The 55,209-nt window shown below is 68.2% G+C and carries 58 protein-coding genes, 1 tRNA gene and 1 pseudogene (2 of these 60 only partly in view); 28 read left to right on the plus strand and 32 right to left on the minus strand.

Translation table 11 applies throughout. From position 1 onward, the window contains the following. The 3 genes in view from ACFYWJ_RS30080 to ACFYWJ_RS30090 are tightly spaced (at most 4 nt apart) and all read right to left on the minus strand, a layout consistent with a single transcriptional unit that may run on beyond the window. Positions 1-519, minus strand: partial view of an MFS transporter gene (locus tag ACFYWJ_RS30080; protein WP_355276997.1) — the 5' end (the start) only. The gene continues 627 nt to the left of window position 1, outside the view; 519 of the gene's 1,146 nt are visible here — the first part of the coding sequence; it begins with the start codon at positions 517-519; its stop codon lies off the left edge, out of view. Between the two features lie 4 nt (positions 520-523). Further along, positions 524-1,150: a pyridoxamine 5'-phosphate oxidase family protein gene (locus tag ACFYWJ_RS30085; protein ID WP_355276995.1), complete on the minus strand. Its 627-nt coding sequence runs from the start codon at positions 1,148-1,150 to the stop codon at positions 524-526. A gap of 2 nt (positions 1,151-1,152) precedes the next feature. Then, a complete protein-coding gene (locus ACFYWJ_RS30090; RefSeq protein ID WP_355276994.1) occupies positions 1,153-1,722 on the minus strand; it encodes an NADPH-dependent FMN reductase in 570 nt (189 codons plus the stop codon). A gap of 269 nt (positions 1,723-1,991) precedes the next feature. Between ACFYWJ_RS30090 and ACFYWJ_RS30095 the strand changes: the two genes are divergently transcribed. Next, positions 1,992-3,026 (plus strand): helix-turn-helix domain-containing protein, encoded by a 1,035-nt coding sequence (locus tag ACFYWJ_RS30095; RefSeq protein ID WP_355276992.1) that lies wholly within the window; start codon positions 1,992-1,994, stop codon positions 3,024-3,026. 24 nt (positions 3,027-3,050) lie between these two features. Here the strand turns inward: ACFYWJ_RS30095 and ACFYWJ_RS30100 are convergent, their stop codons facing one another. From ACFYWJ_RS30100 to ACFYWJ_RS30115, 4 genes are all read right to left on the minus strand, one after another. Next, on the minus strand, positions 3,051-3,515 hold the full coding sequence (locus tag ACFYWJ_RS30100) for a DUF5130 domain-containing protein (RefSeq protein WP_355276990.1): 465 nt from the start codon (positions 3,513-3,515) through the stop codon (positions 3,051-3,053). Beyond that, the gene (locus ACFYWJ_RS30105; protein WP_355276987.1) at positions 3,502-3,780 is read right to left on the minus strand and encodes a hypothetical protein; all 279 of its coding nucleotides are present in this window, start codon (positions 3,778-3,780) and stop codon (positions 3,502-3,504) included. The genes ACFYWJ_RS30100 and ACFYWJ_RS30105 overlap by 14 nt, the downstream gene beginning before the upstream one ends. A gap of 70 nt (positions 3,781-3,850) precedes the next feature. Continuing rightward, entirely contained in the window at positions 3,851-5,452 is a 1,602-nt protein-coding gene (locus ACFYWJ_RS30110) for a glycoside hydrolase family 13 protein (protein ID WP_355276984.1), read from the minus strand. Positions 5,453-5,628: 176 nt separating this feature from the next. Then, positions 5,629-6,042 (minus strand): globin, encoded by a 414-nt coding sequence (locus ACFYWJ_RS30115; protein ID WP_355276981.1) that lies wholly within the window; start codon positions 6,040-6,042, stop codon positions 5,629-5,631. Between the two features lie 185 nt (positions 6,043-6,227). Between ACFYWJ_RS30115 and ACFYWJ_RS30120 the strand changes: the two genes are divergently transcribed. Beyond that, positions 6,228-6,941, plus strand: a complete 714-nt coding sequence (locus ACFYWJ_RS30120) for an HNH endonuclease (protein WP_255588610.1) — start codon at positions 6,228-6,230, stop codon at positions 6,939-6,941. 1 nt (position 6,942) lies between these two features. On the opposite strand, the gene ACFYWJ_RS30125 is transcribed toward ACFYWJ_RS30120, so the two are convergent. Next, positions 6,943-7,512 (minus strand): XRE family transcriptional regulator, encoded by a 570-nt coding sequence (locus ACFYWJ_RS30125; RefSeq protein WP_355276977.1) that lies wholly within the window; start codon positions 7,510-7,512, stop codon positions 6,943-6,945. Between the two features lie 67 nt (positions 7,513-7,579). Between ACFYWJ_RS30125 and ACFYWJ_RS30130 the strand changes: the two genes are divergently transcribed. The 3 genes from ACFYWJ_RS30130 (at position 7,580) to ACFYWJ_RS30140 (ending at position 9,825) form a co-directional block, all read left to right on the plus strand. Then, positions 7,580-8,278: an AzlC family ABC transporter permease gene (locus tag ACFYWJ_RS30130; protein WP_355276976.1), complete on the plus strand. Its 699-nt coding sequence runs from the start codon at positions 7,580-7,582 to the stop codon at positions 8,276-8,278. 163 nt (positions 8,279-8,441) lie between these two features. After that, positions 8,442-8,762, plus strand: coding sequence for an AzlD domain-containing protein (locus tag ACFYWJ_RS30135; RefSeq protein ID WP_355276973.1), 321 nt, complete (start codon positions 8,442-8,444; stop codon positions 8,760-8,762). A gap of 553 nt (positions 8,763-9,315) precedes the next feature. Next, positions 9,316-9,825, plus strand: a complete 510-nt coding sequence (locus tag ACFYWJ_RS30140) for a DinB family protein (RefSeq protein ID WP_355276971.1) — start codon at positions 9,316-9,318, stop codon at positions 9,823-9,825. 48 nt (positions 9,826-9,873) lie between these two features. Here the strand turns inward: ACFYWJ_RS30140 and ACFYWJ_RS30145 are convergent, their stop codons facing one another. The 5 genes from ACFYWJ_RS30145 to ACFYWJ_RS30165 form a co-directional block, all read right to left on the minus strand. After that, positions 9,874-10,545 (minus strand): hypothetical protein, encoded by a 672-nt coding sequence (locus ACFYWJ_RS30145; RefSeq protein WP_355276968.1) that lies wholly within the window; start codon positions 10,543-10,545, stop codon positions 9,874-9,876. A gap of 5 nt (positions 10,546-10,550) precedes the next feature. Then, positions 10,551-10,976 (minus strand): thioesterase family protein, encoded by a 426-nt coding sequence (locus tag ACFYWJ_RS30150; RefSeq protein ID WP_355277193.1) that lies wholly within the window; start codon positions 10,974-10,976, stop codon positions 10,551-10,553. A gap of 41 nt (positions 10,977-11,017) precedes the next feature. Next, positions 11,018-15,898 (minus strand): NAD-glutamate dehydrogenase, encoded by a 4,881-nt coding sequence (locus ACFYWJ_RS30155; protein WP_355276965.1) that lies wholly within the window; start codon positions 15,896-15,898, stop codon positions 11,018-11,020. A 246-nt stretch (positions 15,899-16,144) separates the two neighbouring features. Then, positions 16,145-17,821: an energy-dependent translational throttle protein EttA gene (gene ettA / locus ACFYWJ_RS30160; RefSeq protein ID WP_355276963.1), complete on the minus strand. Its 1,677-nt coding sequence runs from the start codon at positions 17,819-17,821 to the stop codon at positions 16,145-16,147. A gap of 69 nt (positions 17,822-17,890) precedes the next feature. Further along, entirely contained in the window at positions 17,891-18,316 is a 426-nt protein-coding gene (locus ACFYWJ_RS30165) for a hypothetical protein (RefSeq protein ID WP_387162915.1), read from the minus strand. Between the two features lie 9 nt (positions 18,317-18,325). Here ACFYWJ_RS30165 and ACFYWJ_RS30170 point away from each other — a divergent pair, with 9 nt between their 5' ends. Further along, complete coding sequence (locus ACFYWJ_RS30170) at positions 18,326-19,894, plus strand: recombinase family protein (RefSeq protein ID WP_355276961.1); 1,569 nt, start codon at positions 18,326-18,328, stop codon at positions 19,892-19,894. 182 nt (positions 19,895-20,076) lie between these two features. Here the strand turns inward: ACFYWJ_RS30170 and ACFYWJ_RS30175 are convergent, their stop codons facing one another. Next, positions 20,077-20,850 carry a DNA-binding protein gene (locus ACFYWJ_RS30175; RefSeq protein ID WP_355277190.1) on the minus strand — a complete coding sequence of 258 codons (774 nt, stop codon included), beginning with the start codon at positions 20,848-20,850 and terminating at the stop codon, positions 20,077-20,079. 183 nt (positions 20,851-21,033) lie between these two features. Continuing rightward, positions 21,034-21,225, minus strand: a pseudogene (locus ACFYWJ_RS30180) (helix-turn-helix domain-containing protein); the annotation flags it as partial. Positions 21,226-21,615: 390 nt separating this feature from the next. Between ACFYWJ_RS30180 and ACFYWJ_RS30185 the strand changes: the two are divergent. Next, positions 21,616-21,771, plus strand: coding sequence for a hypothetical protein (locus ACFYWJ_RS30185; RefSeq protein WP_355276960.1), 156 nt, complete (start codon positions 21,616-21,618; stop codon positions 21,769-21,771). A 187-nt stretch (positions 21,772-21,958) separates the two neighbouring features. Here ACFYWJ_RS30185 and ACFYWJ_RS30190 read toward each other — a convergent pair whose 3' ends face one another. Further along, complete coding sequence (locus ACFYWJ_RS30190) at positions 21,959-22,501, minus strand: hypothetical protein (RefSeq protein ID WP_355276958.1); 543 nt, start codon at positions 22,499-22,501, stop codon at positions 21,959-21,961. Between the two features lie 383 nt (positions 22,502-22,884). Here ACFYWJ_RS30190 and ACFYWJ_RS30195 point away from each other — a divergent pair, with 383 nt between their 5' ends. The 6 genes from ACFYWJ_RS30195 (at position 22,885) to ACFYWJ_RS30220 (ending at position 27,179) form a co-directional block, all read left to right on the plus strand. Next, positions 22,885-23,127 (plus strand): hypothetical protein, encoded by a 243-nt coding sequence (locus tag ACFYWJ_RS30195; protein WP_355276956.1) that lies wholly within the window; start codon positions 22,885-22,887, stop codon positions 23,125-23,127. Between the two features lie 16 nt (positions 23,128-23,143). Beyond that, the gene (locus ACFYWJ_RS30200; protein WP_355276953.1) at positions 23,144-23,356 is read left to right on the plus strand and encodes a hypothetical protein; all 213 of its coding nucleotides are present in this window, start codon (positions 23,144-23,146) and stop codon (positions 23,354-23,356) included. 420 nt (positions 23,357-23,776) lie between these two features. Then, entirely contained in the window at positions 23,777-24,154 is a 378-nt protein-coding gene (locus ACFYWJ_RS30205; protein ID WP_355276952.1) for a hypothetical protein, read from the plus strand. A 474-nt stretch (positions 24,155-24,628) separates the two neighbouring features. Continuing rightward, positions 24,629-25,342: a hypothetical protein gene (locus tag ACFYWJ_RS30210; RefSeq protein WP_355276951.1), complete on the plus strand. Its 714-nt coding sequence runs from the start codon at positions 24,629-24,631 to the stop codon at positions 25,340-25,342. A 407-nt stretch (positions 25,343-25,749) separates the two neighbouring features. Continuing rightward, positions 25,750-26,511 (plus strand): hypothetical protein, encoded by a 762-nt coding sequence (locus ACFYWJ_RS30215; protein ID WP_355276949.1) that lies wholly within the window; start codon positions 25,750-25,752, stop codon positions 26,509-26,511. Positions 26,512-26,858: 347 nt separating this feature from the next. Further along, positions 26,859-27,179 (plus strand): hypothetical protein, encoded by a 321-nt coding sequence (locus tag ACFYWJ_RS30220; RefSeq protein ID WP_355276946.1) that lies wholly within the window; start codon positions 26,859-26,861, stop codon positions 27,177-27,179. Between the two features lie 361 nt (positions 27,180-27,540). Here ACFYWJ_RS30220 and ACFYWJ_RS30225 read toward each other — a convergent pair whose 3' ends face one another. The 3 genes from ACFYWJ_RS30225 to ACFYWJ_RS30235 all read right to left on the minus strand — a co-directional run bounded on the left by ACFYWJ_RS30225 (position 27,541) and on the right by ACFYWJ_RS30235 (position 28,349). Beyond that, on the minus strand, positions 27,541-27,777 hold the full coding sequence (locus tag ACFYWJ_RS30225; protein ID WP_355276944.1) for a hypothetical protein: 237 nt from the start codon (positions 27,775-27,777) through the stop codon (positions 27,541-27,543). Positions 27,778-27,924: 147 nt separating this feature from the next. Next, positions 27,925-28,068, minus strand: a complete 144-nt coding sequence (locus ACFYWJ_RS30230) for a hypothetical protein (protein WP_355276941.1) — start codon at positions 28,066-28,068, stop codon at positions 27,925-27,927. A gap of 56 nt (positions 28,069-28,124) precedes the next feature. After that, positions 28,125-28,349 carry a hypothetical protein gene (locus tag ACFYWJ_RS30235; RefSeq protein WP_355276939.1) on the minus strand — a complete coding sequence of 75 codons (225 nt, stop codon included), beginning with the start codon at positions 28,347-28,349 and terminating at the stop codon, positions 28,125-28,127. 644 nt (positions 28,350-28,993) lie between these two features. Here ACFYWJ_RS30235 and ACFYWJ_RS30240 point away from each other — a divergent pair. Further along, on the plus strand, positions 28,994-29,560 hold the full coding sequence (locus tag ACFYWJ_RS30240; protein WP_355276937.1) for an HNH endonuclease: 567 nt from the start codon (positions 28,994-28,996) through the stop codon (positions 29,558-29,560). Here ACFYWJ_RS30240 and ACFYWJ_RS30245 read toward each other — a convergent pair. The 4 genes from ACFYWJ_RS30245 to ACFYWJ_RS30260 all read right to left on the minus strand — a co-directional run bounded on the left by ACFYWJ_RS30245 (position 29,557) and on the right by ACFYWJ_RS30260 (position 33,916). Continuing rightward, a complete protein-coding gene (locus ACFYWJ_RS30245) occupies positions 29,557-30,015 on the minus strand; it encodes a hypothetical protein (RefSeq protein WP_355276934.1) in 459 nt (152 codons plus the stop codon). The genes ACFYWJ_RS30240 and ACFYWJ_RS30245 overlap by 4 nt on opposite strands. Before the next feature lie 541 nt (positions 30,016-30,556). Next, a complete protein-coding gene (locus ACFYWJ_RS30250) occupies positions 30,557-30,757 on the minus strand; it encodes a hypothetical protein (RefSeq protein ID WP_355276931.1) in 201 nt (66 codons plus the stop codon). Between the two features lie 121 nt (positions 30,758-30,878). Continuing rightward, positions 30,879-31,832 (minus strand): serine/threonine dehydratase, encoded by a 954-nt coding sequence (locus ACFYWJ_RS30255; RefSeq protein ID WP_355276929.1) that lies wholly within the window; start codon positions 31,830-31,832, stop codon positions 30,879-30,881. 17 nt (positions 31,833-31,849) lie between these two features. Continuing rightward, positions 31,850-33,916 (minus strand): cytochrome c oxidase assembly protein, encoded by a 2,067-nt coding sequence (locus ACFYWJ_RS30260; RefSeq protein WP_355276927.1) that lies wholly within the window; start codon positions 33,914-33,916, stop codon positions 31,850-31,852. A 135-nt stretch (positions 33,917-34,051) separates the two neighbouring features. Between ACFYWJ_RS30260 and ACFYWJ_RS30265 the strand changes: the two genes are divergently transcribed. The 3 genes from ACFYWJ_RS30265 (at position 34,052) to ACFYWJ_RS30275 (ending at position 35,163) form a co-directional block, all read left to right on the plus strand. After that, positions 34,052-34,125, plus strand: a tRNA-Arg gene (locus ACFYWJ_RS30265). A 266-nt stretch (positions 34,126-34,391) separates the two neighbouring features. Further along, the gene (locus ACFYWJ_RS30270; protein WP_355276924.1) at positions 34,392-34,895 is read left to right on the plus strand and encodes a DinB family protein; all 504 of its coding nucleotides are present in this window, start codon (positions 34,392-34,394) and stop codon (positions 34,893-34,895) included. 55 nt (positions 34,896-34,950) lie between these two features. After that, complete coding sequence (locus ACFYWJ_RS30275; protein ID WP_218720840.1) at positions 34,951-35,163, plus strand: hypothetical protein; 213 nt, start codon at positions 34,951-34,953, stop codon at positions 35,161-35,163. 60 nt (positions 35,164-35,223) lie between these two features. On the opposite strand, the gene ACFYWJ_RS30280 is transcribed toward ACFYWJ_RS30275, so the two are convergent. From ACFYWJ_RS30280 to ACFYWJ_RS30290, 3 genes are all read right to left on the minus strand, one after another. Beyond that, on the minus strand, positions 35,224-35,403 hold the full coding sequence (locus tag ACFYWJ_RS30280; protein ID WP_355276921.1) for a hypothetical protein: 180 nt from the start codon (positions 35,401-35,403) through the stop codon (positions 35,224-35,226). Between the two features lie 91 nt (positions 35,404-35,494). Continuing rightward, positions 35,495-35,809: a hypothetical protein gene (locus ACFYWJ_RS30285; RefSeq protein WP_355276919.1), complete on the minus strand. Its 315-nt coding sequence runs from the start codon at positions 35,807-35,809 to the stop codon at positions 35,495-35,497. Positions 35,810-36,050: 241 nt separating this feature from the next. Continuing rightward, positions 36,051-37,910, minus strand: coding sequence for a cellulase family glycosylhydrolase (locus ACFYWJ_RS30290; protein WP_355276917.1), 1,860 nt, complete (start codon positions 37,908-37,910; stop codon positions 36,051-36,053). A 104-nt stretch (positions 37,911-38,014) separates the two neighbouring features. Between ACFYWJ_RS30290 and ACFYWJ_RS30295 the strand changes: the two genes are divergently transcribed. The 5 genes from ACFYWJ_RS30295 (at position 38,015) to ACFYWJ_RS30315 (ending at position 43,332) form a co-directional block, all read left to right on the plus strand. Continuing rightward, positions 38,015-38,965, plus strand: coding sequence for a LysR substrate-binding domain-containing protein (locus ACFYWJ_RS30295; protein WP_355276914.1), 951 nt, complete (start codon positions 38,015-38,017; stop codon positions 38,963-38,965). Positions 38,966-39,199: 234 nt separating this feature from the next. Then, on the plus strand, positions 39,200-40,570 hold the full coding sequence (locus ACFYWJ_RS30300) for an ATP-binding protein (RefSeq protein WP_355276911.1): 1,371 nt from the start codon (positions 39,200-39,202) through the stop codon (positions 40,568-40,570). 62 nt (positions 40,571-40,632) lie between these two features. Further along, complete coding sequence (locus tag ACFYWJ_RS30305; RefSeq protein ID WP_355276909.1) at positions 40,633-41,508, plus strand: ABC-2 family transporter protein; 876 nt, start codon at positions 40,633-40,635, stop codon at positions 41,506-41,508. Further along, a complete protein-coding gene (locus ACFYWJ_RS30310; protein WP_218720845.1) occupies positions 41,501-42,334 on the plus strand; it encodes an ABC transporter permease in 834 nt (277 codons plus the stop codon). Before ACFYWJ_RS30305 ends, ACFYWJ_RS30310 begins: the two co-directional genes overlap by 8 nt. A 2-nt stretch (positions 42,335-42,336) precedes the next feature. After that, complete coding sequence (locus tag ACFYWJ_RS30315) at positions 42,337-43,332, plus strand: ATP-binding cassette domain-containing protein (RefSeq protein ID WP_355276906.1); 996 nt, start codon at positions 42,337-42,339, stop codon at positions 43,330-43,332. A gap of 1 nt (position 43,333) precedes the next feature. On the opposite strand, the gene ACFYWJ_RS30320 is transcribed toward ACFYWJ_RS30315, so the two are convergent. Then, positions 43,334-43,642: a hypothetical protein gene (locus ACFYWJ_RS30320; protein ID WP_355276904.1), complete on the minus strand. Its 309-nt coding sequence runs from the start codon at positions 43,640-43,642 to the stop codon at positions 43,334-43,336. A 368-nt stretch (positions 43,643-44,010) separates the two neighbouring features. On the opposite strand from ACFYWJ_RS30320, the gene ACFYWJ_RS30325 reads away from it, so the two are divergent. Beyond that, a complete protein-coding gene (locus tag ACFYWJ_RS30325; RefSeq protein WP_355276901.1) occupies positions 44,011-44,541 on the plus strand; it encodes a DUF4254 domain-containing protein in 531 nt (176 codons plus the stop codon). Between the two features lie 3 nt (positions 44,542-44,544). Here ACFYWJ_RS30325 and ACFYWJ_RS30330 read toward each other — a convergent pair whose 3' ends face one another. The 3 genes from ACFYWJ_RS30330 to ACFYWJ_RS30340 are packed head-to-tail and all read right to left on the minus strand — an operon-like array spanning position 44,545 to position 47,134. Next, positions 44,545-44,811 (minus strand): hypothetical protein, encoded by a 267-nt coding sequence (locus ACFYWJ_RS30330; protein WP_387162900.1) that lies wholly within the window; start codon positions 44,809-44,811, stop codon positions 44,545-44,547. A 42-nt stretch (positions 44,812-44,853) separates the two neighbouring features. Further along, the gene (locus tag ACFYWJ_RS30335; protein ID WP_355276897.1) at positions 44,854-46,002 is read right to left on the minus strand and encodes an acyl-CoA desaturase; all 1,149 of its coding nucleotides are present in this window, start codon (positions 46,000-46,002) and stop codon (positions 44,854-44,856) included. 40 nt (positions 46,003-46,042) lie between these two features. Then, positions 46,043-47,134 carry a ferredoxin reductase gene (locus tag ACFYWJ_RS30340; RefSeq protein ID WP_355276895.1) on the minus strand — a complete coding sequence of 364 codons (1,092 nt, stop codon included), beginning with the start codon at positions 47,132-47,134 and terminating at the stop codon, positions 46,043-46,045. 143 nt (positions 47,135-47,277) lie between these two features. Here ACFYWJ_RS30340 and ACFYWJ_RS30345 point away from each other — a divergent pair, with 143 nt between their 5' ends. Further along, positions 47,278-47,925 (plus strand): TetR family transcriptional regulator, encoded by a 648-nt coding sequence (locus tag ACFYWJ_RS30345; RefSeq protein WP_378827751.1) that lies wholly within the window; start codon positions 47,278-47,280, stop codon positions 47,923-47,925. Between the two features lie 125 nt (positions 47,926-48,050). Here ACFYWJ_RS30345 and ACFYWJ_RS30350 read toward each other — a convergent pair whose 3' ends face one another. After that, the gene (locus tag ACFYWJ_RS30350; RefSeq protein ID WP_355276891.1) at positions 48,051-49,385 is read right to left on the minus strand and encodes an MFS transporter; all 1,335 of its coding nucleotides are present in this window, start codon (positions 49,383-49,385) and stop codon (positions 48,051-48,053) included. A 114-nt stretch (positions 49,386-49,499) separates the two neighbouring features. Here ACFYWJ_RS30350 and ACFYWJ_RS30355 point away from each other — a divergent pair, with 114 nt between their 5' ends. Both ACFYWJ_RS30355 and ACFYWJ_RS30360 read left to right on the plus strand, forming a co-directional pair. Then, on the plus strand, positions 49,500-50,054 hold the full coding sequence (locus ACFYWJ_RS30355) for a PadR family transcriptional regulator (protein ID WP_355276889.1): 555 nt from the start codon (positions 49,500-49,502) through the stop codon (positions 50,052-50,054). Beyond that, positions 50,051-52,081: an NADPH-dependent 2,4-dienoyl-CoA reductase gene (locus tag ACFYWJ_RS30360; protein WP_355276887.1), complete on the plus strand. Its 2,031-nt coding sequence runs from the start codon at positions 50,051-50,053 to the stop codon at positions 52,079-52,081. Before ACFYWJ_RS30355 ends, ACFYWJ_RS30360 begins: the two co-directional genes overlap by 4 nt. A 180-nt stretch (positions 52,082-52,261) precedes the next feature. Here the strand turns inward: ACFYWJ_RS30360 and ACFYWJ_RS30365 are convergent, their stop codons facing one another. After that, entirely contained in the window at positions 52,262-53,338 is a 1,077-nt protein-coding gene (locus tag ACFYWJ_RS30365; protein WP_355276885.1) for a phosphotransferase, read from the minus strand. Positions 53,339-53,565: 227 nt separating this feature from the next. On the opposite strand from ACFYWJ_RS30365, the gene cmrA reads away from it, so the two are divergent. Together cmrA and ACFYWJ_RS30375 are read left to right on the plus strand one after the other, a co-directional pair. Next, a complete protein-coding gene (cmrA, locus tag ACFYWJ_RS30370; RefSeq protein ID WP_355276883.1) occupies positions 53,566-54,369 on the plus strand; it encodes a mycolate reductase in 804 nt (267 codons plus the stop codon). A gap of 153 nt (positions 54,370-54,522) precedes the next feature. Then, a protein-coding gene (locus ACFYWJ_RS30375; RefSeq protein ID WP_355276881.1) for an alanine racemase crosses the window boundary here: on the plus strand, positions 54,523-55,209 show its 5' portion. It continues 615 nt past the right edge of the window; only the first 687 of its 1,302 coding nucleotides appear in the window; it begins with the start codon at positions 54,523-54,525; its stop codon lies off the right edge, out of view.

The following is a 55,209-nucleotide window of genomic DNA, read 5'->3' on the forward strand; positions in this document are numbered from 1 at the left end:
CGCGGCCAGGCCGATCGTGCCGAGCAGCGCGAAGGTGCCGCGCACGCCGATCGGCTCGAACAGCGCCGTGGCCGCCCACGGCGTGATCAGCTGACCCAGGTTGATGCCGATCGCCGCGCGCGCCATGGCGGGTCCGGCCTGCGCACCGTGCGCCCGGCCGAGCAGGGTGGTCACGGTCAGCGTCGAGGAGGACGCGAAGCCGAGGCCGCCGAGCACCATGTAGGCCGCGACGAACTGCCAGGTCTCGGTGACCGTGGCCAGCACCAGGTAGCTGCTCGAGATCAGGGTGAGCCCGCCGATCAGCACGAGCTTGGGCCCGAACAGGTCGAGCAGCCTGCCGATGCCCTGCTGCGCCAGCCCGGTGACCGCGGTGCCCAGCGCGGCGGCGACGGCCAGCGCTGTCGCCGAGACGCCGTACGCGGCGGCGGTCGGCGCGAAGAACACGCCCATCGTGAAGTTCAGGCCGAACGACACGGTCATCGCGGCGAGTCCGGCCCAGGCGAGATGTTCACGTCGCATGCCGTCACCTCCTATCTTCGGAATCGCTTCGTAGGCGGCCGATCTCGGCTTCCAGTTCGCCGATCCGATCCCGCAGGACCTGCATCGCCTCCGCGACCGCCGCGCGCGGGAACAGCGGCGGAATGTGCTGGCGGCAGTTCCAGTCGAATGCCTCGACCTCGATCAGCACCGCGCGCTCGACCCGCGCCGGGTATCCCTCGATCGTGAGCGCGGCGATCAGGCCCGGATCGTCGGCGGCCTCGACCACCCGCGCCCGGCCGAAGATCTTCATCCGCGTCTGCGTGGCGTAGTCCATCAGGAACAGCGAGACCCGGTCGTCGTGGTCGAGATTGCCGCGGCTGATGTACTGCTTGTTGCCGCGGAAATCGGCGAAGCCCAGCGTGCGCTCACCGAGGACCTTCAGGAATCCCGGTGCGCCACCGCGGTGCTGGATGTAGGGCCAGCCGGTCTCGCCGACCGTCGCCAGGTAGAAGCTGTCCCGCTCGCCGATGAACCAGGCCTCGTCGGGCCCGATCCGGTCGGCGACCTCGGGCACCTGCGCCATCCGCTCGTAGCTGCCCAGGCTGCCGTGCGCGCGCTGATGCGCACGCACCAGCGGAGTGAACGCGACCTGCGCGTAGTGCCCGGTCACGACTACCCCTTCGCCCGTTCGATTTTCCCGGTGAGCGCGGCGAGCAGGCCCCCGAGCAGCTCGATGGTGGTCTCGTCGACGAGGGTGCCCGCGTCGTCGAAACGCTCGTGCGACCGGAAGGCGATCACCTCCGGCTTCACCACCACATCGCTCTCGGTCCAGACGAAGACCTGCCGCAGCGCCAGTTGCGCTCGGACCGAACCGAATTGCGTTGGCGCGGCGCCCATGATCGCGACCGGCTTGCGCAGCAGCGGGAGCCCTTCGGTCCCGGTCCAGTCGGTGCTCACCCAGTCGATGGCGTTCTTGAGCACGCCGGGGATCGAGTAGTTGAACTCCGGGGTCGCGATCAGCACGCCGTCGGCGGCGGCGATGCGGCGGCGCAGCTCGGCGACCGCGCGCGGACGCTGCTGCGGGGTGTCGAGGTCCTGGTCGTACGGCGGGATCTCGCGGAGTCCGTCGTAGATCTCGATGTCGAGGCCGGCGCCGAATTTCTGGGCGGCGCGGAGCAGGGCGGTGTTGTGCGAGTCGGCGCGCAGGCTGCCCGACAGCGCGAGGACGGTGTGGTTGCTCATGGGATCGCTCTTCCGGTTCGTGAGGATGGCTGCCATCGCTCTAACCATCTAACAACAGATAGAAGGTTAGACCGGAGGTGTTTGATTCCCGGTTCGGGGAAAAACTTTCGGATGCGCGACAGAACGCCTTCGCGGCGTACTCAGAACCTACGGCGCGGGCGGGGTCACGTCGGCGGACCGCCGACGCCGCGCAGCGGACTTTCCGCGCCAGCCCGTCCGGCCGGAAATTCGGTTGGGGCGCCACGACCGCCGTGGACTAGCATCCGCTGGTGATCGACAGCACCATCCCGGTACGCACCGCCCGGCTGATCCGGGCGACCGCGCGGGAGGTCGGGGTCACCGAGGCCGAGCTGCGGCATCTGCCCGGCCCCGACCCCGCGGGCATCGCCGACGGACTGTCCCGCATCCCCACCGAATCGACCTGGCGCATCTGGGAACTCGTCCACGCGGTCGGCGGTCCCGGCGCCGGGCTGCGCGCGGGCGCGGCCGCCGAGCGCGGACAGCTGCTCGAATGGGACTACCTGTTCACCAGCGCGCCCACCCTGGCCGAGAGCGTCCGCGCCGCGTTCGATCTGCGGGCACTGGTCACCGATCCGGGCGTCGGCTGGACCGTGCGCGAGGACGGCGGACTCCTGGTCCTGCGGTTCGACGCGATCGAGCCGGATCCGCTGCTGGCTCCGGTCGAGGACTTCGTCCTGACGACGGTGCTGCGGCGGATGCGCGAGGCCACGCGCACGGCGATCACGCCGGTGCACGTCGCGCTCAGCCGGCGCGCGCCCGCCACCCGGCAGCATCTCGTCGACGTCTTCGGCACCCGGCGGATCGACTTCGGCGCCCCACGCGCCCAGCTGACCTTCCTCGACGTCGCCGCGCTGCCCACCGGCACCGACCCGCAACTGGGCGCCCTGGTGCGGCGGCACGCCGAGCTCGCCCTCGCCAACTCCGGTCCCGTCCCCACCTACCGGGAAGCGCTGCGCGCCGCGATCCTCGACGAACTCGCCGCGGGCGAGCTCGAACTCCCCGCCGTCGCGGCCCGCTTCGCCGCCAGCCCCCGCACCTTCCAGCGCAGGCTCGCCGAGGCGGGCACCACCTGGCGCGACGAAGTCGACGCCGCCCGCCGCGAGCGCGCCGAAGCGCTCCTGCGCGAGTCCGACCTCCCCGTCCAGTCCATCGCCGCCCGCCTCGGCTACAGCGACGCGCGGACCCTGCGCCGCTCCTTCCAGCGCTGGACCGGCCAGAGCCCGGACACCTTCCGGCGGGCCGCCGGGCCGGGAAACACGAACGGCGCGTTCACCCGAAGGTGAACGCGCCGTTCGGCGGAGAACGAACTAGCGGCCGATGGCCGCGGCCATCACGCGGACGGCGGAGATCAGGCCGTCGATCAGGTTGCCCTGACGGAACGACGCCAGCGCGGCGGTGACGCCCAGCTGGCAGATGCGATCGTTGGCACGCTCGGCGACGTTGGCGCCGGAGCGCACCTCGATGGCGTGCTGGTTCGGCGAGACCGCGATGAGCACCGAGTCGGCCGCCTCGGGGGTGTTCGGCAGGACCGCGTCGGCGCCGGCCGCCGGGTCGTTGCCGAGATCGCCGAGGTAGATGTTGAAGCGAACCTTGGTCGCGCGGGTCGCCTCGGTGAGCGCGTTGTCGAGCATGATGCGCTCACGGTCGGTGAACGGCACCTCGTCGAAGACGGTGCCCGGCTCGTGCACGCCCGAGACGCGGCCGCTGCTGGTCAGCGCGAATCCGTGCGGCAGGTCGGCTTCGACCACCGCAGGCCAATTAGAACTTGCCACTTGCCCGGCCTCCGATCAGCTCCGCGTTCGCGGCGTCGAGAGCCGCATGGCTGCCATGCGACTCGGCGGTGTGGTGACCCGCCGCGGCGGTCACCTCATCGGTAGCACTCCACAGCACCGGCTGGTGGGTCCACTTCTGCCCGAGCGCGAAGTGGGCCGGCTTCTCGCCGGGGAATGGCTTACCGAGATAGGACAAACCCGCGATCGCGAAGTAGATCGCGGCCGGGATGCCGACGAAGATCAGCACTGTCTCGAGAATGCTCACGGACCAACGGTAGACGATGCTGTGTAGTAGTTCATCCTCCGGCACTCCCGAAACCGCGTGTCCACCCTCCTCAGACCAGCCAGGCCGCCGCGTTCGCGGGCAGGCGGTCGTCCGCGACCGGGGCGCTGGCCAGCAACACCTCCCCCGGCGGCAGCTGGATCGGCCCGTCGGAGGCGTTGAGGACGCAGATCAGTCCCCCGGGCCTGCGGAAGGCCAGGCACCCGTCCGGGCTGCCGTACCACTCGATCCGGTCGCCCGCGAATTCCGGTCGCGTGCCACGCAGGTCGATCGCCAGCCGGTACAGCGACAGGGTCGAATGCAGGGTCTCCAGCTGGGCTTCCACCGTGCGGTCGGCCCAGTCGGCGGGGATCGGCAGCCACGGGGTGCCCGTGGTGAAGCCGAACGGGGTGGCCGCACCCTCCCACGGGAGCGGTACCCGGCAGCCGTCGCGCCCGCGTTCGGTGTGGCCGGAGCGCTCCCACACCGGGTCCCGCAGCGCGTCCTCGGGCAGATCGTCGACATTGGGCAGGCCGAGTTCGGCGCCGTTGTAGACGAAGACCGCGCCGGGCAGGGCCAGCTCGACCATCATCATCGCCCGTGCCCGCGCCACCCCGGTCCGGCCGTCGCCGTAGCGGGTGACCTCGCGTTCGATGTCGTGATTCGACAGCGTCCAGGTCGGCGGGGCACCGACGCCGCTCACCGCGTCGAGCGAGTGCGTGATCGCCGCGCGCACGCCCTCGGCGGTGAAGGGGGTCTCGGCCAGCCGGAAGTTGAACGCCAGGTGCAGTTCGTCCGGGCGCACGTACTCGCCGAAGCGGGTGTTGTCGTCGACCCACACCTCGCCGATCGACACCGCGTGCGGGTAGTCGTCGAGCACCGTGCGGATGCGGCGGTGGATGGCGTGCACGCCGGGATTGTTGAAGCGGGGATCGTCGTCGTCGTGGACCAGCATCTTGGTCTCGACCTTCGCCATGTCGGGCAGCCCGTCGGGCTTGGCCATCCCGTGCGCGACATCGAGGCGGAAGCCGTCGACCCCGCGGTCGAGCCAGAACCGCAGCGTCTTCTCGAAATCGGCGGCGACCTCGGGATTCTCCCAGTTCAGGTCCGGCTGTTCGGGCGCGAAGATGTGCAGGTACCACTGGCCCGGCGTGCCGTCCGGCTCGGTGACCCTGGTCCAGGCCGGGCCGCCGAAGATGCTCGGCCAGTTGTTCGGCGGCTCGGCGCCGTCGGGGCCGCGGCCGTCGCGGAACAGATAGCGGGCCCGCTCGGGGCTGCCCGGTGACGCCTCCAGCGCCGCGGCGAACCACGGGTGCTCGACGCTGGTGTGGTTGGGCACCAGGTCCATCGTCACCTTGATCTCGCGGTCGTGCGCCTCGGCGATCAGCTCGTCGAAGGCGGCCAGCCCGCCGAACAGGGGGTCGATGTCGCGCGGGTCGGCCACGTCGTAGCCGCCGTCGGCCTGCGGCGAGCGCATCACCGGACAGATCCACAGCGCGTCGACGCCCAGTAACTCCAGGTAGCCCATCTTCTCGCGAACGCCGCCCAGGTCGCCGACACCGTCACCGTCGGAGTCGGCGAACGAGCGTGGGTAGACCTGATAGAACACGGCGGTTGTCCACCACGGAGCGGTGCTGTTTTCCCCCGGCACCGGCGAGGCAGGTGTCTGTGTCACAACCGCAATATTGCCAAAGATTGCCCGGGATATTCCTACGGCACGAGACTTTCTGCGAATCTGGCAAATCGCCAGCGTTCGCCACGCCGGGGCGAAACACCGGGGTAAACCTCGGCATCGAGCCGAAACCGCGGCGCCACCTGCCGGTCATCAGCGAACGCGGGGCACCCTCACCCTCAGCCGGGCGCGTTCTGCAGCGAGGCGGCCGCCATCTGGAAGTAGTCCATCAGCTGCTTGCGGTGCGCGTCGTCCAGGATCGACGGCTCGATCTCGCCGACCGCGATGGTCATGCACCGCATCCAGGCGTCGCGCTCGAGCGGGCCGACGACGAACGGGTGGTGCCGCATCCGCAGCCGCGGGTGCCCGCGCTCGTCGGAGTAGGTGCGCGGACCACCCCAGTACTGCTCGAGGAACATCCGCAGTCGGCGCTCGGCCGGGCCGAGGTCCTCCTCCGGGTACAGCGGGCGCAGGATCTCGTCGGCAGCGACCTCGCGATAGAACACGGACACGATGCGGCGGAACGTCTCGGCGCCACCCACCGCTTCGTAGAACGAGGTCGTTGTCTGCTCACCTGAAGTCACGGCCTCCATTGTGCCCCGATGGCCCGGCGGGCGGCCGGGCGGCAGCCGCGGTCACGAACGCGCGGCCCTTCAACCACAGTTCACCCGGAAGTTTGAAAAATAGCCGTGCAATACCGGCGGAACCATGGTCAACTGGGGGGCAGTATCGGCCCCAGATACCACATGATCCTGCCAATCATGAAATTGAGGTCAAGATGAAGCAGCGACCAGGCGCCCGGTCACACGAGGCGCGCGCGCACCGACAACTCCAGCCCGCCGACGTCCACAATCGTGGCTCGGGGGCCATTCCGCTGCACATCTTGTCCGATCACCATCCGGGCGCACACGGTCATCACGACCTGCCGCATCACCCCGCGCCATTGCACCTTGCCGGAGACCACGACGCCGCCGCATGGCGCAAACGCCGGGTCCTCCTCCTCAACGCCACCTACGAGCCGCTCACCGCGCTGTCCGCGCGCCGTGCTGTCGTCCTGCTGATCTGCGCCAAAGCCGACGCCGTTCACGACAACCCCGAAGCCCCGGTCCTGCATTCGGCGGGTGCCGAAGTGGCGATTCCCTCCGTCATCCGGTTGCGCACCTATGTGCGCGTGCCCTATCGCGCCCGGGTGCCGATGACCCGTGCCGCGCTCATGCACCGCGACCGCTATCGCTGCGGATACTGCGGCGGCAAGGCCGAGACCATCGACCACGTGATCCCGCGCAGCCGCGGCGGCGAGCACTCGTGGGAGAACTGCGTCGCCAGCTGCGCCCCCTGCAACCACCGCAAGGCCGACAAGATGCTCACCGAGCTCGGCTGGACGCTGCGCCATCCCCTGGTCTCCCCCAAGGGCCCGCACTGGCGGCTGCTGTCCACCACCGCCGACCTGGATCCGATCTGGTTGCAGTACCTCGGCGAAGGAGCCGCCTGACTCAGGGGCTCTCGATGACCATCGAGGCCCAGGTCCCCGGCTCGAGCGCCTCGAAGATGTGCGGAAGGTCGCCCAGGTAGCGGACGTAGTCGCCGGGGCCGATCTCGATGGGCTCGTCCGCCGGGCCGACCAGCGCGCGCCCGGCGGCCAGCACCACGTGCTCGACCACGCCCGGGTTGTGCGGGTCGGAGCGGCGGGTGTGGCCGGGCTCGGCCGCGACCCGGTAGACATCGCAGCGGGTGTGTGACTGACCAGCTGCGAGCAACGTCACTCGATAGTCCGCGTCGGCCGACGGCACCGGCGCGCCTTCGTCGGCGCGGATCACCTGGACATTGGGCCGGGGCGGGTCCAGCAGCCGCGAGAACGGCATCTCCAGCGCGACACACAGCGCCCACAGGGTTTCCAGGCTGGGATTGCCGGTGCCCGATTCCAGTTGGGACAGAGTGGATTTCGCGACGCCGGCCCGGCTCGCGACCTCGGTCAGCGACAAACCCGCGCGTGCGCGTTCGCGGCGCAGCGACGCCGCGATCACCGCTTGGGGTGGTCCGGTCACCGGGTCCTGCCGGTCCATCTACGCCTCCTGGGAGCTGGCGATGTCGCGTTGACTTTACCCACCCGGCCCGTTCATTATGAGAAACATGCGTTCGATATGGCGAACACTCGATCGGCGAACCCTCACCGCCGTGGCCGCGGCCTGCCTGGCCGTCGGTCTCTTCGGCGTGTCCTACGGCGCGTCGACGATCGCGGCCGGATTCCCGGTCTGGATGCCGATCGTGATGGCGGTGACCGTGCTGGCCGGCGGGTCCGAACTGCTGTTCTTCGGCATCGTCGCGGCCGGTGGCAGCCCGCTCGCCGCCGTGGTCGCCGGACTGCTGCTCAACGCCAGGCACCTGCCGTACGGCCTGTCCGCGCCGGAGGTGTTCGGCCGGGGCTGGCAGCGGGTGCTCGGCATCCACGTGCTCAACGACGAGTCGGTCGCGTTCGCGACCGCGCCCGGTGACCAGGAACGCAAGCGCGCCGCCTACTGGGCCTGCGGCATCGGCGTCGCCCTGAGCTGGCCGCTCGGCGCGAGCATCGGCGCCGCCCTCGGTTCGCTCGTCCCCGACACCTCGGCCCTCGGCCTCGACGCGGTCTTCCCGGTCATCCTGCTCGCGCTCATCCTGCCCGCCCTGCGCGACCGCGCCACCCTGCGCCCGGTCCTGGTCGGCGCGGCTCTCGCCGTGGTCGCCGCCCCGTTCGTGCCCGCCGGACTGCCGGTGCTGATCGCCCTGCTCGGCCTGGTGTTCGCGCTGCGCCCACCGGAGAAGACCATCACCCCGACGGCGCAACCATGCTGACCCCGACCACTCCACCGGGCCCACCGCCAACCCCGGCCCGAGCGATGGCCACCCGGCAAGCACCGTCGCCGCGGGCTGTACCCATCGCGGTCGCCACCGCTCCGCGGCAGGGTGCGCGGGCCGTACCCACCGCGATCACCACCTCTGCACGGCGGTGTGGCGCGTGAACACCCCGTACCTGCTCCCCGCGATGCTCGCCCTCGCCGTCGGCACCTACGCACTGCGCTGGACCGGCCCCGCCCTGCGGCATCGACTCCGCTTGTCGCCCAGGATGATCCACCTGCTCGACACCGGCGCCCTGATCCTGCTCGCGGCGCTGGTCGCGACCGCCACCCTCCCGACCGGCTCCGGTGAGCTGGGCATCGCACTGCCCGCCGGAGTCGGCGTCGGCGGCATCCTCGCTTGGCGTCGCGCTCCCCTGCTGGTCACCGTGATCGCCGCCGCGGCGACCACGGCACTCCTGCGCCTGGCTGGCGTGCACTGACCCGGCTCACCACCCGGTGCCACCGCTCGCGACGCGTCGCCTCGCGGTCGTCCACCGACCTGGTCGTCGCACCGGGCAACACCGCCCGGGTGACCCCACCGAGCACCGCGACGGCAGGGTGCATTCGGGTGTCCACCGACGACCTAGTCGCACCCAGCCACGCCACCCAGGTGAACACCACCGGGCCCCGCGACGGCAGGGTGCACCTGGGACATGGCCAGCGCGCCGTCGCCCGCGCACCGTCGGCGCGTGCAGCAGCTTGTCGACGACGCGGCGTACTGTACGCCTCGGGTGCCCGCCGACGTCCTCATCGCACCCGGCCACGCCACCCAGGTGAACACCACCGGGCCCCGCGACGGCGGGGTGCACTCGGGTGCCCACCGGCGTCCTCATCGCACCGGGCCACGCCGCCCGGCTGACCTCACCGGGCGCCGCGATGGAGGGGTGCTCGCGGATGCCGTGCGCCGGATCCGGCGGCGGCGACCGCCGCTTCACTCGGCGGCGCATTGTCGACACGGAAATGATGTCCGACCGGACTGGCACCATGTCGGCCGTGACCACCATCGAACGGCCGATGCCGCCCCTGGATGCCGATGAGCGCACGACCGCGGAGGCGTGGCTCGACTTCTATCGCGCGACGCTGGCGCTCAAGTGTCAGGGACTCGACGACGACCAGTTGCGGATCGCCGCCGCGCCGTCGGCGCTGACACTGCTCGGTCTGCTCCAGCACATGGCCGAGGTGGAACGGAACTGGTTCCGCCGGGTCCTCGCCGGGGAGCAGGCGCCGCCGATCTACGACCCGACCGCCGACACCGCGGGGCACGACGGCGGGTTCGACCTCACCGACGACTCGTCCTACGACAAGGCTGTCGCGATCTGGCACGACGAGATCGCCCAGGCCCGCCGCAACTGCGCCGCGCGCGAGCTGGACGACACCAGTCCGTTCCTGGATGACCGGGTCAGTCTGCGCTGGATCTACACGCACATGATCGCCGAGTACGCGCGCCACTGCGGCCACGCGGATCTCCTTCGCGAGCGCATCGACGGCACCACCGGCGTCTGATCCGTCGCGGGCCCGCGATTCCCCCGACCGCGGCGGACCGGGCGGACGTCAGCTGGGCGACAACGGGATTCCGCCGCCGAGGCGACGCGCGACCGAACCGTAGCGGGCGTCGAGGCGCAGCCAGGTGCGGGTGGCGCGGACCCGGACCAGTTCCGTGGGCTGGATCCGGCGCGATTCGGCCTTCTCCCCCGCGTGCGGGATGAAATCCATGGCGGTGAGGGCGAAGACCACCCGCATCGGGACCTCGACCGCGAGATCGTCCGCGCCGGTGACGGTGAGCACCGACTGGTCGAGCAGCGAGGCGGGCGGGCCGTGGGCACCGCCGTGCTCGCGGGCCAGGTCGGCACCGCGCTCGGCCAGCTCGACGAGGGCCCGGGCCGGGACGTCGTCGACGTGGGTGAAGCCTTCGGCGGGTGGCAGCGCGCCGCGCCAGGCCGAGTCCATCGAGTAGCCGAGGTCGATCGGATGACCGGTGCGCAGCCCCGCCAGCACCGTGTCGGCGCCGACGGTGACATCGTCGACGCCGAGCTCGGCGGTCACGGTGCGCACCGCGAGCGTCTCGAAACCCGTTGCGACCCACGCGGAGACGAGGCTGGAACCCCGCCGCCGCAACCGGACCACGGCGGCGGGGTCGAGCCTGGTGGCCCGGGTGAGGAAGGTGGCCAGGTTCTCGCGTTCGGCCGGATCGGGCGCGTGCAGCACCCGCTGTTCGGAGCTCACGGACGTCAGGCCCGCCACAGGGCCAGGTAGTCGCGTTCGGTGTCGCTGAGCCTGCGCAACCGCTGGGTCTCGATGTCGAACGCGGCGAGCTGGGTGGTGGCGGTGACCGCGGGCGTCGAATCCGGGGCGGCGCCGCTGGCGCGCACCTCGTAGCCGATCGTGAAATCGACCGCCCGCAACTGCTTGACCCACATGGCGATGTCGAGCGGGGTGTCCTCGTGCCGCAACTGGCCCCGGTACTTCACATGCAGGTCGACCAGTACACAGCCCTGCCGCCCCATCGACGCCGTCGGCTTGTCCTCGTCGAACAGCCACGGAATCCTGGCCTCTTCCAGCAGGGTCACCATCCGCGCGTGGTTGACGTGCTGGAACACGTCCATATCCGACCAGCGGATCTCGACCTTGGCGTGAAAGCGCTGGGGCAACACCAGGTTCGCCCCCGGCGCGGCCGTGGCTGTGTTCGGCGAGCTCGTCACCGTGGTACCTCCGATTGGGCGCCCACCCCGCTCACCATGCTCCGCACCTGTCGCGCGGCGACCGACAGTGTGGCGAGGTCGTGGGTCCCGGACTCGAACAATTCCGACAGGGCCGCGCGCGCACGACCCAGCCGGGACTGGTTCTTCGACTCCCAGTATGCAATTTTCTCGTCGGCCGTCTCCTCCGGGTCACCCGCGGACAGCACATCGAGGGTGAGCGAGCGCAGCGAACCGTACATGTCGTCGCGCAGCGCGAGCCGGGCCAGCGCGTGCCAGCGGTCGCCGCGTTCGAGGTGGCTGACCGCCTCGAGCAGCCAGTCGATCTTGAGGTGCTCGTTGAGCGCGTAGTACAGCGCGCCCACCTCGGTGCCGTCCCGGTCGGCGATATCGGCGATGTCGACGATGTCGAGCAGCGGGTACAGGCTCAGCAGCCCGAACACCTCGGTCGCCAGCTCGGTCGGCGCGCCACGGGCGATCAGCTCGGCCGCGCCCTGGGTGAGCGAGGTGACGTGGTGCCCGCGCAGCCAGCCCGGCACCTGCGGCGCCAGCTCCTGCACCCGGCGGTGGTAGCGGTTGATCTCCGCACCGACCGCGATCGGCTGCGGCCGGTTGCTGAGCAGCCAGCGCGAGGCCCGGTCCAGTGTCCGCTTGGACTCCAGCTCCAGCAGGTCGCACACCCCGGCGGGCGCGTCGGCGCTGCGGATGCGCGCCCACACGTCGTGCAGTTCGAAGATCTCGGCGGCCGCGGCGAACGCGCGCACGGTGTCGGAGGTGCTGGCGCCGACCTCCTCGTTGAGCCGGTGCGCGTAGGTGATGCCGGCGTAGTCGACGACCTCGTTGACGATCATCGTGGTGACGATCTCGCGGCGCAGCCGGTGCTTCTTGATCGCGGCGCCGAACCGCTCGCGCAGCGGCGTCGGGAAGTACAGCGGCAGCCTGCGCGCGAAGTAGACGCTGTCGGGCAGATCGGTGTCGAGCAGATCGGCCTTGAGCCCCAGCTTGACGTGCGCGAGCAGGTTGGCCAGCTCCGGCGAGGTGAGCCCGCGGCCCTCCTCGTCGCGCCGCTTCAGCTCGACGTCGGTCGGCAGCGCCTCCAGCTCACGGTCCAGGCCGCGCCGCTGCTCGAGATCGTCGATGACGCGGGCGTGCACGCTGACCATCTGCGGCGCGTCGGTGCGCGCGATGCCGATCAGCACGTTCTGATCGACGTTGTCCTGCAACACCATCCGCGCGACCTCGTCGGTCATGGAGGCCAGCAGCGGATTGCGGTCGGCGGGCGCCAGCGCGCCCGCGCTCACCACGCCGTCGAGCAGCACCTTGATGTTGACCTCGTGGTCGGAGCAGTCGACGCCCGCGGAGTTGTCCAGCGCGTCGGTGTTCATCTTGCCGCCGCCCCGGCAGAACTCGATCCGGCCGAGCGCGGTGGCACCCAGGTTGCCGCCCTCGCCGATCACCTTGACCCGCAACTGATTACCGTCGACCCGGACCGCGTCGTTGGACTTGTCGCCCACCTCGGCATTGGATTCGCTCGCGGCCTTGACGTAGGTGCCGATGCCACCGTTCCACAGCAGCTGGACGGGGGCGAGCAGGATGGCCCGCACCAGTTCCGGCGGCGTGAGCGCCTGCACCGAGTCGGGCAGACCCAGGGCGAGCCGGGCCTGCGGAGAGATCGGCACCGACTTCACGGTCCGCTCGAACACACCACCGCCCGCGCTGATCAGCGACCGGTCGTAGTCGGCCCAGGAGGACCGCGGCAGCGCGAACAGCCGCTCGCGTTCGGCGTAGGAGGTGGCGGCGTCGGGGTTCGGGTCGAGGAAGATGTGCCGGTGGTCGAACGCGGCGACCAGGCGGATGTGGCGTGAGAGCAGCATGCCGTTGCCGAACACGTCACCGCTCATGTCGCCGACGCCGACGACGGTGAAGTCCTGGCTCTGGGTGTCGATGCCCATCTCACGGAAGTGCCGCTTGACCGCTTCCCACGCGCCCCTGGCGGTGATGCCCATGGCCTTGTGGTCGTAGCCGGCCGAGCCGCCGGAGGCGAACGCGTCACCGAGCCAGAAGCCGTAGCGGGTGGCCACGTCGTTGGCGATGTCGGAGAAGCTGGCGGTGCCCTTGTCGGCGGCGACGACCAGGTAGGTGTCGTCGCCGTCGCGGCGGACCACCCGGGCGGGCGGCAATACGGCGCCGGTGGCCAGGTCGACATTGTCGGTCACGTCGAGCAGGCCGGAGATGAAGGTGCGGTAGCAGGCGACACCCTCGGCGATGCTCGCCTGCCGGTCGACGGCGGGATCACCGGTGGCGGCGGGCGGGTTCTTCACCACGAAGCCGCCCTTCGCGCCGACCGGCACGATCACCGCGTTCTTCACCGCCTGTGCCTTCACCAGACCCAGGATCTCGGTGCGGAAGTCCTCGAGCCGGTCCGACCAGCGCAGCCCACCACGCGCCACCGACCCGAACCGCAGGTGCACGCCCTCGACCCGGGGCGAGTAGACGAAGATCTCGAATTGCGGTCGCGGCTTGGGCAATTCGGCGATCTCGCGGGGTTCCACCTTGAACGACAGGTACTCGCGCGGACGGTCCTCGGCGTCGACGACGTAGTAGTTGGTGCGCAGCGTCGCCTTGATCAGGCCGAGGATGGCGCGCAGGATGCGGTCGGCATCCATGCTGACCACCTGGTCGATACCGGCGCGGACCTTCGTCTCGAGCTCCACCGCGACCTCGGCCGAGACGGTGTCCGGATCGAACCGCGCGGCGAACAGGTCGACGAACGCGCGCGCGACCTCCGGATGTGCCAGCAGCACCCGGGCGATGTTCACCTGGCTGTACGGGAAACCGGCCTGCTGCAGGTACTTCGCGTACGCGCGCAGGATCGCCACCGACCGCCACGGGAGTCCGGCCCGCAGCACCAGCTCGTTGAGGCCGTCGGCCTCGGCCCGGCCGTACCAGACCGCCTCGAAGGCATCGGTGAACCGGGAGTGCAGCTCGTCCTCGTGGGTGGCCTGCTCGAGCAGTTCGGCGTCGAGATCGCCACCGAGCGCGTTGCGCAGCAGTTCGGGGCGGGCTTGCAGGCCGAAGTCGTAGATCCAGCGCTCGGCGCCGCTCTCCAGTTCCAGCTGGTAGGGCCGCTCGTCGACCACCTCGACGCCGAGACTCTGCAGCACCGGCAGCACCTGGCTCAGCGAGACACCCGATCCGGCGATGTAGAGGCTGAAGCGCCACGACCCCGGCGCGGCCTCCGGCTTGCGGTACAGGTGCTGACCGATGCCGCCCTCGGTGAGCCGCTCCAGCCTGCCGACATCGGCCAGTGCCCTGGCCGGACCGAAGTCCTCCTTGTAGCTTTCCGGGAACGCCTCCGAATACCGCTTCACCACAGCGGGATCCAGCACCGTGGAGGTGGAGACCGCGTCGTCGATCCGGTCGTCCCAGGTGTGGCTGGCGGCGTTCAGCAGGGCCTGCAGGCGCAGCCGGTTGTCCTCGGAGGTGTCGGGCGCCGCGGTGGCGTCGGCGGGCAGCGTGACCGTGAAATACACACTGGCGAGCTCGCTTTCGCTCACCCGCGCCGAGTAGTCGATGTCGGCGCCACCGAGCTCGCGGACCAGGATCTCCTGCATCTGCAGCCGCACGGCCGTGGTGTAGCGATCACGCGGCAGGTACACCATGCAGGCTACGAAACGGCCGTAGCTGTCACTGCGCAGGAACAGCCGCACCTGCCTGCGCAGGGCGACGCCGAGCACCGCCACCGCGGTGCGGCGCATCGCCTCGGTGTCGGCGGAGAAGAGTTCGGTCCGCGGGAAGGACTCGATCACCTCGAGCATCGCCTGCCCGGAGAACGAGTCCTTGTCGAACCCGGCGGCCTCGATCGCGGTCCGCACCCTGGTGTTGATGACCGGGATGTCGAGCACGTTCTCGTGCACCGCGCTGACGGTGAACACGCCGATGAACAGGTGCACGCCGACCACGGCACCCGCGTCGTCGACATCGGCGACACCGACGAAGTAGGGGTACACCGAGCGGTGCACGGTCGCGCGGACCAGGCCCTGGGTGAGCATCAGCAGCGGACGGTCGCCGCCGTTGATCGGGACCTGGAAGTCGGTGCCGATGTCGGCGCGCAGCACGCCGAGGCTCGCGCCGGCCACCTGCGTGGACACGGTGTGGCCGTGCTCGGTGTCGCGCCGGTAGCGCGCGTAGCCGAGCAGGGTGAAATTGCCGCGGGACAGCCAGCGCAGCAGCTCCGCGCATTCGGCCAGATCGGTGGCGGGGAACGGGGCCGACCCCGAGCCCGCGGTGCGGTCGAGTTGGTCGGCCAGCGAGCTCTGCACCCTGGTCATCGCCTCGGTGTCGTCGATGACCTGACGGACGTCGGCGACCACCTCGGGCAGCGTGCGTTCGATGTGGTCGAGCTGGGCCCGGCTGGTCGACGGGTGCAGCTGCAGGTGCATCCACGACTCCGGCTTGCCGGTCGCGCCGTTGCCGTCCACCTCGTGCGGCGCGGCGGTGACCAGCGCGCCGTGCTCGTCGCGGGTGACCTCGAAGATCGGGTGGATGACCTCGGTGACGCTCACCTGCATCCGGCCCAGCGCCGCGGTGATCGACTCGACCAGCAGCGGCATGTCGTCGGTGACCAGCTGCACCGCCGCGCCCATGCCCGACCCGTCGTCGGGATGGTAGACCCGCACCAGCGCCGTGCCGGCGGGGCGCTCGGCGGCCAATTCCATGTGCCGCCGGAAGATCTGGTTGATGCCGGTGACCGGGAAGTCCGCGTCACCGGCGTCGACGTGTCGGAAATACGCCCCCTCGAGTGTCGCGAGATCACCGCGCAGACTCTGCGGGATTCCCGCGGCCCAGGCCGCGCTCGACATTTCCGACGAGACCGTCATCGTTTCGCCCACTCCCATGGATTCGGTTCGCTTCGATTCCGCAACTCAGGTGACGCAAATTCGAGACTAGCCGGGGCTCCACGGACACGCGGAGGGAATTTCAGCTTGCCGCGCCGGTAACTTGGCCAACGTTCGGTGAACGCCGGGGAAGGCGTCGCTACCAGTCGTTTTCACGCGCTGACGCCGACGGCCCGGCAGGAGGATCATCGAGGATCGTTCCGCCGGGCCGCCACAGCAAACTCTGGATCAGTCGCGAGTCAGCTTGCGGTGGGTCACGCGGTGCGGGCGCGCCGCTTCGGCACCGAGGCGGTCGATCTTGTTCGCCTCGTAGGCCTCGAAGTTGCCCTCGAACCAGAACCACTTGGCTTCGTTGTCGCTGTCGCCCTCCCACGCCAGGATGTGGGTGCAGGTGCGGTCCAGGAACCAGCGGTCGTGGGAGATCACGACGGCGCAGCCGGGGAACTGCTCGAGCGCGTTCTCCAGCGAGCTGAGGGTTTCGACGTCGAGGTCGTTGGTCGGCTCGTCGAGCAGGATCAGGTTGCCGCCCTGCTTGAGGGTCAGCGCCAGGTTCAGGCGGTTGCGCTCACCACCGGAGAGCACGCCGGCCGGCTTCTGCTGGTCCGGACCCTTGAAGCCGAACGCGCTGACGTAGGCGCGCGAGGGCATCTCCTGGTTGCCGACCTCGATGAAGTCGAGCCCGTCGGAGACGACCTGCCAGACGTTCTTGTTCGGGTCGATGCCGGCGCGGTTCTGGTCGACGTAGCTGAGCTTGACCGTCTCGCCGACCTTGACCTCGCCGCTGTCCGGCGCCTCCAGCCCGACGATTGTCTTGAACAGCGTGGTCTTACCGACACCGTTGGGGCCGATCACGCCGACGATGCCGTTGCGCGGCAGCGTGAAGGACAGATCCTTGATCAGCTGACGATCGCCGAAGCCCTTGTCGAGGTTCGACACGTTGACCACGATGTCGCCGAGGCGCGGACCCGCGGGGATCTGGATCTCCTCGAAGTCCAACTTGCGGTGCTTCTCGGCCTCCGCGGCCATCTCCTCGTAGCGACCGAGGCGGGCCTTGTTCTTGGCCTGCCGGGCCTTGGCGCCGGAGCGCACCCAGGCCAGCTCCTCCTTGAGGCGCTTCTGCAGCTTCTGGTCCTTCTTGCCCTGGACCTCGAGACGCTGGGCCTTCTTCTCCAGGTAGGTGGAGTAGTTGCCCTCGTACGGGTACGCGCGGCCGCGGTCGAGTTCGAGGATCCACTGGGCGACGTTGTCGAGGAAGTACCGGTCGTGGGTGACGGCCAGCACGGCGCCCGGGTAGGCGGCCAGGTGCTGCTCGAGCCACAGCACGCTCTCGGCGTCGAGGTGGTTGGTCGGCTCGTCGAGCAGCAGCAGGTCGGGCTTGCTCAGCAGCAGCTTGCACAGCGCGACGCGACGGCGCTCACCACCGGAGAGGTTGGTGACCGGCTCGTCCGGCGGCGGGCAGCGCAGCGCGTCCATGGCCTGCTCGAGCTGGGAGTCGACATCCCACGCGTCGGCGTGGTCGAGGAACTCCTGCAGCTTGCCCATCTCGTCCATGAGCTCGTCGGAGTAGTCGGTGGCCATCAGTTCGGCGATCTCGTTGAAGCGATCCAGCTTCACCTTGACCTCGCCGAGGCCCTCCTCCACGTTGCCGCGGACGGTCTTCTCCTCGTTGAGGTGCGGCTCCTGCATGAGGATGCCCACGGTGGCGCCGGGCGCGAGGAACGCCTCGCCGTTGTTCGGCCGGTCCAGCCCCGCCATGATCTTCAGCACGGACGACTTACCCGCGCCGTTCGGGCCGACCACACCGATCTTGGCGCCGGGCAGGAAGTTCAGCGTCACGTCGTCGAGGATGACCTTGTCGCCGTGCGCCTTGCGAACCTTGATCATCTGATAAATGAACTCAGCCATATACGGAAGCCTATCGGTGCGGTTAACGGGGATGAGATGCGGAGCGGGCCGGTGCCGCGGATGCGACCCTCAGGCCTCGACCTGCGCGGGCGTACCGGAGATCGGCACCGCAACCGGCGATCGCGCCGGGAGGGAATCCGCCGCGGTCGTAGAGGCTACGGCAGTGGGTACCGTCGGCGCATACTCGGCCGCGTCCTGCGCGGGGACCGGGGGTACAGCGCCCCGGCGGTCCGAAATATTCCGCACGGCGTGCGGAACGGAGCGCGCCGCGTCGGATCGCCGGACGACCGACGCGCTGCACCGCCCCAGATCAGGGCCGACGGCGACCGCGCGCATCTCCAGATCCCGGCGCTCCGTGCCGTCCTTGCCGCGATACTCGTGCGAGCGCAGCTGACCGTAGGCGATCACCGGATCGCCCCGATGCAGCGACCGGTCCACCCCGGCCACCAGCCTGCGCCAGCAGCTCACGGTGAGATACAGCGTCCCATAGTTCATACTGCCCACATGAGCTATGTGGGACTGCGCGCCGTTGTCGGCGCTCGGGTGTCAGTGTTGAAGGACGAAGGCAAGGTTTCCCACCTTGCCCAGCATGAGACAGGCGGGAACTGGGTCGACGCGCAGGGGGCCAGTGTCGTCGGGACGTTCGAAGACCTAGACGTGTCCGCCTCGGTGTCACCGTTCGATCGGCCGGACCTGGGCCGCTGGTTCAAAGAAGAGTTCGCAGACTCGTTCGACATCTTGGTGTTCTCGAAGATCGACCGTGCGTTCCGGTCAACCCGCCACTTCCTGAAGGTGGCGGAGTGGTGCGAGGAACACAAGAAGATCCTCGTGTTCGCCGAGGACGGTCTAGTCCTCAACTACCTGAACCCCTCCCCCGGCCTAGAGGGCATGTTGGCGGAGTTGTTCGTGTACATCGGTTCGTTCTTCGCTCAGTTGGAGCTGAACCGGTTCAGCACCAGAACCAAGGACGGTCACCGGATCATCCGGCAGACCGATCGGTGGGCGTACGGAGTCCCCCGGTTTGGATTCAAGACCGCGCCGCACCCTTCGGGCAAGGGCCGGTGCATCGTCCAGGACCCGGCAGCACAGCAGGTCCTACATGACCAGATCAAACCCCGGTTGTTCGCCGGGGACTCACTGACGGCGATTGTGGCCCATCTGAACAAGTGCCCTCACGCTCTGCGGGACCAAGAGTGCCCCGGACCGTGTCAGGGGTCTGCCGTCCTGACTTCGTTGGAGCGATCGCGTGTCGAGTCGGGCAAACCCCGACTTCGGCGAGAGCCGTGGACACACTCGGCGCTGCTGGGGATTCTCACCAGCCACGGCACGCAAGGCATCAAGGTGGATTCGAACGGGAACCCGGTACTGACTGCGGATGGGTCCATGATCCAGATGGCAGATCCGACGTTCTCGGATGACGAGTGGGACCGTGTCCAGGAGGAAGTCCAGAAGCGCAAGGTGTCGGGCAAGAAGCGGGTTAACTCCGAGAACCCGATACTTGGCGTCGGGTTCTGCGGCAAGTGCAAGCGTCCGTTGTCGCAGCACGTGCCGAAGACGCGAGACCACGTGTGGTACTTCCGTTGTGCGAACAAGCCGGACCGGGGGTGCAAGGTGCTGGTTCAGTCCGGCGTTGTCCTGGGTGCCCTTGAAGAGAACTTTCTAGACCACTACGGCCCGCGACCGGTCACCCGCCGAGTGTTGATCCCCGGCAGCGACAACCGGGCCGATCTGGAGCGTGTGAAGGACGCAATCCAACGCCTTCGCGACGAGTCCGACGCTGGGTTGATCGTCACGCCCGAGGACCGGGCGCAGTACATCGACCGATTGACGGGGCTCACCGCCCGGAGGACGGCCCTAGAGGCTTCGCCGGTTACTCCGCCTCGGTACGAGGTCGAGACCACCGGAGAGACCTACGCAGAGGCTTGGAACCGGCTGGACCCGATCGGACGCCGTGACATGTTGCGAGACGCCGGATTCCGGTTGGAGATCCACTCCAAGCACGAGTGGCACTTGTTCGACACCGGCGACACCGAGGACGGCTACCAGGAGTGGCTAGGCAGGATCTCGGACTAGCCGGATCTGCGTACCTGGCTGAAATATCCGGTACATGTTTTGAAGTCCACCAGGAAGACAGAACCCCCCGGTCCGTAGCCGGGGGGTGCTGCCGGACCAGACTACCGGAGTCAGACCGGCAGAGAGCCTAAGCGGACCGGGAGCCTGCCCGCGGAGCTGGCCGGCTGCCGCATCCCGGCTGGTCACGACGATTCGGAGCCACCACCTAAACGGACCGGGGGTGCGATCTCATCCATGAGCATTCGCAGTGTCAGAGAATGTTTCTCGGGTGGCAGCGCGTCAAGTGCGGTCCTGGCGTATGCCGTGCCGCCCTCACGATCGCCAGCGCGTACCAGCATTAGCCCTCGGTGCATCTCCAGGTGGGTTGCGAACCTGGGCAGCGTCGGCGGCAGATACCGGCGCGCTTCGTCTTGGGCCTCGATTGCCTCGGATTCGTCACCGAGCCGGGCCCGGAGCAGCGACCGGAACACACCGAGCCGCCAGTACGGCACGGCATAGTCACTGGCCTCGGAATCCTCCGAGCCTGCCAGATCGAACACGCGGCGGCCCTCGAGATCCAGGGCCCGCGCGGTGTCATGGTCTCCGGTGATCGCTGCGGCATGAGCCTTGCCGTACAACGCATTCAACCGACCGAGCGACGGCCGGTCGTCTATCGCTAGCGCCTGGTCGGCGAACATCGTTGCAATCGGCAGTGAGGCACCTTCGTAGCCGAGGGCGATAGCGGCCCGGCCGCGTACCCATACCCGAGTGTCAACGTCGCCGGAATGATCGGCGGATTCAGCCGCCATCCGGTACCACGTAACGGCTTTCGACCCGTCCGAGCCGGGGAACGTTTTTGCGAACAATGTCATGAGCCGCGCGGCGTGCGTCCACATCTGCGGGGTGTCGCATTGTTGTTGGATTACTGCGAGATCCACGGCTATCCGCTGTTGGATCTCGGCGGCACCGGAGGTCATGTAGTCGGCCCCGTACCCGGTGAGCGTGTGGGCCCACTGGTCGACCGAGGGGCCCTTACCCCTCAGACGCGCCGAGAACCCCTCAGCGAGCAAATCAGACGCGACTACAGGGGCCACCACGGTAGCGGCCATCGTGGATAGGAACTGTCGGCGTTGCACGGTGTCGGACTCCATTACGGCAAGGGGCACATCTAAGACGGCGGCTAGGTGCCTGAGCCAGAACGGCGACGGCACCGACTTACACGACTCCCACCGGCGCGAGATGTATTCGCGCGTGATCGGTTGCCCTGAGTGCTTTTCGAGTTCGTGAGCAAGGCGACCTTGCGACCACCCGCGAGCCTGCCGCAGATCGCGGATGAGCCTGCCCGTGTGCATGACCTCATGATGCCCCGGTACGGACCGGTTCGCTTGTGTGCCACTAGGAATGCCACCCCGTGGCACTAGGTGTGCCACTGCCCAGGAACCTCGCCGAGTTGAACGATTGACACCGGAGCGGGGAGAGGTCCCGTAGCCACGGAGCCGCCCGAGTGACCATGTACGTACTCAGACACGTCACTCGGGCAGGCTCGCCACGCACGGAAGAACGGCGGGTGTCGTGAACACGATTCGTCAGCAGCTAGAACCGTTGGTCGAACGCGCCGCGTTGAGGTCGCTCACGATCAAGCCGTGCCCCGAGGGGTGGCAGCTGGCAAGCCCGTGGCGCGTGGTGTGCGTCGGCACGCTCGACGACATAGACGCATGGCTCACCGCTGCGGAGTCGTACCGGTGATCGCCCTCGGGTGGACCCTGGTAATCGGCCTGCCGCTGGCGGTGGTGGTCGGCGTGATCCTGTGGCCGGAACAGATTCCGCAGGATCGGACCGTGGATGCGATCCGCGACAGAATCGACCGTGAGGATGCCGGTCCGTTTAGCAGTCGGTGAGAAAACGTTTTGACCTCGGGTTCCCCGGCAGCCGGCCAGCTCCGCGGGCAGGCCGCCGGTCCGCTTAGCCTCGCTCGAATACGCTTACCGGGTCAACCAGAACAAACAGTCTGGCTTGCCGACCGAAATACCCCGAAGGGCCCCCGACTCACAAGGTCAGGGGCCCATTTTCGTCACAGTGACATTGCTAGTCCGATGTTCGGTCCCGCTTGTGGAGCAATTCGACAGCCTTCGGGGTCAACTCACCCCCGGCACGCCCCGGCATTGACGTCAGCAGTTCACGCTTACGGGCGATCTTGAGTTGTTGAAGTACACCGCCCTGCGTGAGTCCTGTGTACTCAGCGAGCGCGCCGGAGACATCCCGCACGCCTTGTCGGACAAGTTCCAGGTACATCCGACTCAGCGCGGCCAGATACAGATCCGTCACGCCGTCCTCCCTTAGGCGTCGGAGATCCTCCGCGAGCCGACGCGCCCGGTCTTTGTACATAGGCATGTGCCAGCTCTCCGAATTGGACGGCTCAGCCTTCTCCGAACGTGAGCGGTAGATCATGGCATCCCGAAAGTTGATCTGACGGAGCACGGTTTGAGACAAGCCGTGCTGTACCGCCGAGTTTGGTTCATCGGACGCCGGGCGGATCTCAATGCCGGTTGGCCCGCCCATGGCGTCATCCCGCCATGTCATCCGCACTTCCCACGGCCCGATCCGCTGCGTAACCACACTCTCATCCATGCATCCAGCCTAGCACCGGACAACCCAGGTTGGACATCCAGGGGTGACCCTCGTCACTATCGCACAACCTAGGTGGACAACTCGGGTTGTCATCTTGCATTCTGAAGCCACAACAGAACAGCGAGGCGAGGAACCACCGGAGGAATCCGGCAGGCCGGACCCGCGAGAGGCCACAGACGCGAAGCAGCCGGAACCGCCGAGACGACTCGGCAGGCCGGGGACACGGGCGGACCCCTGACCAAGGCATGCAACCTCTCAGTTCCACACGGCAGCGGTGACGCTGCACGCCGAGGGCCCCAAGCCCTCAGACAGACCGGGCTGACGAGCGCCGACCCACACGGGCGGCCCGGATGAGAGCGCACTCAATCCAAAGGAGAGAACACATGTACATGCACATTGCGAATGTCGCCGATGCTTTGTTCTGGAACGTCGCCGAGGTCAACGGGTTATTCGTCATGACCTCGTTGGCGTACCCGGAATCGGTGATTGAACTTACCGATGAGGTGGCTACCCAGTATCTGCGGGACGAAGTCAAAGCGACTACATCGGAAGTTTCCGAGCTCATGCATTGGCTAATCGCCGGGGCTCACGGATGGATTCTCAAAGCGAACGCCGCAGCCGCGTAACCACCGAGAGGAACAAATGAACATCCACCACCCCGCATTCTTGCACGTCATCGAAGATGGCGACCACGTGACCGTGTATCGGTCGGCGGCAGTTCAGAACACCGACGACATTTACCGGCCGGTCTGGGATCGGTTCGGCACCTCGGAGCCGGTTGTACGTGTCCAGGTCGAAGACCCAGAAATGATGTTCGCCGCTGCCGAACTGTTGATTTACCGGGCGGCAGCATGACAGCCGTAGCTGAACCTGTCACCGGAGAGAGTGAATCTCTCGAAGGCCCGGAGCCCGAACGGCTCCAGTCCGTGTTCGCCGCGAGCGCCGTAGGTCGCACCGGTGACCGATTCCTAGCCCTGTGCGAGTACGACGAAGATGGGTTGAGCATCGCCACGCGGCAGGCGAACGGCTCGGTATCGGCACATCGCAGGATCGCCCGCGAGTACTTCGGAGTTCCGGCCGACCGGGTTCTAGACACGTCGTACATGTCATCGGCCGGTGAGGTCATGGCGCTTACAACCTGGGTGCCGAAGCCAGGACGTACACCGATCCCGCGACACAACAGCGTCAACACAAACTGACAAACATCTCAGAACCCCGGCGATCCGTAGTCGCCGGGGATTTCTGACCGTCACCCCACGAAAGGCACACACCCTCATGACAACCACCATCAACGATTTAGACCCGTTCGCCGACCTGTACGAACCTCCGGCCATCGTGGTACCGGTCCCTGTCACCGGCAATGGCATGGCCGCAACTCGTGCTTGGGTTGCAGCCGTCGAACAGCACTTCGGAGGCCAGGGCCTGGCGACCTGCCACTACGCCGCCCTACTCGGCTACTGGGCGAACCTAAGAACGTTCCGTGTCGAGGTGTCAGACCGCCAACTGGCCCGTGAGGTCGGCGCACACCGCGACCGCCTCACTGGACACGCACAACGACTTGTTGACGCCGGTTTCCTCGCGAAGATCCCGAAGCGTGCCAGGGAAAAGGGCACGTCATACGTGCTATCGACACCCGAGCGTATCGAGCTGTAAGTGTCGAAATGGCCGGGATTTACTGTCCACTGGGTGGCCGGGATATGCAGGCCATTCCTACTACACAAGTGGCCGGGATCTACAGGCCACTTCGTACACAAGTGGCCGGGATCTACAGGCCATTCCCTTAGGTAGCCCAGCGGAGCGGGACAGTAGCCATCGGAGATGGAAGCACACCGGCCGTGTAGCGCCGGGGTGCTGTGATGACTGGGCGGCTGAGGGGCCGCCCTTCACTCGATATGGACCGCTGCGGGCGGTCCTTCACATGAGCCGCTGGAGCGGCTACGGGATCGGCCACCGGAGCCGATCCCTAACCGGACCGAGGGCCTTCCCGCGGCCCTCGCCGGCGTGAGCATTCCCGCTGATCACAGCGGTTCACCTCCGATCCGTAAACGGACCGGCACACCAATCCATCGCCCAGGGGCTCTCGCCTGCCCTGGGCAGAAAGCGAACACAGTGAGCTACCTACAGACCATGGCCGATGCGAAGGGCATCGGCTCACCCAAGAAGTACCAGCCCTACCGGTGCTGGGACGGTGCCGACCGTGAACGGCACTACCACTCGCCGAATATCGACGGCCCTGGGGACGACGAAGTGCTAGACCCCGACATGTTCGCCGACGGCTACAGCCTTCGGAAGCCCCCGACGAGATCGAACCAACTGGAACAGTGCCGGTGCTGCGGTGCCCCACTGTTCCAGATCCGCACCGACACCGGCGAGATTGTCCGGTCCAGGGGTCAACAGCCCGAGTACTGCTCTGAGCGGTGCAAGCTTGACGTCAAGAACGCCCGTAGACGGGCCGGGAGGCGTCAGCCGACCTCGGGCATGGTCACCGACCTAAACGTCATCCAGATTGCCGGACACGGCGAACTGGCGGTATCGCCCACCGAGTGGAACCGGAGCATTCCCCGGAGGATGGGCAGACCTCAGCCGGACGGGTTGAACGATTTCGACAAGCTGGCCGTACTCGGAGCGGTGAGCAAGATCCGCAATCGTCCGCGACCGAAGCCGCTCGGCAATCCTGCCGATCGGGTCGCCAAGTTCCGTGGATTCGGCACCGGCGGGTGTGTATCGCCTTCTCTGCCAGATGATTGGGACCAGGTGACTACTTGGTTCCGAGTCGTTCCGCGACCGGCGCGAGGATCGCTGAAACAGACATCTGACAATGTGTGGTCTATTTCACTTTGACAAACAGTCGAAAATGGTCCCGCGAATCGCTTAATTATGAGAGGCAATGCTCTCGGTCGTGAATCAGTCTGTTTACTCGGTGGACATGATGAGGTGCCCCGGCTCCCCGCCGGGGCATTTCTATTTGCCGGGAAACGATAGTCCATCTCTTGAAAGGAGTCTGACGTGTGAGCTATCCACGATGCACGCGGCACAGCCAGAACGACCGGCGGAACGGCCGGTGTTACAAATGCCAGCTTGAAGCTGGGGCGCGATACCGCGCCAGGCTCCGAGACGCGCGAAAGCGCCTCCGTGAGCTAGAGGGCGGATAAACCCTCACCAACCAATTTCTAGGCCCTCAGCGTGCCAGCTGGGGGCCTTCCGCATGTCCGGGGCAAGGTGCCCCACCACCCGAGAGGAAACACCACGTGTACACCCGACCTGTTGACGTTGCCGACGCCGTTGCTAACTGGACCTCGCTCGGCGTCGAGCTGCCCAAGGATCTCGCTAAGGCGGTCAACACCTACGAATCGCTCAAGTGGATCGAAACCGGTCACAGTCCGGTTTTCGACCTGTCCAAGGTCACCGAGAAGAACGCCGAGGACATGGTTAGGGCGTACGCCGCAGAGCTGGCCCTCACACGTACGACCACGAACAGTGTCGGTGCTACGTCGTCGGCCATGAGCCACGCCAAGGAAGGGGCGGTCGACCTTGCGGCCCGTGCGGTGATCCGCGCCGGTTCGGACGCTGTAGACGAGATCCGCGCCCAGTTCGAACCCGAGTTCGTGAAGGCCACCAAGGCTTACGCCGATGCGGTCGCCAAGCTCCCGGAAAACGTGACTTCGGATGTCCTGGTCGCTGCCGGGGGCGATGTCGTCAACGCTTACCAGGAAGCCCGCGAAGCCGCTGCCCGTATCGAGGCCGCCACGGTGTGGCTGAACTCCACCAGGGACCTGCCAGGGCACGCAGCGTCCAGGGTGGACCCGGCCCTGTCCGTGTTCAACCCTGTTACGCGCGCGGAACTGTCCGCCTTGGATGCCGTGGACATCAGGAACGCCGATCCTGCGGAACAGGCGATTGGTCCGGTTTTGCTGGCGGGTGTCCGCGAGGGCATCGCGTGGAAGCTGAATACTCCGGCCGAGGCCGCTTCGCTTCGCGCGAATATCGGGGCGACGCCGATTAGTCGCTAATCGACACTGTGAGCGCCTGGGGCCGCCAACCCAGGCCCTTACATCAAAACGTTGCGAACGGCCCTGAGAATCGCTCTCAGGGCCTTTCCTATATCCGGGAGGGCAAATGTGAATTGGTATGAAATCGGATGGAAAGCGAAGTCGCCAGGGGATCAGGCGATCGCTTATCGAGCATGGCTCGAATCCAAGAACCTGCCAGATGAACCGGTGCGCCGGGAAAAGTGGATGCAGCGGTACCAGCGGCCAGCGCCGCCCGCGTCCGTGACAGCAAAGACTCTCGCCGAGATTCGCGGCGAACACAACGATTGGAAGTAGAGAACATGAGCCGTAGGCCAATGCATCGGCAGGTGGGAAACGCCGCCGGAATGCTCCGTGGTGCTATCGCGCGCCAGGACCAGGAACACGCCGTCAAGGGATCTGCGGCCGGAATGCTGCGGGCCGCCATGGCTCCGGCCCCGGTTGACGATTCGGACGACGAAGTCGCCCAGCTCCGGGCACGCGTGGATGAGATCAACCGTCGGCACGCCGAACCTCCGAAGCCGACCGCCGACATTCTCCGGGAAACGATCCAGGGCGGAAACGGCCAGCACATTCCTTTGAATGGTGCGGGTGTCCTCCGCGCGATGCTGCGCGGCATCGGCGGAAACGGAACGATCAATGGCGTTTAAGCTCAAATGCTCCCGTGAGGGGTGCCCCCGCACTCGGTCGAAAAGGTTCGATCATTGCTCGGTTCTGTGCCGAGAGCTTCACGCTGAGATCCTGTACACGGAGGCATGGCTACGCGATCAATCCGCGACAAACGGATACGACGGGCCGAACGGTACCGCGGCATGGCTCGCTGTGGTTGAAGCGTGCGACAGAGTCTCAGAGCTGTACACGGCACGTGAACGAATCCGGCAGAGCCAACGATCAACCGGCAACCGAGTATTTCGGTATGACCTCCTCGCGGAGGATTTGGAATCTCGCGCCTAGCGCACAAAGAACCCCCGCCGACTACGGATCGGCGGGGGCTTTTCGTGTATCTGGGGATCAATCCTCCATGCGGTACCCGAACGCGGGTGCCAGTGCATCCCATTCGGGGCCACTGGGAAGGAACATGTACGCCGGGGCGTTCGGGCCAACCTGGCCGTTGCCCATCCATGCACGCCAGCACGCCATGTCTTCGGTGCAGGTCACGGACGGTCCAACCGGGGCCGCGTACGCGGTGTCAGTGACACCAACGCCGAGCAGCAGGCCAGCGAGCAGGGCGAGAATCATGCGGATCATTTCGGGTGAATCCTTTCATTCGGTGGACCGAAGCGGATTGCTTCGGGTTGTGCCCGGCGAGGGAGTCGAACCCTCGCGTGAACCATTCCGGGCGATTCCGAGGAACGGAGTTCCTTCGGCCGAGTGGACTACGTCCACCGGTGATGCCTAGTCGGCAGCCATTGCGTCGACCCATTCGAACGGGTCCATGCCGTCAATCGTGTAGCCGGTTTCCTCCGAGTACTCGATTTCTCCCGGCATGATCGCAATAAAGCGATCAGCGGCGTAGTTGCGGATTGCGCGAACCATCATGTCTAGGGCCTTTCGGTGGGGGTGACCCCCGGTCGCTACGGACGACCGGGAATCAATCAGCGGATGGCGGCGAACAGCTCGGCGACGGCGGCGAGATCGTTGCTCACGACCCGCATAACCAGCGTCTCATTCCTGGCGTACTGGGAATCCGAGAACTCATCATGAGTCGCGGCGCTCAACACGTCGCGGAGTTCGTTGGTGCCCCCAAACCGCGAGTGCGACCATTCTTCGTTCTCGGTCGCGATGAACTGTGCGGACTTGTTCTTTTCGAGGGTGATCATTTCGGTGTCTCCGTTTCGGTCGGTGTCGGTCGAACGATTACGAATCTAGGTTCGGCAACCCAGGTTTGTCAAACATGAGTTTCAAGCAATTCCGATATTCGCTGATCACCCCAGAGAAATTCGTTTGATGCAATCCGGTGGAATACCCCGGATCGGCCGCTGAGTGCGCCCCTCCCGGACTAGGGCAGCAGTGGGGTACGTGGGGTGTGGGTGCGGGTGCTGAGTGGCAGGGAGAGGGCTAGGGCCTGCACTGGGGCAGGGCTGGGGGCGTGGGCACCCCCGGCAGGGGCGCCTGGGGTGCAGGTGGGCACTGGGTGCGTGCCGAGTACGTGGGTTGACCTGGGATTGCTGGGTTGCGTGGGTCGCGCTGGATTCGACCAGCGACGACGGGTGAGGACACCGGTCTACTGGCGAGTAACGCGCTTTGACCTGCGGATACTCCGGCCGGCGTCGGCCGTGTAGGCACCCAGGGGGGTATACCCCTCGCCCCCGTGCTCAGGATCGGATAGTGATGCGGCTGCCATCTCCTGTACGAGTTTTAGGGCGATTTGACCAGTGGAGGCCCCCGGTTCGAATAAGTCGCCGGGGGTGCTCAAAATATTTTCAGGAATTTCTACAAGTCGATTGGAGATCGAATAGTGGGGATGATTTCCCGCGCCGAGAGTGAGCGGCGTATGGCCCTGTATGAACAGGGATTGAAAGAATGTTCCGGGTGCGCGGAGGCGCTGCCGATTGATGAGTTCTATCCGAACTCGCGTGGGTGGATGGGCTTGTTCTCACGGTGCCGCGCGTGCATGAACGCGGCCACGCTAGAGCGCCAGCGGCGTAACCCGGAGGTGGTCAACAGTCGCAACCGCCGATGGACCGCAGCAAACCCGTGCCGTAGGCGACGCATTGGTAAGGAGTACCGCGACACTCACCCGCTCGAGGAACGGCTACGCGGCGGCAGGACCCGCGCCCGGAACGTTGGTCTACCCGCCGACGACATCACCGCCGAGGCGCTGTTAGCCGACTGGGAGCGCCGAGGGATCACCCCGGAGGCGTGCGCCTACTGCGGCGGCGAGTTCGAAGAGCTGGAGCACATGCACCCGCTGAGCCGGGAGGGCTCCCCCGGTCACGTCCTGGGCAACCTCGCCCCGTCGTGCAAGCCGTGCAACGCCCGCAAGAGCCGTAGGCACTGGGTCGAGTACCTGGCTGACCGTTGCGACTAGTCAAGACCTTCCGTTTGCTGCACAGCGGCTTTGAACGTCTCCACGGCCTCATACGCGCTTGCGCCGAGTTGCTCGCTGAACTGTGGCGTATTCGTCGTGCCGTCTTTCTCGGCCTGCTTGATCACATCGAGTACTTTCCTCGCTCGGTCGGCGGCATCCTCATAGCCGAGAATCTCCAGCTTCGCGAAGGCGGCTTGTGCGTCGTGCGTGAGCTTCAGCCGTTCAGTGCCGTTGGCGTAGTCGTTTGCCATGATGCGATTCGCCGCCGTGTACATCGCAGAAGTCGCATCGAGCAACTGGTCAACGCGGCGTTTGCGGCGATCCGCCTTCCGCTGTTCACTCACGCTCTTGAGGACGCCGCAATAGGCGATAGAGGCCGCTACGAGCGCGAAACCGCCGGTGATGAGGGTCGCTATGGGTTGAGTCAGGGTGAAGTCAAGTGCCTCACAGATCATGGGGCGCAATGTAACCCGCGCCTGTGCCGTCTCTGTGGCGGCTCGCGGTGTGGTACGGTCCCGAATACAAGTCAGCCCCCGGAAGCGCGCCAACGCGACCGAGGGCCTGGGCGAGGAACTGGGTCTAGCAGTCCGACGCCGTAGGCCGTGAGCCTACCGCATTCGGCTATTCAGCCACCTTCCCCCGCTTGCCGCTGTGCGCCCGAGCGATTCCCACGGGTGGGCCGGTTTACTGCCGGTGCCGTCGCCCGTCAGAGGGGCCGGTGCAACCTTTCCGATGACACAGAGCCGCACGTAAAGGCGGACTCGGAGTGCCCCGGCGTAGTGGCCGGGTGGATCGGTGGGGCGGCATCCAGGTTCCCTGTGCTCTGCTCTCCCCCGGCCGGGCTCTGTGCAGTAACCCAGTCCCGGCGGCCCGAGTAATCCCCGTGGCCGCGTGCAACCGAAGCAACGACACGACCGACCGACCGGCGGATGTCGAGCGCTAAGGGTGTTCCCGTACTTCGCGGTACCGGGGTACCCCTTCGCTGCCTCTCCTCGCTCACTCCCAGCGGGTTACGCACTCGTGAGTGGGCAGTGGTGGAAACCGTGTGCCGTTGTCCACCCATTCCCCGGCCGCGGCGTCGAACCGGCGCGAATTGCTCGCCATCCGGAAGGTCACGACCTGCTCACCATTGGCCAGATCACGCCGGGCCGGATGGGTCACCACCGTGCCGATCACCGTCGCGTGTGCCTCGTACATCGAATCCGCCCCCACTCGGTCGCTGTTGCGCTGACCACCCAAGGATGGACTCGCGAACAGCCGAACGGGCGGGCGCGGACACGACTGGGGACAACCTCGACGGTTGTGGAGATCTCCCGTGTCAGAGCACGGGGAGTTCGGTGTTCGCCCCGCACAGTACGACGATCGGGCGTACGCCCGGGTCCGGGCGGTAGACACCGCTCTGCACCGCGGCCAGCGCGGCGGCGCCCTCCAGCTCGACGACGACGCGGAATTCGCGCCACAGGTACTCCCTGGCCGCGGTGATCGCGTCGTCGGCCACCGACAGGGCGGGCATCCGATGCCTGCGCGCGATGTCGAAGGCGATCTCGCCGACCCGGGTCGCGCACAGCAGCTCGGTGGCCCTGGCCTTCGCGTCGATGTCGACCGGCCTGCCCGCGGCCAGCGCGGCCGAGAGCGCGGGGGTGTGCTCGGACTCCACGCCGACGATCTGCCTGCGCCTGCCCAGCGCGGCGCCGAGACCGGCGATCAGCCCGCCGCCACCGATCGCCGCCAGCACCGGCGGCCGCCCACGCACCTGTTCCTCCAGTTCGAGGCCGATCACACCGGCGCCAGCCACGACGGCGGGCATGTCGTAGGCGTGCAGATGCTGGGCGCCGCGTTCGGCGGCCAGCGTCACGGCCCTGCGCTGCGCCTCGGCGTAGCTCGTGCCGTGCCAGAGCACCTCGGCGCCGTGCGCCCACATCGCGGCGACCTTGGTGTGCGGGGCCGACTCCGGCACCACCACCGTGCAGGCCTTGCCCAGCTGCGCGGCGGCCAGCGCGACCGCGATCCCGGCGTTGCCGCCGGACGCGACGACGACGTGGTCGGCACCCTTGTCCGCGGCCAGCAGCGCGTTGAGCGCGCCACGCACCTTGAACGTGCCGCCGTGCTGCAGGAACTCCAGCTTCAGCGAGACCGGGACGGCGCCGTCGGGCCCGTCGACGGTCGTGTGGAACACCGGGGTCTTGCGCACCCGGCCCGACAGCCTGCGCCGCGCCGCCCGCACATCCGTGCGCAGCACGCGATGCGGTTCGGCGCGATGTGTGGCATCCACCGGCACACCGCAACCACTCACTGACGCACCTCGCCGTCGCGACGCGCCAGCTCGGCGTACATCGCGTTGTAGGCGGTGAGTTCGGCGTCGTTGTCGCGATCGGCGGCCCGGTCGGTGCGCTTGGCCAGGCGCTGATCGCTGCGCGACCACTGGATCAGCAGGGCCAGCATCACCACGACCAGCGGCACCTCGCCGCTGGCCCAGGCGAAACTGCCGCCGTTGCGCTGGTCGGCGAGCAGATCGATGTTCCAGCCGAGGCCGAGGGTGCGGTAGAACCAGCCGCCGAGCACGGTGTTCATGCTCATCAGCGCGATGCCGAAGAAGGCGTGGAACGGCAGCGTGCCGAACACCATGGCGAGCTTGGTCAGCGGCGCCACCTCACGCGGCTTCGGATCGATGCCGATCACCACCCAGTAGAACAGGTAGCCGCTGATCAGGAAGTGCGCGTTCATCATCAGGTGCGCGGCGTGCGAGTCGACGTAGGTGTCGAAGATCCCGCCCAGGTACAGCGCGTAGAACCCGGCAACGAAGATGATCGACGCCACGACCGGCTGGGTCAGGAACCGGGAGACCGGGTTGTGCACCGCGGCCAGGATCCACTCGCGCGGACCCGGCACACCCTCGCGCCCGGCGGGCGGCAGCGCGCGCAACGCCAGCGTCACCGCGCCGCCGAGGGCGAGCAGGATCGGCGCCAGCATCGACAGCGCCATGTGCGCGCCCATGTGCACGCTGAACATGGCGGGCGAGTACCGGCCGACACCCGAGGACGTGGCCAGCAGCAGCACCAGGCAGCCGCTGCACCAGGCGATGGTCCGCCCGATCGGCCAGGCGTCGCCGCGCTTGCGCAGGCGGTACACCCCGAGCAGGTAGAGCGCCGCGAGCACGATCGCGAGGGTGCCGAAGATCAGGTCGAAGCGCCAGTCGAACAGCAGTCGGCCGACCGTCGGCGGACCGGCCAGGGTGTAGCCGAGTTCCACTTCCACCGGCGTCGGGATCGAGGTGGGCGGCGGGGGCGGGGTGCGCCCGAGGCCGACGGCCAGGCCGATGGTGGCCGCGAAGATCAGCATCTCCACCCCGGCGAATCGGATGAGCGCCCTGCGGTCGCGCGGATCGGCGGCGAGCGCGGGCAGCGCGGCCCGGCGCTGCAGGTAGCCGAGCACGCCGAGGACGAGCAGCGCCGCCGCCTTGGCCAGCACCAGCTTGCCGTAGGTGGTGCTGAACAGGTCGGCGGCGGGCAGCCGCACCCAGGCGTTGACCACGCCGCTGAGACCGATCACCACGAACGCGATGGTCGCGGCGACCGAGAACCGCCGCGCGGCGACATCGGTGCCCGCACCGCCGCGCAGGGCGTGCGCGAGCACGGCGATCAGGCCGCCGACCCAGACCGCGGCCGCGACCATGTGCAGGATCAGCGAGTTGGTGGCCACGTCGTGGGCGCCGCCGGAGGACGAATGCCCGGTCAGCGCGAGCGGCATCATGGTGATCAGCGAGCCTGCCAGCAGCAGCGGCGTCCAGCCCCAGCGCAGGGCCAGGCGGCAGCCGATGGCGACGATCAGCGCCAACAGCGTGGTGGTCCGCCACGCGCCGGCGACCTCGACCTGGGCGATCACCGGCCACAGCACCTCGGGCCGCCAGATGTCACCGACCGGCTGCCCGGTCGTGTCCGAGACCGTCAGCGGCACCAGCAGCGCCGCGCAGCCCGCCCAGACCAGCGCGGCGTCGGCGGCCCGGCGCACCGCGCGGTAGCCACCGGCTTCGAGCAGCCCGCTGTCGCGGGGCGGCAGCAGGAACGCGGCGAACAGCAGCGAGCCGACGGTCACCGCGGCGGCCAGATCGGCCACCGCCCGCAGCGCGGGCAAGCCATATGTTGTCAACGGCCCCGGATCGGGTATACCCAGGAGACTGAGGGCCTGCGCCGCCGACAACCCGACCACCATCGCCGCGACGACCGCGGCCATCGCCCCGGCGACGACGCTCAGTACCCCGAAGGTCGCGGCGTTCCCTGTCGGCGCAGCCCGACCCGCTTCCACCGGTGGCGCGCCGTCCACGGCGGGTCCAGCGGAACGGTCCTGCGATAACGACATGACAACGAGGGTAGTTCGACCTGCCCGGAGCCGACCCGATGGGGCGGCGCTGCCGATCCCAGCACTCGTTCTGGTCGGTCGCTATACTTTTCGCGCTGGACACCGGCGCCGAGTTCGGCCAAGGTGGATGCCACTGCCTCCGTAGCTCAGTTGGATAGAGCAAGGGCCTTCTAATCCCTAGGTCGCAGGTTCGATTCCTGCCGGGGGCGCAGAACGGCCCTGACCTGCGTGTATTCCAGGTCAGGGCCGCATATGGCCCGGAGCGCCGGGCGCACCAGGTAGGGATTGCCCGTGGTTGGACCGGGCAGATCACCCCTCTTACGTCGGCCGTGATGCTCGGCGACTCTCTCGAATTCCCAAATCCGGCGGCCCTGCCGTGCCCGGACATCGGCTGTTCAGCCCTCCCCCGAACGGTCGCGCGCCGTCGCGTGCGATCCACCCGAATCCCGAACCCCACCGATTGGATCGAAAACCCATGAGCACCAACGGAATTACCACCGGCAGCGAGCGGGCGATCATCGAGGACCTGCTCGACCGCAATCGCTCGGCACTCGTCGCGACCGCGCGCGGCCTGTCCGAGGACGATGCCCGACGGCGGCTCGTCACCTCGCTGACGACACCGATCTCGCTGCTCAAGCACGCGGCGGCCGCGGAGCGGATCTGGTTCCAGCGGTTCTGGGCGGGGCTGGACGAAGCCGACTGTGACGGCTATTCGCGGCGCGACGAGGGCACCTTCGCCGTCGCGGACGACGAGTCGCTGGCCGAGGTCATCGCCGAGTTCGAGCGGGCGAGCGCGCGGTCACGGGAGATCGCGTCGCGCTTCGCCCTCGACGACACCAAGATCAACCCCCGCGAGGGCGAGGTCAGCATGCGCTGGACGCTGCTCGCGATGATCCAGGAGTTCGCCCGGCACGCGGGGCACGGGGACATTCTCCGCGAGCAGATCGACGCGCCGGGAGCGCGCGCGCCGATCGTGTGACGGCTCGGTACGCGCCGCGCTCGCGCGGACGCCGCCGATGTGCATAATCGAACACATGTGCGAATCCATCCGGCCCTATCTGCGTGCCGGCGTATGGACCGAACCGTCGCCGCGCTTCTGCCCGAACGGGCACCGGCTCGGGGCCGGGCGCGCGCTGGTCGTCGCGATGCCGTGCCGCCGGATCGGTGGTCACCACCGGGTCCACACCTGTCTGGCCTGCGGTGCCGTCACCTACAGTCCGCCCGCGCACAACGACTGCGAGCACTGAGATCCACACGCCGGGGTGCGCCGCGCCCGGCCCGCCGGAGCGACCTGACCGCGCGCAGCCTCAGTGCGAGTAGTCCCGGAAGGTCATGACACCGCCCACCACGACGATGATCGCCGTGAGGATGTAGACCATGACGCGGAACCACGTCGGACCGTAGTAACTGACTGCCATCGACGCGCCGAGCGCCGCGAGAATCATCACCACGCCGTAAGCGGGCGTGCGCTGCTCCCTGTCAACCATTCCTCCAGTGTCCGCCGACGACGCGGCGGTGCCAATGCCCCGCGACCGGGCCGACGCCGGAGCGCCACACCACCGTGCCCGACGGCCACGCTCACCGCGCCCCACCGACGGCGACGCCGGGCGCGGGCAGCCGCATCCGGTTGCCCACCGGGGCCGGGAACCACACCTCGGCCGACACGGGCGCCGGACGGCGCCGGTGGATGCGCCGCCACGCCGTCGCGAACAGCGCCGCGGCGACGGCCAGCGCCACCAGCACCGCGCCGATCGCCAGCCAGAGCGACACCGTCACCGCCGTGCCCTCCCGCCCCGCGCCGCTGCGGTAGATGAGCACCGCGGCGGCCACCGGCCCGGCCATTCCCCCCGCCGCGATCGTCAGCAGCATCGCGCCGGTGAGCAACTCGACCACCCGCAATGGCCGCCGCGTCCGCACCCGGACCGCGCGGTGGCTTCCTCCCAGCGAACCCCATGATCTCCCGACCAATGCCACAGCCAGCCCCTTCCGCTCCTCTGCCAACACCCGCATTCGAACCGGACACTGCACGGTATACCGCTGCTCGACCGCCGGACGAAAATGAAACCGAACAGTTGCCGAGTCAGACGGCAGCAACCATGCAGCGATCTGGGTGTTGACGCGAACGAACGAGGGCTCAGCGCAGGGCGCGGCAGTACAGCGCGTCGGGATGGGCGCCGCGGGCGTTGGCCCACGAGAAGGCGATGCCCGCCGCGTACTCGGTCGCCGCGCACTGGGCCTTGTAGTACCCGTGCGCGTAGTCGCCGCCTTCTCCGGAGGCGGGGCGAGTGTCGCCGCGGTCGTCCCAGAGCGTGCGGCCCGCACCGGCCAGCGGCAGGCGGGCGGGGGCGCACAGGATGGCCGACATCTTGTCGCCGCGCAGGCTGTAGCCGATCATGAACTGCCCGTCCCGGCACTGGTACTTGGTGAAGCCACCGGCCCAGTCGGTGCTGACCCGCTCCGAGTCCACCTTCACGGCCGTGGTGCCCGGCTGCCAGAGCGCGCCCTCGGTCGCGTCGGTGCACAGCCCGCCCTGCCCGCGCGAGCTGATGCCGATCAACCGCTGATCATCGGGGCAGACGAGTTTGTGCGCACCGCTGTCCCAGTCGGCCGCGGCCCGCACCGAGCGGTTGTCGTCCTCGTGGATCCCGTTGAGCATCGACCAGGTCCGGACCGGCGCGACCGGGCCGGTCTTGCCGTCCGCGGCGAGCAGCCGGCGCACGTGCGCGCCGCGCCAGTCGTCGGCGTCGGTGACGCTGCGCAGGCCGCCCGCGGTGTCGTAGCGCAGCAGGCCCCACTGATTGCCGGCGTCGTTCTGGTGGAATCCGACGAGCGGCCAGTAGGCGAAGTCCAGATCCTTCTCGACGAGGAAGTCGACCAGGGCGCCGAACCAGGCGCGATCCAGCGGCTCGGCGTCCTTGCCGATCCCGAATTCGCTGATCCACACCGGCGCGGTGAAATGCCGGTCCGGCGTGGTCGCCACGAACCCGGCGAGTTCGTTCATCGCCTGGAACAGCTCGGCGCGCGACAGATCGCGGAAGCGGGGGTCGGTGGTCTCGCCCCAGCCGGTCGCACCGGTGTGATGACGGCCGATATAGCCGTAGAAGTGCGCCGCGTAGACCACCTTGTGCGACTGCTTCAGCGTCACCGACAGCCGGTTCAGCGGCTCGAGCATGGGACGTTCGTGCGGGGTCAGATCGGTGGGGATGCCGATCCAGTTCAGGCCCTCGATCATCACCAGCAGATCCGGATTCGCGCCGCCGACGATGGCGTCACCGGCCTCCTGCGCGGCGTCGTACCAGTCGTGGTTGTCGCCGAGGCCCCAGTTCGGGTCGTCCCAGGTGTCGCGGCGCACCTCGTTGCGCAGGTCGGCGCCGACGACGCCGGTGTTGCCCCGGTAGCGGGCTGCCATGAACGTCCAGTCGTCGATCCACTCGTCCCAGGACTGGCCGGAATTCCAGCGCTCGTTGCCGTCGACGGCGCAGCACCACCGGGTGGAGGTGGTGTGATTGTTGAGGATGATGGCGAGCCCGGCGTCGGTGAGCGCGGTGACCGCGCGATCGAACACCTCGAGCGGACGCAGCCCGTTGAGCTGCGGATTGGCGGTCAGCCCCTGCACCGGGCGGGCGTCGGTGATCATCTCGTTGGAGAACGGCAGCCGAATGCTGTTGAGCCCCAATGCCTTGAAGTCGGCGATCAGGACATCCATCCGGACCCGGTCCAAGCCGAGCGGCGCCCGGTGCCCGTTCTCCTTGGCGAAGTTGGCGGCGTCGGTCTCGTCGTCGCCGCTGCCGTTCCAGGTGCCGCTCGACCCGTGCCAGTTCCCGGATTTGAGCTTGACCCGATTCCCGTTCGCGTCGACGATGTAGCGCCCGCTGGTGCTGAGCGGGCCGTGGATTCCGCCCGGATCGGCGACCGCGGGCGCGCTGTCGCGCAGAAGCGGAGTGAGGAGCGCCCCGAACAGGCAGGCGACGACGGCGAAGATCCTGAGCTGCATGCCGACGAACGCTAACGCACCGGAAATCCTCTGTGAAACAGCTGAATTTCACCGATTCATCGGATTCGGTTGTCAATCGCCGCACCCGCACTAGGCTGCGCGCCATGGAGGTGCACACCCGGCAGTTGCGATACTTCGTCGCGGTGGCCGAGGAGCTGAACTTCACCCGTGCCGCCCAGCGTCTGCACGTCTCCCAGCAGGGCTTGAGCACCCAGATCAAACAGCTGGAGCGGGAGCTGGACGTGGCCCTGTTCGCTCGCACCACCCGCACCGTCGAGCTCACCGCCGCCGGTGCCGTGTTCCTCCGCGACGCCAGGGCGGCGTTGACCGGCCTGCACGCGGCGATCGAGCGGGCCAGGTCGACGCACCGCGGGGAACGGGATCGCCTGGTCCTCGGGCTGATGGAGGGCGGCGCCCTCACTCTCACCGAGCCGATTCTGTCGGCGTTCCGGGAGCGTCATCCCGAGGTATCGGTGGAGCTGCGGCATTTCAGCTACGCGGACCCGGCCGTCGGGCTGACCGACGGCTCGGTCGACGTCGCCTTCGCCCGGCGCCCGTTCCGCGACGACGGCGTGCGCTTCGAGCCGCTGTTCACCGAACCGCTGATGGTGATGCTGCCGTCGCACCATCGGCTGGCCGACCGCGCCGAGGTCGCGGCGCACGAGCTCCTCGACGAACCGCTGCTCGGCGCCGCCACCGCGGATCCGATCTGGAATGCCTACTGGGAGCTCGCCGAGCATCGGAACGGGCTGGCCGCGCTGGTGGTCGGCCGGTCGAGCTCCTTGCTCGAGGAGCTGAACAAGGTCGCGACCGGTGTCGGCATCGTGCTCACCGCGGCGTGCGCCAGGTGGGTCCCGTTTCCGCGGGTCCGGTTGGTCCCGGTCGCCGGAACCACGCCGAACGAGGTCGCGGTCGGCTGGCGCGCCGACCACGAAACGCCCCTGATCCGCTCGTTCGTCGAGATCGCCCGGTCGGTGCGCGACGCCAACCCCGACCTCGTCCGTGATCTCCAGGACCCCGACTTCGCGGACTGTTCGGTGCCACCCCAGCTCTGAGCACCGCACCGCCGTGACCTGCGGCGACGCCCCAGCACGACGGTGCGATGCCAGCGACACGCCCGGGTACGGGTAACCTTCCCCCTCATGTGGATCATTCTCGCCATTTCCGTGGTCAGCTCCGTGATCATTGCGATCCTGTTCGCCACCGGCTTCCCGGAGCACTGAGCCGCCGCGGTAGCCGTCCTATAGCTGTCCGGCCCCGTTCGCGGGATGTGGTGAGAAGATGGCTGGGTGCCGAACAGTAGCCAGCCCAGTGCGCGGTCCGACGACGGCCGCTCGTTCGTAGTCGCCGACGCCACCGACAGCGCGCTGGTCGCCGGTTCGCTGGCCGTGGTCGTCGCGGCGCAGCGCCGTCAGCTCGTGCTCGTCGAGGAGCGGTCGGAGACGACCCCGGTTCGCCTGCGCGGCCGGTTGATCGGCGAATTGAACGACGACGGCATCGACGTCCGCGCCGGCTACGCCTTCACCGAGGGCACGGTCGAGATGGTCGACGCCGCCACGGTCCAGACACTGCACGAGACGACCGGCGCCCTGCTCGACGTCGGGGTGAACCTCACCCCGCCCGGCGGCCCGGCCCGGCTGCTGCCCAAGCGGTTCAACCGGCACACCTTCTGGTGCGGGCAGAGCGGGTCCGGCAAGACCTACGCGCTCGGCGTCGTGCTCGAGCAGGTGATCGCGCACACCGCGCTGCCCGTGGTGATCTTCGACCCCAATTCCGATTTCGTCCGGCTCGGCGAGATCGCCCCCGGTGCGACCGGCCCCACCGCCGACGCGTTGCGCGAGCGCGACATCCGGGTGCTGCGCCCGCATTCCGCGCACCCGCTGCGGGCCAGGTTCACCGCGCTGCCGCTGACCTCCAAAGCCGCGATCCTGCGGATCGATCCGATCGCCGATCGCGAGGAGTTCAACGAGCTGATCCACCTCGCCGACCAGCTCGCCGCCGCCGAGCTAGAGGAAACCCTGCCGTCGCTGCTGCGTTCGGAATCCGCGGCGCAGCGGCGCCTGGCGATGCGGATCGAGAACCTCGGGCTGCACGAGTGGGAGGTGTGGGCCCGCCAGGACCGCGCGGTCACCGAGGTCGTCGAGGAACGCCCCGACGCGACCGTGCTCGACCTGGGCGGATTCTCCACCGCCGCACAGCAGCTCGTGGTCGCGCTGGCCCTGCTCGACGACCTGTGGGCCCGCCGCGAGGAGCGCCGCCCGATCCTGCTCGTCATCGACGAGGCGCACAATCTGGCCTCGCCCCGGCTGGATTCCCCGATCGCGATCGCGGTGCGCGAGCGGTTGATCCAGATCGCCGCCGAAGGCCGCAAATTCGGGCTGTGGCTGCTGCTGTCGACGCAACGTCCGTCGAAGGTGCACTCCGGCATCATCTCCCAGTGCGACAATCTCGCGCTGATGAAGATGACCTCCCCCGTCGACCTCGCCGAACTCGGCACCTACTTCGGGTACGCGCCCTCGGCCCTGCTCGGCCGCTCCCCCTGGTTCCGCCAGGGCGAGGCGCTGTTCGCCGGCGGTTTCGTCCCGGCGCCCGCGCTGGCCAAAGTGAACGCGCGGATCACCCCCGAGGGCGGCAGCGACGTCGGGGTTCCGCTGCGCTGAGCAGTCACGATCGTCGGCGTTTTCGTCCGGATCACCGTGGGGCCGCCTAGAGTTGACTGATTGTGCGGGGCGATGCGGAGGGGGACGGCCGAGTTGCCCTCGCGGTGCGCCGGTGCGCATTCCGTCGTCGCAGGCCGAGCGCCCTCGGCGTCTACTGGAAGCTGGCGCGGGCCGGATTCAAACGGCAGGCCCAGTACAAGCTGGCGATGTTCGCCGGGCTGTTCACCAACTGCGTGTTCGGTTTCGTCCGGGCGGCGGTGATGGTGGCCGCGGTCCGCGCGGCCGGTGATTTCGGCGGCTACGACGAGGGCACCATCGGCGCCTACGTGTGGCTGTCGCAGGCGCTGCTCGGCGCGACCCAGTTCATGGGACCGCCGATCGATCTGGTGGAACGGATCAAATCCGGTGACGTCGCGATCGATTTCCTGCGCCCGGTCGACGTCCAGCTCAGCTATCTGGCCACCGATATGGGCCGGGCGGCCTGCACCTTCCTGCCCCGCGGCGTGCCCAGCATCATCATCGGCGCCGCGACCTTCGGGCTGTCGATGCCGACGACGCCGGTGGCCTATCTGCTCGGCCTGATCAGCGTGCTGCTCGCGGTGGCGCTGTCGTTCCTGTGCCTGTTCGCGGTCGCGCTGATCGGGTTCTGGGTGGTGGAGATCCGCGGGATCCGGGTGCTGTACCAGATCGTCGGCACCTTCCTGGCCGGGCTCTTCGTCCCGGTCCACATGTTTCCCGACTGGTTGCGGACGATAGCGATGGCTACCCCGTTTCCCTCCATCCTCCAGGCACCGATCGATACGCTGTCCGGGCGGGTCGCCGGCATGGACGCCTTGCTCACTGTTGCGGCGCAAGGCTTCTGGGTGCTGGTGATCGGACTGCTCGGCAGGGTGTTGCTGCGGGCGGGACAACGCAGGTTGGAGGTACAGGGTGGCTGAACCCGATTCCGCGCGCATCGTGGCCGGGACCTGGTTCACCCCCTATCTCGCAGTATTGCGTTCGCGTGTGAAAGCACAGCAGGTGTACCGGCTCTCGTTCGCCACCGAGGTGTTCAGCGCCTTCCTGATCGGCCTGGTCGAATTCGCCGAGGTGTGGGTCATCTTCCACAATGTCGGCACGCTCGGCGGGCTCGACACCAACGCGGCGCTGCTGCTGTTCGGGCTGTCCAACACCTCCTTCGCGCTGGCCCAGGTGCTGGTCGGGCACCTGGACTCGCTGCCGGCGATGATCCGGATGGGCACCCTCGACGCCTATCACCTGCGCCCGCAACCCCTGTTGCTGCAACTGATCACCAGCGATATCTCGCTGCGCAGGCTCGCGCGCGCCGCCGTTGCGGTGATCGTGCTCGGGGTGGGGCTGTGGCGCAACGAAATCGACTGGGGCATCGCCCCGGTTACCTTGATCGTGATCACCCTGATCAGTGGAATTGCCCTGTTCTGTGGCCTTTTCGTATGCGCGGCGGGACTACAGTTCTTTCTGATCGACGGTGCCGAGCTCACCAACAGCTTCACCTACGGCGGGTCCTTCGCCGCGATGCAGCCCGCTTCGGTGTTCCCCGCGCCGCTGAAGCTGTTGTTCGGGTTCGCGATTCCCGTCGCGTTCACCGCCTACGTGCCGACGATAGCGCTGCTCGGTCTCCCCGGACCGCCGCTGTTGCCCGCGTGGTCGGCCTGGTTGACACCGGTGGCGGCGGCATGGGTGTGGTTACTGGCCTTCGCAGCGTGGCGGATAGGAACGAGGCACTATCAGGGAGGAGGGGGATAGCGATGGAGGACGAGTACGGCTCCGCGGAGCCGATCATCGACATCGACGACCTCACCCGGCAGTTCACGGTCTACCGCAAGAACGGCAGCCGCTGGCGCAGACACCGGGACACCATCACCGCGGTCGACCGGATGAGCTTCCGGATCGAACGCGGTTCCGCGGTCGGCTATATCGGCGCCAACGGCGCGGGCAAGTCGACGACGATCAAGATGCTCACCGGCATCCTGGTGCCGACCACCGGCAGCGTCCGCACCTGCGGGCTGGAACCGGTGCGCCAGCGCAGGGAGCTGGCCGCGCGGATCGGCGTCGTGTTCGGGCAGCGCTCGCAGCTGTGGTGGGATCTGCCGCTGCACGAGTCGTTCTCGATCCTGGCGGCGATCCACCGCCTCGATCCCGACATCGCCGACAAGCGCACCCACGAGCTGGTCGAACAGCTCGAGATGGCCGACACCCTCGACACCCCCGTCCGCCAGCTCTCGCTCGGCCAGCGCATGCGCGCGGAAGTGGCCGCCGCGCTGCTGCATTCGCCGGAGCTGGTGATCCTGGACGAGCCGACGATCGGCCTGGACGTGCTGTCCAAACAACGATTACGCGAGTTCCTGCGCGCGGAACGGATCGAGCGCGGCACCACGCTGCTGCTCACCACCCACGACATGGGCGATATCGAACGGCTCTGCGATCGCGTCCTGGTCGTCGATCACGGCAGGCTGGTGTACGACGGTTCACTGGCCGGGCTCGGCGCCACCGTCGGCGCGCGCCGGGTGCTGGTGGTCGACCTGGCCGCGCCCACACCGGATCTCGACGATCTGCCCTGCGGGGCGCAGCTGCTGTCCAGCGAGGCGGGCGGCATGCGCCAGCGCCTGGCCTTCGACGCCGAACACACCACGGCGGCGGCGTTACTGGCCGCGGTGTCGGACCGGGCGCAGGTGCGCGACCTGTCGATCGAGGAGCCGGGCATCGAGGACGTGGTGCGCCGGATCTACGAATCGGCGCGCTGAGTCAGCTCGGCGCGTTCGGCGTGCCGGAATACAGGCTGACCTCGCCGTTCTCGCCGAGGAAGGCGTTGACCAGCATGATCCGCTGCGCCTGGAGATCGCCGGGCTCCGGCGCGCTGGTGGTGATCGAGATCTGCGGTATCGCAGCCCAGTTCACCACGTAGCGTTCGGGCGGGCCGTCGTCGTCGGACAGGCGCGCGAGCCGGAACACCGAGACCGCGCGGCGCTCCATCAGGTCGCGCACGACGTCGGCGATTCGCTGCGGGTCTTCCAGCGCGAACAGGAACCCGAAGGTCAGTTCGGGTGAGGACACATAGGCCGGCACATTTATCGAGGTTAGTGCATGCGGCGGCATTCGCGGCGGGTACGGTCCCGCCGATTGCCGGGAATGTGCGGATGGGTAACACGGGAGACGTCTCGTGGTGACCCCGCCGTAACGGTGCATAACAATTTCCGCAGACCGGGCGATTTGTACACCATACTATTGCGCGGTCGCGCCGAATCGCGCTTTCCTGAGAGGGTCCCGATTTTTCCCCGGGTCGTCTTCCTCGCCGCAGCGTCGCGGATATTCGTCGACGCCCGGGCGGGGCTACGCCGGTGCCGGGGAGTGCACCTCCCCCGAATCCTCCCCGGCTCTGGCGTATCCAAGCACGAAATTCAGCGTATTCAGGGGCGTGCATCATGCCGTTCGATCCCGGCCATCGTGTGGATGCCACGCAATTCCCGCCACCCTCGGCGCTGTTGCGGGCCTTCCTGGAATCCACCGACCCCGACCCGGCGCGGCACCGGGTCCTCGAGGCCGCGAATCGGCTGGCCCGCTGCCACGACCGCAGGCATCAGGCGATCGAGGCGGCCCGCGCGCCGGAGGCCACCAGCGGCCGGATCGCGGCGTGCGGCAAATTGATCGACCAGATCGACGGCGACCGTGCCACGCTGATCGACCGCATCGACGAGTGGGTCGCCGCCAATGTGGCGCACCGGGCCGGCGCCTCCCTGCACACCGAGACCCTCGGCGCGGTGATCGACCGGATGGCGGCGAAATGGATCGCCGCCCAGCGGGCGCTGGGCGGCGATCCGGTCGAGAAGACGACCCCGCGGCAGTGGGAGGCACGCACCCATCTGCACTGGTGCCGGCTGGCCGAATTGACCGACGGCTACCGGGATCTGATCACCGATGTCACCGAACACCGCAGGCGGCTGCCGGTGTGGTGAGGATCAGGCCTTGTCGCCGGGAACCGGCTCGGTGACCTCGGCGTCGACCTCGGCCTCGACGGGCTCGTCCTCGGTCTCGGCCTCGACGAACTCGGTGTAGGCGCGCTCGGCGTCGAGCTGCTGCTCGGCGTCGCGGCGCGCCGCCGCGGCGGCCTCGTTCATCTCGATCGCGTCGGTGATGAACTCACCGATCTCGCGCGCGACCTCGGCGACCGCCCCGGTGATCAGCGTGGCGATATTGCCGACGTGCCTGGCACCGGAGGACGTCAATTCCTGGACAAGATCTTTGTTGCTTTCGAATTTGCCGACCATTTACACGCCCACTTCGGTTGCCTTCCGATTACGCATAACGATAACACTGGGCTTGGGTGCCCTCTTGACGAAGCGATCCGGCACCGAGAGCAGGAAGATCTTGGCCCAGACCGAGCCGATCTGCTTGGAGAAACGACCGGTGTTGTACGGCAGGCCGTACTTCTCGGCCAGCGCCTTCACCTCGGGCGCCATCTCCGGGTAGCGGTTGGCCGGGATGTCGGGGAACAGGTGGTGCTCGATCTGGTGCGACAGGTTGCCGGACAGGATGTGGAACAGCTTGGAGCCCTTGATGTTGGCCGAGCCGAGCATCTGCCGGACGTACCACTCGCCGCGGGTCTCGACCTCGGTCTCCTCCTTGGTGAACGTCTGTACACCCGAGGGGAAGTGACCGCAGAAGATGATCGAGTAGGTCCACAGGTTGCGCACCAGGTTGGCCGCGGCGTTGCCGGCCAGGGTGTGGAAGAACAGCGGGCCGGTGAGCAGCGGGAAGGCCACGTAGTCCTTGACGACCTGCCTGCTCGCCTTCTTGGCCTGCCCCTGGAGCAGCGGCTTGATCTCGGCCCAGGTGCGCTTGCCCTTGACGATGTTGTCGAACTCGAGGTCGTGGAGCATCACGCCCCACTCGAAGAAGGTCATCAGCAGGAAGGCGTACACCGGGTTGCCCAGGTAGTACGGGTGCCACTTCTGGCCCTCGTCCATGCGCAGGATGCCGTAGCCGATGTCGCGGTCCATGTCGTGGACGTTGGTGTAGGTGTGGTGCATGTAGTTGTGCGAGTGCTTCCACTGGTCGGCCGGGCAGACCGTGTCCCAGTCGAATTCGCGGGAGTTGATGCCGCGCTCACGCATCCAGTCGTACTGACCGTGCATGACGTTGTGGCCGATCTCCATGTTGTCCAGGATCTTCGACACACCCAGTGCCGCCACGCCGGCCAGCCAGAACGGCGGCAGGAAGCCCAGGTACATCAGGCCGCGGCCGGCGATCTCCAGGCCGCGCTGGGTCTTGATGATCTTGTAGATGTAGTCGCGGTCGCGTTCGCCCAGATCGGCTTCGACGCGGGCGCGCAGTTCGTCGAGCGCCTGGCCGAGCTCCTCGACCTGGTCCGGGGTCAGGATGACCGGGCCGTCTTTGCCTTCGGTGAGGATCGTCATGGCTGTATCTCCCCTTGGTTGGTTTCTCGGTACTCGGTGTCTAGAGGGCGATGTCGACGTCGCCGACGGCCGTGTTCACACAGATCTGGATCTGCTTGTCGGGATCGGCGTCGAGCTCGCCGGTGCGCAGGTTGCGGGTGCAGCCGGAGACCTTGGTCGCGGTACAGGAGAAGCAGATGCCCATCCGGCAGCCGTATTCCGGGGTCAGGCCCGCCGATTCGGCCTGCTCGAGCAGCGACGCTCCGGTGTTGTCGGCGGCGACGTCGCTGCCGGAGAAGGTGATGGTGCCGGTGGCCTCGGCCGGGTCGGCCGGCACGGTGGTGAGGGTGAACTCCTCGCTGTGCACCCGATCGGCGAGACCCTCGGCCTCGAAGATCGTCTGCACGGCCCGCATCAGCGGCGGCGGACCGCAGACGAAGGTCTGCGCGTCGGCGAACCACGGCGCGACCCGCTCGAGCTCGTCGTAGTCGAAGAAGCCACTGCCGGTGGAGGTCTCACCGTCGACGACGGTGCCCGGCTCGACCGGGTAGCGGTACTCGATCCGGAAGTTCGGCCTGCGGTTGGCGATCGCGGTCAGCTCGGCCCGGTGCGGCACCATCTCGGGCTGACGCGCGTAGTGCAGGAAGGTGACCTCGCCGGCGAAGCCCTCGGCGTCGAGGGTGCGCAGCATCGACAGCACCGGGGTGATGCCGCTGCCGCCGCTGACCAGCAGCACCCGGTCCGGACGACGCTCGGGCAGGGCGAACACACCCGCGGCGGGCGCCAGGTCGACGACCATGCCCGGCTTAGCGTGTTCGTGCAGGTAGTTCGACACCAGCCCGCCCGGGTGCGCCTTCACCGTGAGCTGGAGGAAGCGGTCGCCGCGGCTCTCCGGATCGATCGGCGAGTAGCAGCGGGTGTGCCGGACGCCGTTGATGGAGACGCCGATCTGCACATACTGGCCCGCGCTGTGGCCGCGCCACTGCCGGGAGGCGCGCAGGGTGAGCGTCACCGAACCGGGCACCGCGTGCGAGACATGGGTGACCTCGGCGCGCAGCTCCCGCGCAGTGAGCGCGGGCGAGACCAGCTCCAGGTACCGGTCCAGCGGATGCGGCGTCGTCAACGTCTGCACCAGGTCGATCAGTCCCACCATGCGTCTTGCCCCTCTGCGGAAGTTGTGCGGCATGCGATTCACATTTCAGTGCACGCCTGTACACTCACCAGTGTGCCGGATGGACCCAGCCCGCTGTCAACCGGCAAAGATGTGAGGCGGGCAACATATCCAGGGAAGCGACTATGGTGAACGGATGTATGCTCACCGATGTGACTGAGCAGGCAGGAACCCGCAACGAGCGCAAGGCGCACACCCGTGCGGCCCTCCTCGAAGGCACCCTGACGCTGGCCGCCGACCGCGGATTCGCGGCGTTGAGCCTGCGGGAGATCGCCCGCTCGGCCGGCATCGTGCCGACCGCGTTCTATCGCCATTTCGCCTCGCTCGACGACCTCGGCGCCACGCTGGTCGACGAGGGCGTGACGGCGCTGCGCCTGGCATTGCGCGAGGTCAGACGCAAACCGGACGCGCATCTGGCCGATACAGTGCGCTTCGTGTTCGAGCAGGTCAGGGCCAAGCGCGCGCTGTTCGGTTTCCTCATCCGCGAGCGCCACGGCGGGCCGGCCCCGCTGCGCCAGGCGATCGCGATGGAGATGCAGCTGATCGTGCGCGAGATCGTGGCCGATCTGTCCCGGCTGCGCGCACTGGACACCTGGAGCACCACCGAGCTCGAGATCGCGGCCGACCTACTGGTCACCACGGTCACCGACGGGATCGCCGCCTACGTCGCGGCGACACCGCGCGAGGAGTCGGCGGTGGTCGAACGCACCGTCATGCAGATGCGCCTGATCGCGCTGGGCATCGGCGGCTGGGTTCCCAAAACCGCTGACTGAGGGATGTTTCCGGGGCTGTGGCCGCATGCGGTCCATGGTGTAACACACCCCACATGCCGCACAGCCGGAATTTCAGAGTACGGGCGTACACACAGTGCGGGCCGCCCCGTTCTGGTGAACCACCACTACGCCGCGGTCACCGTGGACGCGGGCGCGCGCACCGGCAGCAGGACGAGCAGACCCGCCGCCAGGACGACGAGCAGTCCGGCGATCCCGGCCCGGTCGCTGTGGAAGATCGACACGAACACACCGAACAGCAGGGGCGCGAGGAACGAGACCGCCCGCCCGGTGGTGGTGTACAGCCCGAACAGCTGACCCTCCCGCCCTGGCGGCGCCAGCCGCGCCAGGAACGAGCGCGCCGAGGCCTGCGCCGGCCCGACGAACACGGTGAGCGCGAGCCCGAAGATCCAGAACATCAGCGAGCCCGACACCACCAGCAGCACCAGCCCGCACGCGAGCATCCCGATCAGCGAGGCCACGATCACCCGCTTGGGCCCGAGTGTGTCGTCGAAGCGACCCGCCGCGATCGCCGCCGCGCCGGCCACGACATTGGCGGCGATACCGAACAGCAGCACATCGGCGTCGGCGAAGCCGTACACCTGCACCGCGAGCACCGCGCCGAAGGTGAACACCCCGGCCAGCCCGTCCCGGAAGACCGCGCTGGCGAGCAGGAACCACACGGTGTGCCGGTCGCGCGCCCACAGCTCGCGCACATCGCGCCACAGCACCCGGTAGGAACCGAGCAGCCCGGCCCGCGCTGCGCCGGGGTCGGCGGTGGTGCGCGGGAGTTCGGGCACCGCGAACAGCACCGGCAGCGCGAAGACGGTGAACCAGACCGCCGCCAGCACGATGGCCAGGCGCACATTGAGCCCCTGGTCGGTGGGCATGCCGAGCACGCCGCGGGTGTCGCCGTCCCCGGCCAGGAACCCCACGTAGCAGATCAGCAGCAGCACGATGCCGCCGAAATAGCCCATCGCCCAGCCGAATCCGGAGACCCGCCCGACCGTGGCCGGCGTCGAGACCTGCCGCATCATGGCGTTGTAGGGCACACCGGCCAGCTCGAACACGGCCGAGGCGAAGGCCAGCAGCGCCAGCCCGAGCCACAGATCGTGGTAGTCGTCGTGGACGAAGAACATCAGCGACATCGCGCCGACGGTGAGCGCGGTCAGGGTCGCCAGCGCTCGCTTGCGGGAGCCGACCGCGTCGAAGTACTGCCCGCAGACCGGCGCGGTCAGCGCGACGACCAGGCCCGCCGCCGCCAGCGCCCACCCCAGCCACGCGCTGGCCGGGGTGTCACCGGGCAGGTCGTCACCGACCTTGTCGGTGAGATACACCGAGAACACGAAGGTCAGCGTGACGGCCTGGAACGCCGAGGACCCCCAGTCCCACAATCCCCACGCCACTACCTGCCCGCGCCCGGCCGCCTCGCCGACGGTCTCGGCCGCGTTCACCTCGGTCATGGCCGAAGCGTAATGGGGATCACGCCTCCCGGCAGGACACATCGGCGTTTCGGCACGCCGTCATTCATATGAACCTGGTTGCATAGTACCGAGCGTTCCGGATACCCTCGTCCCATGGCACTGGAGCACGCGCTGCTGGTCTCGCTCAGCGAACGGGCCGGCTCGGGCTATGAACTCGCTCGCCGATTCGACAAGTCGATCGGCTATTTCTGGAGTGCCACCCACCAGCAGATCTACCGGGTACTCAAGCGTATGGAGGATTCCGGCTGGGTGACCGTGGAATCGGTCGCCCAGCAGGGAAAACCCGACAAGAAGGTGTACTCGGTGGCCGCCGCGGGCCGGACCGAGCTCGCCCGCTGGATCGCCGAACCCACCGAGTACAGCCCGTCCCACGACGAACTCGGCGTGAAGATCCGCGGCGCCGCGCACGGCGATATCGACGCCGTGCTGGGCGAGGTTGCGCGCCATCGCGCCCAGCACGCGCAGCGGCTCGACGAGTACCGCCTCAGCGAGAAGAAATTCTTCCCGGCGCCGGACCAGCTCTCCGGCGCCGCTCTGCACCAGTATCTGGTGCTGCGCGCGGGCATCCGCGCGGAGTCCGGCTACGTCGAATGGTGCGACGAAGTACTGCAGGCCCTGCGACCCCGAAAAGGTGACGACCTTCCATGACTTCCTATCCCCACCTGTTCGAGCCACTCGACCTCGGCCACACCACCCTGCGCAACCGGGTGGTCATGGGCTCCATGCACACCGGTCTGGAAGACCGGGCCTGGGACACCAACAAGCTGGCCGCCTACTTCGCCGAGCGCGCCCGCGGCGGGGTCGGCCTGATCATCACCGGCGGCTACGCCCCCAACCGCACCGGCTGGCTCGCGCCGTTCGGCGGCAAGCTGACCACCAAGTCCGAGGCCTACCGCCACCGCAAGATCACCAAGGCGGTGCACGCCGAGGGCGGCAAGATCGCCATCCAGATCCTGCACGCCGGTCGCTATTCCTACATGCCGACCAGCGTCTCGGCCTCGGCGATCAAGTCCGCGATCAACCCGTTCAAGCCGCGAGCACTCTCGGCCAAGGGCATCGAGAACACCATCGACGACTACGCGCGCTGTGCCGAGCTGGCCAAGTTCGCCGGCTACGACGGCTGCGAGATCATGGGTGGTGAGGGCTATTTCATCAACCAGTTCCTCGCGCCCCGGGTGAACAAGCGCACCGACAAGTGGGGCGGCACCGCCGAGAACCGGCGCAGGCTGCCCGTGGAGATCGCCAAGCGCATCCGCGCCGCCGTGGGCCCCGACTTCATCATCGTGTTCCGGCTGTCGATGGCCGAGCTGGTGGAGAAGGGCCAGACCTTCGAGGAGATCATCGCGCTGGCCCAGGAACTGGAGGCCGCCGGCGTCGACATCCTCAACACCGACATCGGCTGGCACGAGGCGCGGGTGCCCACCATCGTCACCTCGGTGCCGCGCGCGGCGTTCGTGGAGTTCACCGCCAAGGTCGCCCGCCGGGTGAACATCCCGGTCTGCGCGTCCAACCGGATCAACATGCCCGAGATCGCCGAGGAGATCCTCACCCGCGGCGACGCGGCGCTGATCTCGCTGGCCCGGCCGCTGCTGGCCGATGCCGAGTGGGCCAACAAGGCCGAGGGCGACCGGGCCGACGAGATCAACACCTGCATCGCCTGCAACCAGGCCTGCCTCGACCACGCCTTCGGCAACAAGAAGGTGTCGTGCCTGGTCAACCCGCGCGCGGGTAGCGAGACCACGTTGCAGCTGCTGCCGACCCGGCGCGCCAAGCGGTTCGCGGTGGTGGGTGCCGGTCCGGCCGGTCTCTCGGCCGCGGTCAGCCTGGCCGAACGCGGTCACCACGTCGACCTGTTCGAGGCCGACGACAAGATCGGCGGCCAGTTCGACATCGCCCGCCGCATCCCCGGCAAGGAGGAGTTCGACGAGTCGATCCGCTACTTCCGCCGCAAGATCGAACTCACCGGCGTCACCCTGCACCTGGAGAAGCGGGTCAGCGCCGACGAGCTGATCGCGGGCGGGTACGACTCGGTGGTGCTGGCGACCGGCGTGCGCCCGCGTATCCCCAACATCCCCGGCATCGACCACCCGATGGTGCTGTCCTACGCCGAACTGGTGAAGGAGGAGAAGCCGGTCGGCAAGAAGGTCGCGGTGATCGGCGCGGGCGGCATCGGCTACGACGTGAGCGAATTCCTCACCGTCGAAGGACATCCCACCCTCAAGCTCGACGAGTGGAAGGAGGAGTGGGGTGTGGACTCCGAGGACGAGCAGGTCCGCGGTCAGCTCAAGCAGCCCAAGCCCTCCCCCGCCGCCCGCGACGTGGTGCTGTTGCAGCGCAAGTCGACCCCGTTCGGCAAGGACCTGGGCAAGACCTCTGGCTGGGTGCACCGCGCCGCGCTCAAGGCCAAGGGTGTCGAACAGGTCGGCGGCGTGAACTACGAGCGCATCGACGATCAGGGCCTGCACATCAGCTTCGGTGAGAAGCACGAGAAGCCGCGGGTGATCGAGGTCGACAACGTGATCGTCTGCGCGGGCCAGGAATCGGTGCGCGAACTGGAAGAGCCGCTGCGCGCGGCCGGCGTGGACCTGCACCTGATCGGTGGCGCCGACGTGGCCGCCGAGCTCGACGCCAAGCGGGCCATCGCCCAGGGCACCCGCCTGGCGGCGCGCCTGTAACCGCAGACCCGGTCGTCCGACGCGAGGGACGATCGTCGCACCGCCCCGTACACCGAACTCGCATCCGGTGTGCGGGGCGGTGTTCTGCGTCCGGGCCCCACTCCGAACCCGACGTCAGCACCTGCGCCACGGATGCGCGAGCACCTCGCCGAGCGGCGTGGTGACGTCTTCGGGAGCCGACTACTCAGCTGCCAGATCGCGAACGAGGGCCAGCAGGTCCCCGCCTGCCGGCGTCCGGAACCAGGACAGATGGCCGAGCAGCCAATCCTGATAGGCGATTTCGGCGCTGCGCGGCTCATCCGCGACAGACAGGAAGTAGTCGATCTCCGATAGCTCGTAGCCGAGATGGACCACCGGGAGGAGGTCGGCGAGCAGAGCCTGTTCGGCGGCCGCGAGCGGACGCACCGCCCGGTAGCCCTCGAGCAGCGCGCGCACCTGCTCCGCGCGGACGTGGGCAGGCCCGCCGTCCCGCAGCGACACCCAGTCCACCGCAGCGCGTTCGATCGCGGTGGCGAGGTCGAAGACGGCCGTCGTGCGGTCGGCCAGGCCGAAGTCGAAGACCGAGGTGACCTCGGTGCCTGTCCAGAGCAGATTGGTCGCGTGCCAGTCGCCGTGCGTCCACAGCGGGGCGACACCGGTGAGATCGATGCGCAGATCGGGGATTTCGGCCCGCCAGTCCCGATCGGCGAGGAAACGGGCGACGGCGGGGCGACGGGCGATGTGCCACTCGAAGGCACGCGCGACGTCGTCGCCGTGCAGGCTGGCGACCAGGGGCCGAGCCGGTCGCGCCGGAGCGTCGAAACCCGCTGCGGCCAGGTGCATCCGGGCCGTCATCGCACCGGCGGCCGCCGCATCGGCGGCGTCGCGGTACGGCGTCCAGGAGAAGTCGGCGCGATACCGGTCCTCGCCCACCCCCGCCCGCTGGACTTCGTAGACGAAGCCGGGCGCGCCACCGACAGGCCGAGCGCCGCGAGTGGCCCGGACTTCGGGCACCGGGATGCCCCCGGCGCGCAGGTGCGCCATGAACCTGTGTTCCTCGGCGAGCGCGGCCAGGTCGCGGAGGTGCAGCGGCAGCCGCTTCACCACGACCATGGCCCCGTCACCCGATCGCACGCCCACCGTCGAGGACAGCGGACGCGCACTGCGCCAGACGATCTCGACGGGCTCGGCTCCGCCCCAGGTCGCCTCGACGGCTTCGGCGATCTCGTCCTCGGTCGGCGACGGCCAGGTCGGCGCGGCGGACGGCTCATCGCCCATTCCGAACACCTGGTGCTCAGCCACCATGGCCACCGCCGATCGGCGGGCCCGGTCGGCCGAGGGTGCGCGGCGGCTCGAGGGTGCGCGGCGCTGCGGGATCGGTCCGGCGATTCGGCGATTCGGTCGTCATGACAGGGGTCAGCCTAGGGCCACCGCGACCCGATCGACTGAGCTCGGTGGGCGACGTGGCCACCGCCCGGCCGGGACCGATCCCCTAAGCTCCCCGTGTGAGCCTGCCCTCCCCCACTGCAGACAATCGTGCCGTCGTCACCGGCGCGTCCTCCGGAATCGGCACCGCGCTGGCCGCCGAACTGGCCGGACGCGGTTACTCGCTGATCCTGGTCGCGCGGCGTGGTGAGATCCTCACCGAACTGGCCCAGCGGCTGACGCTGGCGCACGGGATCACCGCCGAGGTACGCGCGGTCGACCTCGCCGACCGGACCCAGCGGGCGAGCCTGGTCGACGAACTCGCCGTGCGCGATATCGCGGTCCTGTGCAACAACGCCGGCATCGCCACCTTCGGCCCGGTCGCCGAGCTGGACTTCGCCTATGAGCGCGCGCAGATGGAACTCAACGCGACCGCCGTGCACGACCTGACTCTGGCCGTGCTGCCGGGCATGATCGAGCGCAAGGCGGGCGGCATCCTGATCAGCGGCTCGGCCGCGGGCAACATGCCGATCCCGAACAACGCCACCTACGCCGCGTCCAAGGCGTTCGCCAACACCTTCTCCGAATCGCTGCGCGGCGAGCTCAAGGGCACCGGCGTCAACGTCACGCTGCTGGCGCCCGGCCCGGTGCGCACCGAGACCCCGGCACCCGAGGACGCCTCGATCGTGGACAGGATGGTCCCCGACTTCCTCTGGGTCTCCTCCGAGTACACCGCCAAGGTCTCCATCGACGCGCTGGCCCGCAACAAGATGCGCATCGTGCCCGGCCTGATCAGCAAGGGCATGAGCGTCGCGGGGAACTACGGTCCGCGCGCGGTGACCGCCCCGATCGCCGGCGCGTTCTACAAGAAGCTGGGCGGCTGATCACCCCTGACGGGTGGCGTGTGTCAGCAACCCGTCAGGAACTCCGGCCGGGTGGTCAAGGACTCGTCAATACCGAGGTCAGCGGCCCGCGCACGGCGTAGTCCTGGAATCGGCCCCGCCATCGGAACGCGGGGGCGTCCCCAGGAGACCACCGTGACGTTGCTCGACATCTTCCCGTCGTTGCGCGCGACCACCGTGCCGCGGCTCGACCCCGCTGTCTGGCCGGCCGACACCCACTACGACCAGGACGGCCGGATCACCCTCGGCACGGTCGCCCTCGCCGATCTCGCCGACGAGTTCGGCACCCCCGTGCACGTGGTCGACGAGGCCGAGGTGCGCGAGCGCTGCCGTGCCTACCGCAAGCACTTCCCCGATGCCGAGATCGTCTACGCGGGCACCGCGCTGATGGTGGGCGCGGTGGCGCGCTGGGTCGTCGAAGAGGGCCTGTCGGTGCAGGTCGGGTCCGCGGGTGAGCTGTCGGTCGCGCTGGCCGCAGGCATCGAGCCGCGCCGGATCGTGCTGCACGGCAACGGCAAGACCTTCGACGAGCTGAAGACCGCCGTCGGCTACGGCGTCGGCCGCATCGTCGTCGGGTCGCTCACCGAGATCACCCTGCTGGCCGCGCTGGCCACCGCGCCCCAGCAGATCCTGCTGCGCGTCGCCACCGGGATCGATGTGCCCGGCGGCCCGCAGTTCGGCTTCCCGCTCGGCAGCGATTCGTTCGAGACCGCGGTCGCCCGGATAGCGACCCAGCCGAATCTCCAGCTCATCGGCCTGCATTGCCACCTGGGAGCGCAGATCCACAATCCGGACCACTACGGCGAGGCCATCCGCCGGATG

Source organism: Nocardia sp. NPDC003269, assembly GCF_042888005.1.
Classification (GTDB): Bacteria; Actinomycetota; Actinomycetes; order Mycobacteriales; family Mycobacteriaceae; genus Nocardia.

Excerpts from the sequence above, each read along its gene's own strand:
- ACFYWJ_RS30090 (WP_355276994.1), bottom strand. The coding sequence starts at position 1,722 with ATGAGCAACCACACCGTCCTCGCGCTGTCGGGCAGCCTGCGCGCCGAC.
- ACFYWJ_RS30115 (WP_355276981.1), bottom strand. The coding sequence starts at position 6,042 with ATGGAGGCCGTGACTTCAGGTGAGCAGACAACGACCTCGTTCTACGAA.
- ACFYWJ_RS30120 (WP_255588610.1), top strand. The coding sequence starts at position 6,228 with ATGAAGCAGCGACCAGGCGCCCGGTCACACGAGGCGCGCGCGCACCGA.
- ACFYWJ_RS30125 (WP_355276977.1), bottom strand. The coding sequence starts at position 7,512 with ATGGACCGGCAGGACCCGGTGACCGGACCACCCCAAGCGGTGATCGCG.
- ACFYWJ_RS30130 (WP_355276976.1), top strand. The coding sequence starts at position 7,580 with ATGCGTTCGATATGGCGAACACTCGATCGGCGAACCCTCACCGCCGTG.
- ACFYWJ_RS30155 (WP_355276965.1), bottom strand. The coding sequence starts at position 15,898 with ATGACGGTCTCGTCGGAAATGTCGAGCGCGGCCTGGGCCGCGGGAATC.
- ettA (WP_355276963.1), bottom strand. The coding sequence starts at position 17,821 with ATGGCTGAGTTCATTTATCAGATGATCAAGGTTCGCAAGGCGCACGGC.
- ACFYWJ_RS30165 (WP_387162915.1), bottom strand. The coding sequence starts at position 18,316 with ATGAACTATGGGACGCTGTATCTCACCGTGAGCTGCTGGCGCAGGCTG.
- ACFYWJ_RS30170 (WP_355276961.1), top strand. The coding sequence starts at position 18,326 with ATGAGCTATGTGGGACTGCGCGCCGTTGTCGGCGCTCGGGTGTCAGTG.
- ACFYWJ_RS30175 (WP_355277190.1), bottom strand. The coding sequence starts at position 20,850 with ATGACCTCCGGTGCCGCCGAGATCCAACAGCGGATAGCCGTGGATCTC.
- ACFYWJ_RS30190 (WP_355276958.1), bottom strand. The coding sequence starts at position 22,501 with ATGGATGAGAGTGTGGTTACGCAGCGGATCGGGCCGTGGGAAGTGCGG.
- ACFYWJ_RS30195 (WP_355276956.1), top strand. The coding sequence starts at position 22,885 with ATGTACATGCACATTGCGAATGTCGCCGATGCTTTGTTCTGGAACGTC.
- ACFYWJ_RS30200 (WP_355276953.1), top strand. The coding sequence starts at position 23,144 with ATGAACATCCACCACCCCGCATTCTTGCACGTCATCGAAGATGGCGAC.
- ACFYWJ_RS30205 (WP_355276952.1), top strand. The coding sequence starts at position 23,777 with ATGACAACCACCATCAACGATTTAGACCCGTTCGCCGACCTGTACGAA.
- ACFYWJ_RS30210 (WP_355276951.1), top strand. The coding sequence starts at position 24,629 with ATGGCCGATGCGAAGGGCATCGGCTCACCCAAGAAGTACCAGCCCTAC.
- ACFYWJ_RS30225 (WP_355276944.1), bottom strand. The coding sequence starts at position 27,777 with ATGATCCGCATGATTCTCGCCCTGCTCGCTGGCCTGCTGCTCGGCGTT.
- ACFYWJ_RS30230 (WP_355276941.1), bottom strand. The coding sequence starts at position 28,068 with ATGATGGTTCGCGCAATCCGCAACTACGCCGCTGATCGCTTTATTGCG.
- ACFYWJ_RS30235 (WP_355276939.1), bottom strand. The coding sequence starts at position 28,349 with ATGATCACCCTCGAAAAGAACAAGTCCGCACAGTTCATCGCGACCGAG.
- ACFYWJ_RS30240 (WP_355276937.1), top strand. The coding sequence starts at position 28,994 with ATGATTTCCCGCGCCGAGAGTGAGCGGCGTATGGCCCTGTATGAACAG.
- ACFYWJ_RS30245 (WP_355276934.1), bottom strand. The coding sequence starts at position 30,015 with ATGATCTGTGAGGCACTTGACTTCACCCTGACTCAACCCATAGCGACC.
- ACFYWJ_RS30250 (WP_355276931.1), bottom strand. The coding sequence starts at position 30,757 with ATGTACGAGGCACACGCGACGGTGATCGGCACGGTGGTGACCCATCCG.
- ACFYWJ_RS30260 (WP_355276927.1), bottom strand. The coding sequence starts at position 33,916 with ATGTCGTTATCGCAGGACCGTTCCGCTGGACCCGCCGTGGACGGCGCG.
- ACFYWJ_RS30270 (WP_355276924.1), top strand. The coding sequence starts at position 34,392 with ATGAGCACCAACGGAATTACCACCGGCAGCGAGCGGGCGATCATCGAG.
- ACFYWJ_RS30275 (WP_218720840.1), top strand. The coding sequence starts at position 34,951 with ATGTGCGAATCCATCCGGCCCTATCTGCGTGCCGGCGTATGGACCGAA.
- ACFYWJ_RS30280 (WP_355276921.1), bottom strand. The coding sequence starts at position 35,403 with ATGGTTGACAGGGAGCAGCGCACGCCCGCTTACGGCGTGGTGATGATT.
- ACFYWJ_RS30290 (WP_355276917.1), bottom strand. The coding sequence starts at position 37,910 with ATGCAGCTCAGGATCTTCGCCGTCGTCGCCTGCCTGTTCGGGGCGCTC.
- ACFYWJ_RS30295 (WP_355276914.1), top strand. The coding sequence starts at position 38,015 with ATGGAGGTGCACACCCGGCAGTTGCGATACTTCGTCGCGGTGGCCGAG.
- ACFYWJ_RS30315 (WP_355276906.1), top strand. The coding sequence starts at position 42,337 with ATGGAGGACGAGTACGGCTCCGCGGAGCCGATCATCGACATCGACGAC.
- ACFYWJ_RS30325 (WP_355276901.1), top strand. The coding sequence starts at position 44,011 with ATGCCGTTCGATCCCGGCCATCGTGTGGATGCCACGCAATTCCCGCCA.
- ACFYWJ_RS30335 (WP_355276897.1), bottom strand. The coding sequence starts at position 46,002 with ATGACGATCCTCACCGAAGGCAAAGACGGCCCGGTCATCCTGACCCCG.
- ACFYWJ_RS30340 (WP_355276895.1), bottom strand. The coding sequence starts at position 47,134 with ATGGTGGGACTGATCGACCTGGTGCAGACGTTGACGACGCCGCATCCG.
- ACFYWJ_RS30345 (WP_378827751.1), top strand. The coding sequence starts at position 47,278 with ATGGTGAACGGATGTATGCTCACCGATGTGACTGAGCAGGCAGGAACC.
- ACFYWJ_RS30350 (WP_355276891.1), bottom strand. The coding sequence starts at position 49,385 with ATGACCGAGGTGAACGCGGCCGAGACCGTCGGCGAGGCGGCCGGGCGC.
- ACFYWJ_RS30355 (WP_355276889.1), top strand. The coding sequence starts at position 49,500 with ATGGCACTGGAGCACGCGCTGCTGGTCTCGCTCAGCGAACGGGCCGGC.
- ACFYWJ_RS30360 (WP_355276887.1), top strand. The coding sequence starts at position 50,051 with ATGACTTCCTATCCCCACCTGTTCGAGCCACTCGACCTCGGCCACACC.
- ACFYWJ_RS30365 (WP_355276885.1), bottom strand. The coding sequence starts at position 53,338 with ATGGGCGATGAGCCGTCCGCCGCGCCGACCTGGCCGTCGCCGACCGAG.